Origin of the sequence: Lysobacter niastensis (assembly GCF_031457115.1) — a bacterium.
Taxonomy (GTDB): Bacteria; Pseudomonadota; Gammaproteobacteria; order Xanthomonadales; family Xanthomonadaceae; genus Lysobacter_J; species Lysobacter_J niastensis_A.
Genome location: NZ_JAVDVY010000002.1, coordinates 111953 through 167768, shown reverse-complemented (window position 1 = coordinate 167768; position 55816 = coordinate 111953). Strand labels below are relative to the sequence as shown.

The window sequence follows — 55816 nt, the reverse complement described above, 5'->3', positions numbered from 1 at the left end:
ATGTCTGGCGCATGAGCGATGGCGCCGGCGGCGAAGTCGCCGTGCGCGTGCAAGGTCGCATCGAGAGCAACTACGGCGAAGTGATCCGCGACGCCTGCGTCGCCGGGCTCGGTATCGCCCTGCACTCGTCCTGGCACGTCGTCGACGACCTGCGCAGTGGCCGCCTGCAACAGGTGCTGCCGGACTATCCGTTCGCCGACACCGGCATCTACGCGGTCATGCCCCAACGCCGGCTGGTGCCGCCGCGGGTGCGGGCGTTCGTCGATTTCCTGGCGGAGCGGTTTGGCGAGAATCCGCCGTGGGAGAACGGGTTGACCGGCTGAAAGAGGGCTTCAGTCGAACGCAAACGCATCCAGCGCCAGCGATCCAAATTCGTGCGAGCGATGGATCGTGCGCACGTTCGGCGTTTCGCCGGAGGCGCCCAGCGCCACGAACAGCGGCATCAGGTGTTCCACCGTCGGATGCGCGTGGCGCGCATGAGGCGCGCGCTGCTGCCAATCCATCAAGGCCGGCCAGTCGTGCGCTGACAGCATCGTGTGCATCCAGTCGCCGAACTCCTGCGCCCACGGCGGCAGCGGCGCGTTCTTGTCCTGCCATTGCAGATCGCCCAGGTTGTGCACGAATCCGCCCGAGCCGACCACCAGCACGCCCTCGTCACGCAGCGGCGCAAGCGCCTGGCCGAGGGCGTAGTGCTGGGCCGCGGTTCCGTGAGGCATCACCGACAGCGGCACTACCGGAATATCCGCCTGGGGATACATGCGCCGTAGCGGGACCCACACTCCGTGATCGAGACCGTGGTTGTCGCGTACGCGCGGCGACAACCCGGCTTCGGCCAGGCGTTGCGCGATGCGTTCGGCCAGGTCGGGGTCGCCGGGAGCGGGGTACTGGATCTGATAAAGCGGCTCGGGGAATCCGCCGAAGTCGTGCACCGTGTGCGGTTGCGCATGGCCGCCCAGCATGGGCTGACCGGTCATGAAATGCGCCGACGCCACTACGACGGCCTTCGGCCACGGCAGTTGCTCGCCGAGGCCATCGAGAAAACGTCCGGCGGCCGAGTCCTCGACCGCCAGCATCGGCGAGCCGTGAGACAGGAACAGCGTGGGCAGGCGGGTCGGGATGTCCATTGCACTAGCGTGATCCTGCAACGCCGCTTTTCCAAGCGCGTGCCGCATGCCGGTGCGTTCTGCAGGTGCCGGTAATGGGCCTGGTTGCGATTCACGGCGTCGGCTACACCGCTGCGGCAAGAATGGCCGCCTCCCACTCGCCGCGGGTATGCGTCCATGAGCCAGTTCGACATCCGCTCGACCGTTCGCCCCGATCCCGATCCGCCGATGGTAGAGATCGCCGACTACGTCGCCGATTACCGCATCGATTCGAAGGAGGCCTACGACACCGCGCGTTACATGCTGCTCGATTCGCTGGCCTGCGCGGCGCTGGCGATGGACCACGCCGAATGCGTCCGTCATCTCGGACCCTTGGTGCCGGGCGCGCAGATGGAGGGCGGCGCGCGCGTGCCGTTTACTGCCTTCGAACTCGATCCGGTCCAGGCCGCCTACAACATCGGCGTGCAGATCCGCTGGCTCGACTTCAACGACACCTGGCTGGCGGCCGAATGGGGGCACCCATCGGACAACCTCGGCGCGATCCTTGCCGTGGCCGATTACCTGGGCCGCAAGGCCGAAACCGAAGGCGGCCGGGCCATGACCGTGCGGGACGTCCTCGGTCACGCCATCAAGGCCCACGAGATACAGGGCTGCTACGCGCTGAAGAACTCCTTCAACCGCGTCGGCCTGGACCACGTGATCCTGGTTCGCCTGGCATCGACCGCCGTCGCCACCGGCATGCTGGGCGGCAACCGGGACGCCATCGTCACCGCCGTCTCGCACAGTTGGATCGACAACGGGGTGCTGCGCACCTATCGCCACGCGCCGAACACCGGCCCGCGCAAAAGCTGGGCCGCGGGCGACGCCTGCCGCCGCGCCGTCATCCATGCATTGAATGCCATCAAGGGCGTGGTCGGTTATCCGAGCGCGCTGACCGTGCCGACCTGGGGTTTCTACGACGTTGCCTTCCAGGGCAAGCCATTCGATTTCGAGCGACCGTTCGGCAGCTACGTGATGGAAAACATATTGTTCAAGATCAGTTACCCGGCGGAGTTCCATGCCCAGACCGCGGTCGAGTGCGCGATGACCCTGCACCCGCAGGTGAGTGCCAGGCTCGATGAAGGCGGTGTGGACGCCATCGACAGGGTCGTCCTGGAAACCCAGGAAGCAGGGCGCCGCATCATCGACAAGACCGGACCGCTGGCCAATTACGCCGACCGTGACCATTGCCTGCAATACATGGTCGCCGTGCCGCTGATCTTCGGCCGCCTGACCGCCGACGATTACAGCGATGCCGTCGCCGCCGACCCGCGCATCGATGCGCTGCGCGAGCGCATGTCGGTAGTCGAGAACGCACAGTTCACGCGGGATTATTTCGATCCGGAAAAGCGCTATATCGGCAATTCCGTTCAGGTGTTCTTCAAGGACGGAAGTTCGACCGAACGGGTTTCGATCGATTATCCGATCGGCCACCGGAGGCGACGAGGCGAAGGGATTCCGGCGCTGATGGCCAAGTTCGAGTCGGCGATTCGTGGTGCGCTGCCCGCCGCACAGGCCGATCAGTTGCTGGCCCTGGCCGCGCAACCGTCGCGACTGGAGGCCCTGCCGATCACGCAGTTTTTATCCTTGCTCAGGGCCTGAACCTTTTTTGACGGGGCGGCGATATTCCGGGAACTAATGTGATTGTTATGTGCCCGTTAACATGACTTTCACATAAGCAAATTTACTCTGCGCGCCGATGGCGTCTTCCGGCGACTGTCCCCACAGGAGTACGAAAGCCCGCTGATTGCGGTTTTCGGTTTTCACTAGATGAAGGAGCACAACATGAATAAGAAACTCCTCTGCGCCGCCCTGCTGGGTGGCCTGAGCGTCACCCAGGTGGCCGCCGCCCAGGAATTCGACGACCGTTGGTACCTGACCGGTTCGGCCGGCTTCAATATCCAGGACAACGATCGCGGCACCCGCGACACTCCGTTCGTGGCTCTCGGCGTCGGCAAGTTCCTCAACCAGAACTGGTCGATCGACGGCGAGCTGAACTACCAGAACACTGAGTTGGACGACAACCAGGACCTTCGCTGGAGCCAGTACGGCGCGTCGCTGGACGCACGTTACTTCTTCACGTCCGAAGGCCGCGAGTGGGCGCCGTACATCCTGATGGGCCTGGGTTGGCAGCGTGACGAAGAGGAGTTCGATGCTTTCCCGGACCCCAACTCGCCGGGTGACCGCGAAGACAACACCTGGTCCGCCAAGGCCGGCCTGGGCGTGCAGTCGGGGCTGTATGGCAAGCGCGTCGGCATCCGTGCCGAACTGGCCTACCGCGCCGACTTCGACGACGGCAGCGTCAACGCTCCGAGCGAAGACTGGTTCGGCGACGTGCTGGCCTCGGTCGGCGTGATCATCCCGCTGGGCCCGCCGGTCGTTCCGGCTCCGCCCGCTCCGGCCGCGCCAAGCTGCGCCGACATGGATGACGACGGCGACGGCGTCAACAACTGCGACGACAAGTGCCCGGGTTCGCAGGCCGGCCAGACGATCGGTCCGGACGGTTGCCCGGTGCCGGTGTCGATCGACCTGAAGGGCGTGAACTTCGACTTCGACAAGGCCGCGCTGCGTCCTGACGCGATCGCCACGCTCAATGAGGCCATCGAGATCTTCAAGCGCTATCCGGAGCTGCGTGCCGAAGTGGCCGGTCATACCGACCAGTGCGGCAAGGATGCGTACAACCAGAAGCTCTCGGAGCGTCGCGCCAAGGCGGTGTACGACCACCTGACCAGCAACGGTATCGACGCATCGCGCCTGACCGGTCCGAATGGCTACGGCGAGAGCCGTCCGCTCGAGGACCTGGGCCAGACGATGCCGGGCTGCAAGAGCGAGAAGAACCGCCGCACCGAGCTGAACGTCCAGAACTGAGCCAGACCGGCGGTTTCCGGGGACCCAGTCCCCGGACCCGCCACCCGAAAAAAACCGAAGCCCGGCCGCTTGGCCGGGCTTCGTTCGTTTACAGCCCATAGTTACTGAATCACGTTAACAAGGATTAACAAATATCTTGACATTGTTATATGATCGTTCCGCCAGTGACCATCGGGTCGGGCCGGACCGAATCTGAATGTGTCCCTGTCACGCGTTTGCCGTGAATCGAATCTTCCCGATTGTGAACACAAGGAGTCAGCAATGAAGATCCGTTTGTTGAGTACCGCACTGCTGGCCGGCCTGGCCTTTACGCAGGTAGCTGGCGCCCAGGAATACGACGACCGTTGGTACCTCACCGGTTCGGCCGGCTTCAATATCCAGGACAACGACCGCGGCACCCGCGATGCCCCATTCCTGGGTCTCGGCGTGGGCAAATTCCTCAATCAGAACTGGTCGATCGACGGCGAACTGAACTATCAGAACCCGAACAACGACATCAACCAGAACCTCAACTGGAGCCAGTACGGCATCTCGGCGGACCTGCGTTATTTCTTCACGGCCGAAGGCCGCGACTGGGCGCCGTATGCCTTGATGGGCCTGGGTTACCAGCGCAACGAAGAAGAGTTTGACGCGTTCCCGAGCCCGGACTCTCCGGGTGACCATGAAGAAGGCTCACTCGCCGCCAAGGTTGGCATGGGCGTGCAGTCGGGGCTGTATGGCAAGCGCTTCGGCGTCCGCGCCGAAGTGGCCTACCGCGCCGATTTCGACGACAGCAGCGTCAACGCTCCGAGCGAAGACTGGTTCGGCGACATCCTCGCCTCGGTCGGCGTGATCATCCCGTTGGGCCCGCCGGTCGTTCCGGCTCCGCCCGCTCCGGCCGCGCCAAGCTGCGCCGACATGGATGACGACGGCGACGGCGTCAACAACTGCGACGACAAGTGCCCGGGTTCGCAGGCCGGCCAGACGATCGGTCCGGACGGTTGCCCGGTGCCGGTGTCGATCGACCTGAAGGGCGTGAACTTCGACTTCGACAAGGCCGCGCTGCGTCCTGACGCGATCGCCACGCTCAACGAAGCGATCGAGATCTTCAAGCGCTATCCGGAGCTGCGTGCCGAAGTGGCCGGTCATACCGACCAGTGCGGCAAGGATGCGTACAACCAGAAGCTCTCGGAGCGTCGCGCCAAGGCGGTGTACGACCACCTGACCAGCAACGGTATCGACGCATCGCGCCTGACCGGTCCGAATGGCTACGGCGAGAGCCGTCCGCTCGAGGACCTGGGCCAGACGATGCCGGGCTGCAAGAGCGAGAAGAACCGCCGCACCGAGCTGAACGTTCAGAACTGAGCCACCGGCCGACCGGGGGACCCTGGTCCCCTGATCCGCCACCCGCAACAAGCGAAGCCCGGCCTTCTGGCCGGGCTTCGTCGTTTGTGACGGGAAGCTGGCTAATGTGCGATCCGCGGTTGTTCCCGCTCATAGCCGGGCCTACACTCGTTTCGCTCAGCCCGGACGCGTTCCGGGCGCACGATCAGGATGCTCGGGAGACACGCCATGCGCGCGGTAATCGGATTGTCGTTGATGTTCATCGCCGGGATGGTGCAGGCGCAGGCAAGCAGCTGTGCGAGCGTCGCGGCGCCCAAGGCGATGCCGATCCGTCCCACCGTGGTGGCGCCGATCGCTTCCGAAATCGTCCTGCCGAGCCATCAGCTCGGTGCGCCGACCGGCGTGCTGTCGCAGGCGTTCGACGAGACGTTGGCGGTGGACCAGGTGCTGTTGCGACAGCGCATCGACGCCTGCAGGAACGTCGCCACGGCGACGCCCGCCGCAGCGCCGGCCGCCACCGCGATGCCGGCATCGACCGATCCGGCGGCCTATAAGCCCAAGACCCAGTACGACAACACGCCGTGGCGGTTCGACATGAACCAGAACGGCAAGCGCATGACGGCCGAGGAGTTCGACGCCTGGATGAAGGCCAAGGGCGTGCGCGTGGCCAAGGGCAAGGGCGCTGCCGCCGCACCGGAGCCGGCGCCGGCCGCGACCGAGGCGGACAAGAAGAAGTAAGGCCTCGCGCCCCCACGTTTTGAGCACGGCCGCGAGGCGGCCTTAGATAGAATGAAGACTTCACCTCGACACGGCCTGGCGCGCGTGCTGTCCAAGTGCGGACTGTGCTCGCGAACGCAGGCTGCGCAATGGATCGCCGACGGCCGTGTCGAAGTGGACGGGCGCGTCGTGCGTGATCCCGAGTTCGGGGTCGTACAAGGCCGCCACCGGGTGACGGTCGACGGGAATCCTCTCGACCAGCCTCAACGCCGCTACCTGATGCTCAACAAGCCGCGCGGTCTGGTCACCACCGCCAACGACGAGCGTGGCCGCGATACCGTCTACCGCTGCTTCGACGGTGCCGGGCTGCCGTGGCTGGCGCCGGTCGGCCGGCTGGACAAGGCCAGCGAGGGATTGCTGCTGTTCTGCAACGATCCGGCGTGGGCGGCCAGGATCACCGACCCCGACATGGGGCTCGACAAGACCTATCACGTGCAGATCGACACGATTCCCGATGAGCGCACGCTGGCGGCGCTGGAGGGCGGCATCATCGAGTCGGGCGAGGCGCTGCGTGCCAGTTCGGCGCGCCTGCTGCGCGCGGGTGAAAAGAACGCGTGGGTCGAGATCGTCCTCGACGAAGGGCGCAACCGCCAGATCCGTCGCCTGCTGGCTGCCCTCGACATCGGGGTGCTGCGGTTGGTGCGCGTCGCCATCGGCGCGCTGCGCCTGGGTGAACTGGGCAAGGGGCAGTGGCGCGAATTGAGCGCCGAGGAGCTGGCGGCGTTGGGACGCTGAATGGGCACGTCATCGCAAACCGGTGAAGGGCGCGCTGGCGGAGTGCAGGTCATTTTTCTTCGGATTGTGCGCAAGCTCATGGTACGGAGGCGGCAATGCAGCGACACTCTTCCCACACAAGGGGAGGGTTCAATCATGGGCAAGATGTGGATGATGGCCGTGCCGATGCTGCTGCTGTGCGGCTTCGCGCAGGCCGCTGGCAAGCAGGCCAAGCCGGCCGCCGAGCCGGCTCCGAAGGTGGAAGCCAAGGCCGAGACCGCTGCGGGCTACCAGCCGAAGACCAAGTACGACAACACGCCGTACCGCTTCAACATGGAGCAGAACGGCAAGAAGATGAGTGCCGAAGAGTTCGATGCCTGGATGAAGGCGCGCGGTATCCGCGTGGCCAAGGGCGCACCGCCGAAGGAAGACGGCGGCGCGGCCAAGAGCGACAACAGCAGCAAGTAAGGCAAGCATCAGCGGCCGCCGCTCCGGCGCGGCGGCCATGACGCAGAAGGCCGGTCTCGCGACCGGCCTTCTGTTGTTCCTGCGATTCGCTCCGGGCGTCAGGCTTTCAGCACGCCCAGTTCGCGACCGATCTTGATGAACGCGGCGATCGCCCGGTCCAGGTGCTCGCGCGTGTGCGCCGCCGACATCTGCGTGCGGATGCGTGCCTGGCCCTGCGGCACGACGGGGTAGAAGAAGCCGATCGCGTAGATGCCTTCCTCCAGCAGCCGCGCCGCGAACTTCTGCGCCAGCGGCGCGTCGTACAGCATCACCGGGGCGATCGGATGCACGCCGGGCTTGATCTCGAAGCCGGCGGCGGTCATCTGCTCGCGGAAGTAGGCGGTGTTCGCCACCAGTTGCTCGCGCAGGTCGCCGGCGCTGGAGAGCATCTCAAACGCCTTGATCCCCGCGGCCACCACGTGCGGCGGCAGCGAGTTCGAAAACAGATATGGACGCGAGCGCTGGCGCAGCATCTCGATCACTTCTTTCCTGGCGGTGGTGAAACCGCCCAGCGCGCCGCCCATGGCCTTGCCGAGCGTGCCGGTGAAGATGTCGATCTTGTCCATCACGCCCTTGACCTCGGCCGAGCCGCGGCCGCTGGCGCCGAGGAAGCCGGTGGCGTGGCACTCGTCGATGTGCACCAGGGCGTTGTACTTCTTCGCCAGCGCGGTGATCTCATCCAACGGCGCAATGAAGCCGTCCATCGAGAACACGCCGTCGCTGGTGATCAGCTTGGTCTTGCAGCCGGCGGCGTCGGCCGCCTGCAACTGCTTTTCCAGGTCGGCCATGTCGCAGTTGGCGTAGCGGAAGCGCTTGGCCTTGCACAGGCGCACGCCGTCGATGATCGAGGCGTGGTTGAGCGCGTCGGAGATGATCGCGTCGTCCTCGCCCAGCAGCGGCTCGAACAGGCCGCCGTTGGCGTCGAAGCAGGCGGCATAGAGGATGGTGTCCTGCGTACCGAAGAAGTCGGCGATGGTCTTCTCGAGCTGCTTGTGCAGGTCCTGCGTGCCGCAGATGAAGCGCACCGAGGCCATGCCGAAGCCGTGCGTATCGAGTGCCTGCTTGGCCGCCGCGATGACGTCGGGGTGGTCGGCCAGGCCGAGGTAGTTGTTGGCGCAGAAGTTCAGCACGGTGCGGCCGTCTTCCAGCGTGATTTCGGCCGACTGCGGCGAGGTGATGATGCGTTCGGACTTGAACAGGCCTTGCGCGCGGATGCTCTCGAGCTCGTCGGCGTAACGTTGGGTGAGGGGGGCGGCGGTGGCCATCGTCGGTTCCAGTTCGGTGGACCGCGATTTTAACCAACGCGGGCTGACCAACGTGGGTTAACCAGTATTGGCGCCAAGGCGGGTCAGCCAATGCAGGTTCGTTCCACCGGCTGGGCTAGCATCGGTGGATGGCCGAACGCGCTTCCGCTTCGCTGCCGCTATGGCCGTTGCCCCTGCTGGCCGCGGTGCTACCGCTGCTGGTCGCCCACCTGGCGTGGTGGCTGTCGGTGCGCGACGGGCTGGCGCCTGCGTGCAATCCCTACCTGGATGGGTGCGTTTCGATCAGCCGGGCGGCCCGCCATGGCCTGGGCAACGACCTGTTCCGGATGGCGATGCTGCCCTGCGCGGTCTTGCAGGCCCTGTGCTGGGTGGCCGCCACGGCTTGGCTGCGGCGCGATACACCGGTCGCGGTGCCCACCTTGCCGTGGCTGGGCGTGGTCGCGGGAGTGGCGCTGGCCCTGTATGCAACGTTCCTGGGCACCGAAGGGCAGACCTACGAGCTGCTGCGCCGCTACGGCAACGTGATCTATTTCGGCAGCACCGGCCTGGCGTTGCTGGTGGCATTGCGCGCGCTGTCGTGGAATCGCCACGCGCCGGGCTACCGGGCGCTGTTCGTGATCGCGGTGGCGCTGCTGGCCATCGGACTGAGCAGCGTCGTGGTCGCGTATGTCGTCGAGGAACCGGACAGGCGCGACGGTTGGCGCAACGCGCTCGAATGGCACCTCGGCCTGTGGTTGACCGGGATCTACGCGGTATTGGGGTGGCTGTGGAGGCGCGAGCGCTGGGCTCTCGCTTCCAACTGAGGTAGCGACCGCTGCGCGGCTCTCGCCCCAGCCCTCTCCGGCAAGCGGGAGAGGGGAAACGCGCAAGGCGTCAGTTCCAGCTCAGTACGACCTTGCCGGCCTTGCCCGATTCCATCAGCTCGAAGCCTTCCTGGAACGAATCGATCGGCAACTGATGGGTCAGCACCTTGCCGAGCGGGAAACCGCCCAGCACCAGCTGCGTCATCTTGTACCAGGTCTCGTACATCTTTCGGCCGTACATGCCGTGGATGGTGAGGCCCTTGAAGATGATCTTGTCCCAGTCGGCGCCGGCACCCTTGGGCATGATGCCGAGCATGGCGATCTTGCCGCCGTGGTACATGCAGTCGAGCATGTCGTTGAACGCGCGCGGATTGCCGCTCATTTCCAGGCCGACGTCGAAGCCTTCCATGTGCAGGTCGGCCATCACGTCCTTGAGCGAGGTGTTGGCGACGTTGACCACGCGCGTGGCGCCCATGTCGGCGGCCAGCTTGAGGCGGTAATCGTTGACGTCGGTGACCACGACATTGCGCGCGCCGATGTGCTTGCAGATGCCGGCGGCGATGATGCCGATCGGGCCGGCGCCGGTGATCAGCACGTCCTCGCCGACCACGTCGAACTCCAGCGCGCAGTGCGCGGCGTTGCCGTACGGATCGAAGAACGCGGCCAGCTCGCCCGGGATCTGGTCCGGGATCGGCCACAGGTTGCTGGCCGGCATCACGATGTATTCGGCGAACGCGCCATTGCGGTTGACGCCGATGCCGACGGTGTTCGGGCACAGGTGCTGGCGGCCGGCGCGGCAGTTGCGGCAGTGGCCGCAGACGATGTGGCCTTCGGCCGACACGCGCTGGCCCAGCTTGTAGCCGGTCACGCCGGCGCCGAGCTCGACCACGCGGCCGACGAACTCGTGGCCGATCACCAGGCCCGGCTTGATCGTGCGCTGGCTCCACTCGTCCCACAGGTAGATGTGCAGGTCGGTGCCGCAGATCGCGGTCTTTTCGAGCTTGATCAGCACTTCGTTGGGGCCGGGGGAGGGGATCGGCACTTCCTCCATCCAGATGCCCTTGCCGGTTTCGCGCTTGACCAGCGCCTTCATCGTTTGCGTCATTGGGGAGTCCGCGGACTGGCGGTAAAGAGGCGGCAATTATAGCCCGCGGGGTCGTCCCGACCGGGTGGCGGGTTTGCCCGGGCCGGCCGGCATCGCCTATCGTCCCGCCTCCTCATGTTCCTTCGACGACACGAATCCACCATGCGCCACCGTCTGTTAGCCCTGTCCCTCGCGCTGCCCCTGCTGACACTGACGGGCCACACCCATGCCGACGAGGGCATGTGGATGCCGTCGCAGCTGCCTGACATCGCCAGGCAGCTCAAAGCGGCCGGCTTCAAGGGACGCCCGAGCGACCTGGCGGAATTGGCCAAGCCGCCGATGAACGCCGTGGTCAAGGTCGGCGGCGCCAGCGGCGCGTTCGTGTCGGGCGACGGCCTGGTGCTGACCAACCACCATGTCGCCTTCGGTGTGATCCAGTACAACGCCAAGCCCGAGCGCGACCTGATCCGCGACGGCTACATCGCCGCCGACCGCGGCGCCGAGTTGCCGGCCAATCCCGACTACCGCGTGCTGGTCACCACCGGCTTCGATCGCATCACCGACCGCATCCTCGAGGGCGCCAGGGGCAAGCAGGGACGCGAGTACTACGATGCCGTCGATTCGGCGACCAAGGCCGCGGTGGCCGAGTGCGAGCGCGAAGCCGGCTACCGCTGCAGCGTCGCCAACATGTACTACGGCACCGACTTCTACCTGGTGCGCCAGCTCGAATTGCGCGACGTGCGCCTGGTCTATGCGCCGCCCAATGACATCGGCAACTACGGCGGCGAGGTCGACAACTTCGTCTGGCCGCGCCATGCGGGCGATTTCACCCTGCTGCGTGCGTATGTAGGCAAGGACGGCAAGCCGGCCGACTACGCCCCGGACAACGTGCCCTATGTGTCGCCGGCGCACCTTCAGGTTTCCACGCGCAACGTGAAGGAAGGCGACTTCGCGATGCTGGCCGGCTATCCCGGCGTGACGTTCCGGCATCGCATGGCGTCGGAGTTCGCCAACCAGATCGACTGGCAGCTGCCTTCGCGGGTCGCCTTGTACCAGGGCATGATCGATACGATCGAATCGGCCAGCGCCAAGGACGAAGCCGCGCGCGTCAGCTACGCCGCGCAGGTGAAAAGCCTGAAGAACACGCTCAAGCGTGCGCAGGGCGAACTCGACGGGCTGCGCCGCAGCGACGCGGCGAAGGTACGTCGCGACGATGAGACGGCGATGATGACGTGGCTGGACAAGCAGGCCGATGCGACCGCGATCAAAGCCGACATCGCCGCCGCGCAGGTCGTGCTCGACCGCGGCGCGGCCACGCGCGAGCGCGATCAGTTGTTGGGCGTGATCGCCTCGCAGTCGCAGTTGCTGAACTCGGCGCTTACCGTGCAGCGCCTTGCGCACGAGCGCGGCAAGCCCGACGCGCAGCGCGAGTCGGGCTACCAGCAGCGCGACGAGGTACTGATCACCGGCAAGCTCAAGCAGGTACAGCGCCGCTATTCGCCCGCGGTGGAGAAGGCCCTGCTGACCGATCTGCTCACCCAGTACCAGGCGTTGCCGGCTGTGCAGCACGTGGCCGAGTTCGATGCCGTGTTCGGCACGACGCCGGCGCAGTTGAAGGCGAAGCTGGATGCGATGTATGCCGGCACCCGCCTCGGAGACGAGGCCCAGCGCCTGTCGGCGATGCAGGCCGATCACGCGGCGCTGGGTGCTTCCGACGACACGCTGCTCAAGGCTGCCGCGGCCCTGATGCCAGCCGTGCTGCGACTGGAGGACGAATCCAAGGTCAGCGCCGGCGAGTTGTTGCGCCTGCGCCCGGCCTACATGAAGGGGCTGATCGCGTTCCGCCAGTCGCAGGGCCGTGCGGTCTATCCCGATGCCAACTCCACCTTGCGCGTGAGCTATGGCCGCATCAGCGCCATGGATCCTCGCGATGGCGTGCATTACCAGCCGCTGACTACCGTGCAGGGCATCGTGGAGAAGCACACCGGTGCCGAACCGTTCAACGCGCCGCGGCCGCTGCTCGATGCCATCGCCAAGGGCGATTTCGGCAGCACCGCCGAGCCGAGCCTGGGCAATTCGTCCAAAGGCGCGCAGACGGTGGATTTCCTGACCAATCTCGATACCACCGGCGGCAACTCCGGATCGCCCGTACTGGACGCGCAGGGCAAGCTGATCGCGCTGAACTTCGACAGCAACTGGGAGGCGGTAAGCGCCAGCTGGATGTTCGACCCGCGCTACAAGCGTGCGATCCATGTCGACATGCGCTACATGCGCTGGCTGATGGCCAAGGTTTATCCGGCGCCGCACCTGCTGCGGGAAATGAACCTGCCTGCAGAGTAAACGTCCGCCAGAAACATGCCGGAACCAGCAAAATTCAACGGCCGGATGCGACGGCGGTCGCAGTTCGCGCCATCGTAGGGCGGGCTAGACTCGCCTTCTGATTCGTCCGCCAGGAGTTTTTGTACATGCGTCATAACGTGTTGGCCTCGGCGATCGCCGGTCTTGTCGCCGTAGCCGGTCTCGGGAGCGCCCAGGCGGGCGAAGGAATGTGGGTGCCGCAGCAACTGCCGGAGATCGCCGGTCCGCTGAAGAAGGCGGGCCTCAAGCTGAGCCCCAAGCAGCTGGCCAACCTCACCGGCGATCCAATGGCGGCGGTAGTGTCGCTCGGCGGCTGCACCGCGAGCTTTGTTTCACCGCAGGGGCTGGTGGTGACCAATCATCATTGCGCCTACGGCGCGATCCAGCTCAACTCCACGCCCGACAAGAACCTGATGAAGGACGGCTTCAATGCCGCCATGCAGGGCGATGAGGTTTCCGCCGGCCCCAACGCCCGCATCTATGCGCTCGACAGCATCCAGGACGTCACCGAACACGTGCGGGCCGTGGTCGCGGCGGCGCCCGATGCGCTGGCGCGCACGGTGGCACTGGAGAACATCGAGAAGCAGCTGATCGCCGGTTGCGAGCAGGAGGCGGGCTACCGCTGCCGCCTCTACAGCTTCTCGGGCGGCAACGTCTATCGCCTGTTCCGCAATCTCGAAATCCGCGACGTGCGCCTGGTCTATGCGCCTCCCGGCAGCGTGGGCAACTACGGCGGCGAAATCGACAACTGGATGTGGCCGCGCCACACCGGCGACTTCTCGTTCTACCGCGCCTACGTCGGCAAGAGCGGCAAGCCGGCCGCGTACTCGCCCGACAACGTGCCCTACCAGCCCAAACATTGGTTGACACTGGCCGACAAGGCGCTGGGCGAGGGCGACTTCGTCATGGTGGCCGGTTACCCGGGACGCACCGCACGATACGCACTGGCCGAGGAATTCGACGAGACGTCGAACTGGACCTATCCGGCCATCGGTGGTCATTACAAAGATCTGGTCGCCATGGTGCAGACGGCCGGCAAGAGCAATCCCGACATCGCGGTCAAGTACGCCAGCACGGTGCGCAGCTGGCAGAACGTGATGAAGAACTACGACGGCCAGCTGCAGGGCTTCAAGCGCATCGATGCCGCCGAAAAGAAGCAGGCCGAGGAAACCGCGGTGCTGGCGTGGCTGAAAAAGCAGGGGCCGGCAGGTGCGCCCGCGTTGGCCGCGCACCAGTCGCTGCTCGCCATCAACCAGGCTGCCAGCGTCAATCGCGAGCGCGATCTGGTCTTCAGCCAGTTGCGCAGCACGGGCACGCTTGGGGCCGCGACCCAGCTGTATCGCCTGTCGATCGAACGCGCCAAGCCCGATGCCGACCGCGAGCAGGGCTACCAGGAGCGCGACCTGCCGACCTTCGAAGGCGGCATGCGCCAGATGGAGCGGCGCTACGTGCCGGCGATGGATCGCGAACTGCAGGCGTACTGGCTGCGCCAGTACATCAAGCTGCCGGCGTCGCAGCATCTGCCTGCGCTGGACAAATGGCTCGGCGGCAACAACGAGAGCGCGATCAAGCGCGCGCTCGACAAGCTGGCCAAGACCAGGCTGGGCAACACCGATGAACGACTGAGGCTGATGACCGCCGATCGTTCCATGCTGGAGAAGAGCAAGGACCCGGCGATGCAGTTCGCGGTGGCGCTGATGCCGACGGCGCTGCAACTGGAGAAGGAAGGCAAGACGCGGGCCGGTGAAGCGCTGGTGGCGCGACCGGTGTACCTGCAGGCGGTGGCCGACTACAAGAAGAGCCAGGGCCAGTTCGTCTATCCCGACGCCAACTCGTCGCTGCGCATCACCTTCGGCAACGTGATGGGCTACACCAGGACCGATGGCAGCAAGCAGGTACCGTTCACCCGGCTGGAGGAAGTCGCGGCCAAGGCCACCGGCGCGGACCCGTTCGATGCACCGCAGGCGTTGCTCGATGCGATCGCCGCGAAGAACTACGGCGGCCTGGCCGACAAGCGCCTGGGCACGGTGCCCGTGAACTTCCTGTCGGACCTGGACATCACCGGCGGCAACTCCGGATCGCCGGTGCTGGATGCGCGCGGCAAACTGGTGGGGCTGGCGTTCGACGGCAACTGGGAGTCGGTGAGCAGCAACTGGGTCTTCGATCCGGCGATGACGCGGATGATCGCGGTCGACCAGCGCTACATGCGCTGGATCATGCAGGAGGTCTATCCGGCGCCGCAGTTGCTGCGGGAAATGGGCGTGGCGGGCAAGAACTGATCTTTGGGGATGGGTGGAGCCGCAGCGGGAATCGTCACCGCCTGCGTTTGCACGATCACACTGAATCGTCATCCCCGCGAAAGCGGGGATCATTTTGCTTGCCTTTGCGTACTTATGCGGAGCAACGGCACTGAAGCCGCTTACTCCTCAGGGCTCAACACGTAATCGAACGTGTAGTAATGCCGCCCGTCGGTGATATCGATAGCCATGCGGCCGGACAGTCCCTTCAGTTCGCCCGTGCCCGAGTCCGGCACCACCGTGAGCGACAGCGATGGTGTGCCCCGGTCCATCACGCCGTTGTGCTGCATGAAGAAGGCGCCCGTGCGGCCTTCCAGCGAGCCGGTGATGCGTTCGATGGCGACATAGGCCGCGGAGCCTTCCACTTCCGTGCCGACCGCGAGCATGTGCACCACGCTGGTGGCGTTGAGAGCACCCAGAAAGCGCTTGTCGAATCGGATGTGGCCCGCGGCGACGCCGTCGCCCAGGTCGCAGGCGCCCTGCGGCGAGCGCTTGACCTCGAATTCGCCCTTCACCTGCACAGTCATGCGGTCGCTCCGTTGATGGGGGAGGGGCATGGTCGCGCAGGCTGTGGGTGGTTGCCAGTGCAACTGTTGCGGTGTCGCCGAGCTTTGGCCTACTCTGCGGGTCATCGCGGATTCCCATGCCAGCCGGCCCCGTCTCCCGATCAGTTGTAGTTCCGCATCGCCCTGATGCGGATGTTCCGTCCGTAGTGCCGGCTGCATGTGTCTCCGCGGGAATTCCTTCCCTCAGGAGCATGCGATGAAAGTGCTGGCTTGCGATGGCATACACGAAGACGGTCTGACCCTGTTCCGCAACGCGGGCTGGGACGTGCTGGTGTCCGCCGACCCGATCAAGGACCCCGACGCGCTGGCGCTCGCGCTGGCCGATGTCGACGCCGTACTGGTGCGATCGGCCACCAAGGTTCCGGGCGAGGCCCTGGCGCGCGCCGACAAGCTGCGCGTGATCGGCCGTGCCGGTGCGGGCGTCGACACCATCGACGTCGAGGCCGCCACCCAGCGCGGCATCGCGGTGATGAATGCGCCCGATGGCAACACGCTGGCCGCCGCCGAGCATGCGATCTCGTTGTTGTTCGCATTGGCCCGTCACATCCCCCGCGCCGACGCCGGCATGAAGGCCGGGCAGTGGCCCAAGGTCGGGCTGACCGGCTTCGAACTGGAAGGCAAGAAGCTCGGCGTGATCGGCCTGGGCCGCATCGGCGGAACGGTCGCGCGCAAGGCCCAGGGCATCGGCATGGAGGTGGCCGCACACGATCCGTTCCTGCCGGCCTCAGCCGCCGGCAAGGGCAGCGTGCCGTTGAAGTCGCTCGACGAGCTTCTCGCCTGGGCCGACATCGTCACCCTGCACATCCCGCGCACCAAGGAAACGACCAACCTGCTGTCCGAGGCGCGCATGCGCTCGATGAAGCCCGGCGCCTACGTCATCAATGCCGCGCGCGGTGGCCTGGTCGACGAGGCCGCGCTGCTGCGGTTGCTCGACGAAGGCCACCTGGGCGGCGCCGCGCTCGACACGTTCGCAACCGAGCCGTTGCAGGCCGATTCGCCGCTGCGCGCACACGAAAAACTCATCCTCACGCCGCACCTTGGCGCTTCGACCAGCGAGGCGCAGCAGGCGGTCAGCACGATCCTGGCACGGCAGATCATCGATTTCGTCGCCACCGGCGCCGTTGCCGGTTGCGTCAACCTGCCGCCGCTCACCGCCGAAGCCGCGCGCGAGGTCGGACCATGGATGCCGCTGATGTCCTCGCTCGGCCGTCTGGCCTCACGACTGGTGCCGGCACCGACGCGCCTTGAGATCACCTACGCCGGGCGCACCGACGCGCTCGACACGCGACCGCTCACGCGCCTGCTGGTCTCCGCCTTGCTGGGCACGCACTCGGGCCGCGTAACGCCGGTCAACGCGTTGCAGGAAGCCACCGCGCGCGGCCTGATCGTGGCCGAGACCGTCGGCGGCGACGGCGATGGCTTCGACCGGTTGCTGCGGCTCAAGGTGGTCGGCGACCACCGCACGCGCGAGATCGAGGCGACGCTGCATCGTGGTCCGCGCGTGGTGCGGCTGGACGGCGTGGAGATCGAGTTCGACCCGCAGGCGCATGTGCTGTTGATGCGCAACGAGGATCGTCCCGGCATGGTCGGCACCGTCGGCTCGCAACTGGGCGCAGCGGGTATCAACATCGTCAACTTCGCGCTCGGCGCGGCCGGCGACGGCCAGGCGCGTGCGGCGATCACGATCGACCGCCCGGTCAGCGACGAACAGCTCGCCGCATTGCGTGCGACGCCCGGCATCCTCTCGCTGGCGCAGGTATGACCATGCGCATCCTGCTAGCCCGACACGGCGAAACGCCGTGGAATGCCGAAGGCCGTTACCAGGGACAGGAAGACATTCCGCTTTCTCCGGTAGGCATCGCCCAGGCGCGCGCCCTTGGCGAGCGATTGCGCGAGGTGTCGATCACCCGCGCGGTGGCGTCGCCGTTGACCCGTGCCCGCCACACCGCCGAACTCGCCCTGGGCGAGCGCGATCTTCCGCTGACGCTCGATCCCGGGCTGATGGAGATCGCCCATGGCACCTGGGAGGGATTGCTCGCCAGCGAAATCCGCGAACGCGACGGCGAGCGCCTGCGCGCCTGGCGTGAAACCCCGCACGAAGTGCTGATGCCGGAAGGCGAGTCGCTGCAGCACGTGTTCGACCGAGCCTGGCCGGCGTTCGCGCGCGCGGCCGAGGGGCTCGGCGAGGGCGACACGTTGCTGGTGGTGGCCCACGACGCGGTCAACCGCGTGCTGCTGTGCCATGTGCTGGGCATTCCGCTGGCACGGCTGTGGAGCTTCCGGCAGGCGCCGACGACGCTCAATCTTCTCGAAGGCGCCGACGTCGATCACCTCGAAGTCGTGCGGCTCAACGACTGCAGCCATCACACGTCGTTGTTTGGCGAGGCGGTGCATCGGGCGTTGTAGTTTCGATGGCTGTTGCAGTACAGGCTTCAACGGCATCGACCGAGCCATGGATGGCGGGTCGAAAAAGGTCCCCTTAGCCCCTCCGGTCGTGGGGCTGATTCGTCAGTACAGGGTCCGGCGGCGCAGCCTGTTGGATAATGTCCCCCATGACCCGCACGCTTTCCGACTGGCTCGCCCACATCGAACGCATCCACCCCAAGTCCATCGACATGGGGCTGGACCGCATCCGCGAAGTCGCGCAGCGCCTGCGACTGAAGCGTCCGGCGAAGAAAGTGATCACGGTCGGTGGCACCAACGGCAAGGGGTCGACCGTCGCCTTCATCGAGGCCATCGCACGCGCGGCAGGCTGGAAGGTCGGCGCCTACACCTCGCCGCACCTGCTGCAGTACAACGAGCGCGTGCGCATCGATGGCACCGATGCCGGCGATGCGGATCTGATCGCTGCGTTCGAGGCCATTGAAGCGGCGCGCGTCCTTCGACGGGCTCAGGATGATCGGGAGGTGGCGCTGACCTATTTCGAATACGGCACGCTCGCGGCGCTGTGGTTGTTCGAGCGCGCGGGCCTCGACCTGGCGATTCTGGAAGTCGGTTTGGGCGGGCGCCTGGACGCCACCAACCTCGTCGATGCCGACGTCGCGGTGATCACCACCGTCGACCTCGACCATCAGGACTACCTTGGTGACGACCGCGAGGCGATCGGCGCCGAGAAGGCCGGCATCGCGCGGGCGTGGAAGCCGCTGGTGGTGGGCGATGACCTTCCGCCGTCGAGCGTGCTCGGCCATGCCTATCGGATCGGTGCGTCGACCTGGCGGATCGGCAGCGATTTCTTCTTCGAAAAGCTGCCGGCGATTGCCGCCGACGGGGATGCTCCGCCACCCCACTGGCGCTGGCGCGAAGTCGGCTACCGGCTGGATCTGCCGATGCCCCGCTTGACCGCACCGGTGCAGTTGCGCAACGCGGCCGTCGCCATCGCCGCATTGCGCGCGCTCGGCCGTCCGCCCAGGCCGCTGCCCAAGGCCGCGATCGCCGAAGGCGTCGGGCAGGCGCTGGTGCGCGGACGCCTGCAACGCTTCGAGCGCGGCGGGGTCGAGATCGTGATCGACGTGGCCCATAACCCCCAGGCCGCGGGCTCGCTGGCGGCATGGCTGGCGGCCGAGCCTGCCAATGGAACAGTGCATGCCGTGTATGCCGCACTGGCCGACAAGGACGTGACGGGCGTGGTGCAGGCGCTGGCGTCGTGTGTGGGGCAATGGCATCTCGCGGGGCTGGCCGAGACCGGCCCGCGCGGCGGCAGCGTGCAGGCGTTGGCGCAGCGATTGGCCGGAACTCCCGCTGCGGACGGTTTCCGGCATGAACAGGTTCTGCCGGCGCTCGAAGCAGCGCTACAGAAGGCTCGGCCCGGCGATCGCATCCTGGTTTTCGGTTCTTTCCATACCGCCGCCGCGGCGATCGATTGGCTCGCCCAAGACTGAACGGCGGTCTCGCTAGCCGGGGCTCGGCGCATCGCAGGGTTATAATTCCGCGCGGCGATCCGCCTGCGGCGTGCGAGACCGATGGAACCTGCCCTGAAACAGCGACTGATCGGCGCCGCCGTTCTGGTCGCACTCGCGGTGATCTTCCTGCCGATGCTGATCAAGGGGCCAGCCCCCGAAAGCGGCGCTTCCGATGTCCCCCTGACACTTCCCAATGCGCCGCAGGGCCAGTTCGAAACCCGTGAATTACCCCTGGTAGGCCCGGGCGAGGCGCCCAAGGGCGGCGTGGTCGGCATGGACGAGTCCTCGGACGGCGAGCGTCTGCCGACGGTCGACACCGCAGCCGAGAAGCCGGCCGCCAGCACCAATGCGATGCAGCCGGCCGCCGTGGCCGGTGGCGACTACGCCGTGAGCTTTGGCAGTTACGCGACCGAGGCCGACGCGCAGCGCGTGGTGAAGGCATTGCAGACGGCGCAACTGCCGGGTTACCAGGAAACCACGCGCAGCGGCGAACGCACGCTGCACCGCGTGCGCATCGGTCCGTATGCCTCACAGGCCGAGGCCGAGGCCGCCCGCCTGGAATCGGCCAAGGTCCGCAGCGATGTCAGCGCCAAGGTCGTCACCCTGGATGCCGACACCAATGCCGCGGCTCCTGCCTTGGCCAGCGCCCCGCAGCCTGCCTCCGTATCGGCGCCGGTGCCGTTGAACCCGGCCGAGCCGGCCACATCTCCTTCCAAGCCGGTGGCACTGGCAGCCGAGCCGGCCAAGCCGGTGACCGCAAGCGCCACCGCGAAACCCAAACCCACGACGCCGCCGGCGGTTGCCGCTGCCAAGCCGGAGCAAGCTCCGATCAAGCCGGCGCCGACCCAAGCTGCGCCGACCAAGCCGGCTGCATCCTCGGTGGGCTTTGCCGTTCAGCTCGGCGCGTTCGGCAACGCCGCCGACGCCACCAAGCTGCGCGACAAGGCACGCGCTTCAGGTTTCAGTGCGTTCGTGGAGCAAGTACGTACCGACAAGGGCCTGTTGAACCGGGTCCGCATCGGTCCGGTCGTCAGCCGCGCCGAGGCCGATCAGCTGAAGGCGCAGATAGCGGCCAAGCTGGGCGTCGACGGCATCGTTCGTCCGCATCCCTGATCGGCGGCCGGCAAGGCGACGATGGGCGCAGTCGATTGGGTGTTGCTGGCGGTGGTCGCCGTGTCGGCGCTGCTCGGGCTGATGCGCGGGTTCGTCGGCGTGCTGGCCTCGTTGACGGCCTGGGTACTGGCGGGCTGGGCCGCGTTCCGCTTCGGCGCGCAAGTGGCGCTGATGCTGGCCGGCGATGGCGAGCCGGGAGCCGGTGAGCTGTTGGCCGGTTACACGCTGAGCTTCATCGGCGTGATGGTGGTGGTGGGCCTGGTCGGATGGCTGGTCCGCAAGGCGGTGCAGTCGGCCGGGTTGAGCGGGCTGGATCGCACGCTGGGCCTGGCGCTGGGATTGGTGCGCGGTGCGTTCGTCGCCTGCGCGCTGGTGCTGGTGCTCGGACTGACAGGGATGCCGCGCGAAGCGCAATGGCAGCGCTCGCAGGTGGTGCCGGTATTCGTGCCGGGCGCGCAATGGCTGCGCGGTTGGCTGCCCGAGTGGGTGGCCGCGCAAGTGGACCTGGATGGTCGCGATGAAATTCAGACAGTGCCCCCGGATGACGGGCAGGCGCTGCCGGCGCCGGTCAGCGAAGCCTGACGGCGCATTAGCAACAACCCCATTTACTAGGCAGGACTCATCACCATGTGCGGCATTCTCGGTATCGTCGGCAACACCGACGTCGCGGCGCAGCTCTTCGACGGCCTGGGGGTGCTGCAACATCGCGGCCAGGACGCGGCCGGCATCGCAACCGCCAACGGCAGCAAGTTGCGCGTGCACAAGGGCAACGGCCTGGCCAGCGACGTCTTCGATGCGGCTGCGATCAGCCTGCTCGAAGGTCGTGTCGGCATCGCCCATTGTCGTTATCCGACGGCAGGCAGCGAAGGCTCGGACGAGGCGCAGCCGTTCTACGTCAATTCCCCGTTCGGCATCGCGCTGGCGCACAACGGCAACCTGATCAATACCGACGCGCTGCGGCGCGAGGTGTTCGAGCAGGACCGCCGCAACGTCAACACGGAGTCGGACTCGGAGGTCCTGCTCAACGTGTTCGCGCATGAGCTGGACACGCAGAAGGCGCTCAATCCCGAGGCCGCGTTCAAGGCGATCGAAGGCGTCAACCGCCGCTGCATCGGCGGCTTCGCCGTCGTCGCCACCGTGCTGGGCCTGGGCCTGGTCGCGTTCCGCGATCCCAATGGCATCCGTCCGCTGGTGCTGGGCAAGCGCTCCTCGGGCGGGCAGGACGAATACGCGGTGGCGTCCGAATCGGTCGCACTCGACCTGCTCGGCTTCGAGCGCCTGCGCGACGTGCGCCCGGGCGAGGGCGTCGTGGTGACGCCGCGCGGCGAGCTGTTCACGCGCCAGTGCGCGCAGCCGCACAAGCACACGCCATGCATCTTCGAATACGTGTACTTCGCCCGTCCCGACTCGATGATGGACGAGGTCTCCGTGCACAAGGCGCGCATGCGCATGGGCCAGAAGCTCGGCGAGAAGATCCTGCGCCTGCGCCCGGACCACGACATCGACACGGTGATCCCGATTCCCGACACCTCGCGCGACGCCGCGTTGGAAATCTCCAACGTGCTGGGCGTGAAGTATCGCGAAGGATTCATCAAGAACCGCTACGTCGGCCGCACCTTCATCATGCCGGGGCAGGGCGAGCGCGCGAAATCGGTGCGCCGCAAGCTCAACCCGATCCCGCTGGAATTCCGCAACCGCGTGGTGCTGCTGGTCGACGACTCGATCGTGCGCGGCACCACCTCCAAGCAGATCGTGCAGATGGCGCGCGATGCCGGTGCGCGCAAGGTCTACCTCGCCTCGGCCGCTCCGGCGGTGCGCTATCCCAACGTGTACGGCATCGATATGCCCTCGGCCGAGGAACTGGTCGCCCACGACCGTACCGACGAGGAAGTGCAGCAGCTGCTGGGTTGCGACTGGCTTATCTACCAGGACCTGTCGGACCTGGAGGAAGCGGTCTCGGGCCCGAAGAAGCGCATCGACCACTTCGATTCCTCGTGCTTCAACGGCGAGTACGTGACCGGCATCGAGCCCGGCTATTTCGAGCGCATCAAGCAGCTGCGTTCGGACGAGGCGAAGAAGACGCGGAGGGCGTGAGCATGCGCGGGCTGCAAATGGCGATGATCCCCGACGACGAGAACGGGCAGGTGCTCAAGCGCATGCTCGAGGACGGCGACGACCTCAGCCGCGAGCGCGGCATCGAGTTCTTCCACGTCTTCGCCGACGAGGATCGCGCCAACGCCTTTGCCGAAGCGGCCGAGGCATTGCCGGACGTGGTCGTGGATTCGCCGGAGTCCGACGACGAAGGCGTGTGGCAGGTCTGCGTCGTGCGCGTGATGGTGCCGAAGCACGCCGCGATCACGGCGCTGGAACGCGAGTTGGGCGAGTTGGCCGAAACCCACGGCGGCTTCTCCGACGGCTGGGGCAGTCCGATGGCGGACGACGGCGGGCACTGAGCGGCATGCAGCGCTCGTTGTTCGACGCTGCGCGTGCGTGCCTGGATGCGGCCACGCCTGAAGCCAAGGTCGAAGCGACGATCGCGGCGGCGAAGGCATTTGCGCGCGGCGAGTTGACCATTCCCGAAGACGCGCCGCCGCCGCAGCCCATTGCCATGCCCGGCCGGCCGGAACGCCCGCTGCTGGTGCATCCGCGAGATCTGCCCAAGCGCGGATTCGGCACCATCGAAGGTCGCACGGCGTTCATCCATGCCGTCGCGCATATCGAATTCAACGCGATCGACCTGGCCTGGGATGCGGCTTACCGGTTTCGCGGGATGCCCGATGAGTTCTATGCCGACTGGGTCAACGTGGCCCATGACGAGGCGCGGCATTTCGTCATGCTGCGCGAGCGGCTATGCGAATTCGGTCGCGATTACGGCGACTTCGACGCCCACAACGGCTTGTGGGAAATGGCAGAGAAGACCGCGCACGATGGTCTTGCGCGCATGGCGCTGGTGCCTCGCGTGCTGGAAGCGCGGGGCCTGGACGTGACGCCGGGAATGATCACCAAGCTGCGCTCGCTCGGCGACGACGGCACCGCGGACATCCTCGAGGTGATCCTGCTCGACGAAGTGGCGCACGTCGCCGCCGGTTCGCGCTGGTTCCGCTGGTATTGCGAGCGCGAGGGCGTCGATCCGCTGTCGCGTTTCCGCGAACTGCTTGCCGAGTATGCGAGGGCCGTGCTGTACGGCCCGTTCAATCATTCCGCGCGCAGCGCCGCCGGTTTCGACGACGACGAACTCGCCGCGCTGGAGAAACTGGCCGGCTGACTTCGCTGCCGGTCAGGTCGTCAGGCGCTGCAGGTCGAAGCCGTTCGCATCCGCGCGCAGCACCGAGCCCTGTTCGTACCAGTCGCCGAGCACGATGCGGCGGCACGCGTGGCCGTCGACGTCCAGCTGATGCACGGCCGGACGGTGGGTATGGCCGTGGATCAGCGTGTCGATGGCATAGCGCGAGAACGTGCTGGCGACCGTGGCCGGCGCCACGTCGGTGATGGTCTCCATGCGTCCCTGGTCCTGCAGCCCGCTCTGGTGCGCCTTGCTGGCCGCACGTGCCTGCTGGGCGAAGGCGATGCGCGCCGCCAGCGGCTGCGACAGGAACTGCGCCTGCCACTCGGGCTTGCGCGTCTGCGAACGGAACTGCTGGTAGGCGACGTCGTCCGTGCACAGCAGGTCGCCGTGCATCAGCAGCGTGGGCTTGCCATAGAGCATCACCACCGCGGGGTCGGGCAGGACGGTCATGCGGGCGCGGCGAGCATAGGCATCGCCGAGCAGGAAGTCGCGATTGCCGCGGATGAAATGCACCGGCACGCCCGAACGAGTCAGTGCACTCAGTTCGCTGGCGACGAATGCGCCCGTATCGGACGGGTCGTCGTCGCCGACCCAGGCCTCGAACAGATCGCCCAGGATGTAGAGCGCATCGGCGCCGCGTGCCTCGCTGCGGATGAAATGGCCGAACAGATCGGTGATCTGCGGGCGTTCGTTGTCGAGGTGAAGATCGGAAATGAACAGCGTCGTCATGGGGTTGGATTGTAGGGGGTTGCGGGCTTATCGGCCCGCCCAACCTTCGACCCTTCGGCAGGCTCAGGGCAGGCTTTCGCGCCTGCGGCGCTACGCTCAGGACGAACGGTATGGCGGCGTCGGAAACCTCCACCGTTCGTCCTGAGCGCAGGTGCAGCGCGCCGACGTCGAAGGATGGACGGGCCATCGAAGGACGGGCGGACCCGCAATCCCGCAAAAGACGCAGGGCACAGAAGCATCCGCCGTCCGATGCGACCGCCTAACAGCCCATCCGGTAAAATCGCCCCCCTTTCCCCCCGTCGTAACCCGAGCCGCCATGACCCGCACTCGTTTCGCTCCCAGTCCCACCGGCTACCTGCATATCGGTGGCGCGCGCGCAGCGCTGTATTGCTGGCTGGAAGCGCGCCGTCATGGTGGGCAGTTCGTGCTGCGTATCGAGGACACCGACCGCGAGCGCAGCACGCAGGCCGCGATCGACGCGATCCTGGAAGCGATGGACTGGCTCGGCCTGGGCTACGACGAGGGCCCGATCTACCAGACCCAGCGCCTGGATCGTTATCGCGAAGTCGCCGAGCAGATGGTGGCGGCCGGTACCGCCTATTACGCCTACGAGGCCAAGGAAGAGCTCGAGGCGATGCGCGAGGCGGCGATGGCTGCCGGCGAGAAGCCGCGCTACAACGGCGCCTACCGCGACCGCAACGAACCCTATCGCGACGATCCCAACCGCGTGATCCGCTTCAGGAACCCGCTCGATGGCGTGGTCGTGTGGGAGGACAAGGTCAAGGGCCGCATCGAGATCGCCAACAGCGAGATGGACGACCTGGTGATCTTCCGCTCGGATGGCTATCCGACCTACAACTTCGCCGTGGTGGTCGACGACATCGACATGCGCATCAGCGATGTCGTGCGCGGCGACGATCATGTCAACAACACACCGCGCCAGATCAACATTTATCGGGCGCTCGGCGCACCGGTGCCGCATTTCGCGCACATGCCGATGATCCTCGACGAACAGGGCGCCAAGCTGTCCAAGCGCACCGGCGCGGCCGACGTCATGCAGTACCGCGATGCCGGCTACCTGCCGCACGCACTGCTGAACTACCTGGTGCGCCTGGGCTGGTCGCACGGCGACCAGGAAATCTTCTCGATCGCGGAAATGACCGCGCTGTTCGACCTGAAAGACGTCAACTCCAAGGCCTCGCGCCTGGACTCGGCCAAGCTCGGCTGGCTCAACCAGCAGTACCTCAAGAGCGACGATCCGGTCGAAGTCGGCAAGCATCTTGAATGGCATCTGCGACAGGCCGGCTACGACCTGGCCAGTGGGCCCGCACCGGCCGACATCGTGGTCGCGCTGCGCGACCGCGTGCAGACGCTCAAGGACATGGCCGAGCGTGCGGCGGTGTGGTTCGGGCCGTTGACGCAGTACGACGATGCCGCCGTGGCCAAGCACCTGGGCCCCACCGCGCGTGCGCCGCTGGCCGATGCGCGCGAACGCCTGGCGCAACTGACTTCGTGGAGCGCCGATGCGGTCAGCGGCGCGCTGCATGCCACCGCCGAAGCGCTTGGCATCGGCATGGGCAAGGTGGCCCAGCCCCTGCGCGTGGCGCTCACCGGCACCCAGGTCAGCCCCGACATTTCCCACACCGTCTACCTCGCCGGCCAAGCCGAGGCGCTGCGTCGAATCGACGCTGCCCTTGCAAAAGTGCCTACCGAGGCCTAAATCGGTTGGGCGACCACGAGAACGCCATGGGCCACGACCACACCTGCACCGATCCCAAGCACCACGTCCACGACGGCGATGCCTTCGTGCAGGAAGTGGAGCGCGCGTGCGAGCAGCGGGGCCTGCGGCTGACTCCGATCCGTGCCCGTGCGCTGCGCCTGATCGCCGATGCGGGCCGGCCGGTGAAGGCCTATGAACTGCTCGACCAGATGAAGGCCACGCACGATGCCGCGGCGCCGCCGACGGTCTACCGCGCGCTGGACTTCCTGCTTGAACACGGCTTCATCCACAAACTCTCGTCGATCAACGCCTTCGTCGGTTGCCACCATCCCGGCGCCGCGCAGCATGCGGTGCCGTTCCTGATCTGCGACCGCTGCCAATCCGCCACCGAGCTGGAGGACGAGCGCATCGTCGAATTGCTCGATGCCCGCGCGCGCAAGCTCGGCTTCACTCCGCAGGCGCAGACCGTGGAAGTGCACGGCGTTTGCGCGACCTGTTCGCAGGCTGACGCAGCCTGAGTGCGCAGTGGCGGTCGAAGCCGCACCGTGGCGTCAGGCCGTCGCGGGTTGCAGCACGGGACGGCTTTCGCGGATCGGCAGATTGGCCACGGCGGCGACGAGTGCCAGCGCCATATCGGCGTACCACATCCATGTGTAGTCGCCGAAACGCTCCATCACCAGGCCGCCCACCCATGCGCCGAAGCAGCCGCCGAGCCGGTGCGATAGCAGGGTCAGGCCGAACAGCGTGACGAGGTAACGAGCGCCGAACAGTTGCCGACGAGAGGATGACTGCTTGGGAGACCCCTGCCGCCTGCAGGCAATCGGCCAGAAACGGCAAACAGCAGTGACCAAAGCCCTATTGACGCCCAAGGGTGATGGAAGTGTTATGTTATAACCTTCTCAATCGGCTCTCGGCACCATGCGGAAATCGCTGCTTGGCCTGTTCATCCTGTCGGTATTGGCGAGCCCCGCATACGCCACCGACCCCGCCACCGACCGTCGCATCGAGGCCTTGGAAGCGCAGGTCAAGGCGCTGCAGGCGCAATTGCAGGAGCTGAAAGGTCAGCCCGTCGCGGTCACACCCGTGCAGCCGACTACGACGCCGACAACGACACCGACAAGCCAGCAGGAAGAGATCGATGCGCTTGCCGCCACTCCGGAGGCTGCAGGCGACACCGCCAGCGATGTCACTGCCACCGTAGCCGCCCCGGTAGCCGCGGTGGCCAGCAGCGGCAGCAATGCCAACGCCTTCAATCCGGCGATCAGCATCATCCTCAACGGCAGCTACTCGCATCATTCACTCGATCCGGACGACTACGTGCGTGCCGGCTTCCCGCTGGTGGGCGAGGGTGGCCCCAGCGCAGACGGCTTCTCGCTGGGCGAGAGCGAGATCTCTTTCGCCGCCAACATCGATGACAAGTTCTATGGCCAGCTGACCGCTTCGATCGAAAGCGAGGACGGCGAGGACGATATCGGTATCGAAGAGGGCTACATCGACACCACCGCGCTGCCGGCCGGCTTCAACCTGCGCCTGGGGCGGTTCTTCTCCAACATCGGCTACCTCAACAGCCATCACGCCCATACCGACAGCTTCTTCGACCGGCCGCTGCCCTACCAGGCCTTCCTCGGCAACCAGTACGGCGACGACGGCGTGCAGTTGCGCTGGGTGGCGCCCACCAGCCTGCTGGTCGAACTCGGTGGCGAAGTCTTCCGCGGGCAGAGCTACCCCAGTGCCGGCGCCGACAACGGCGGCTTGGGTACGAGCACGCTGTTCGCCCATGTCGGCGGCGATGTCGGCACGGAGAATTCATGGCTCGCCGGCGTCTCGATGCTCAAGACCGAGGCCAACGGCGCGGAAGACGGCTTCAGCGGCGACGTCAACCTGTATATCGCCGACGCGACGTGGAAATGGGCGCCGCAGGGCAACTTCAAGGATGGCGGGATCACCCTGCGCAGCGAATACTTCCTCAACCAGAACGATGGCGAAGTCGCCGACGCGGACGATCCGACCATCATCACACCTTGGGATGGCCAGCGTCGCGGCGCTTATTTCGAGGCGGTGTACCGCTTCAACCGCACCTGGGACTTGGGTTACCGCTACGACAAACTGTGGGCTGACGACAAAGGTCCGTTCGCAAGCGATTTCGATCCCTACCGGCACAGCGCCGAACTGACCTGGCGCCACAGCGAATTCAGCCTGTTCCGACTGCAGGTCAGCCACGACAGACCCAATCCCGATGACAGCGACAATGCGGTCACCGTCCAGTACCAGGCCAGCATGGGTGCGCACGGCGCGCACAAGTTCTGAGAGCCAACGACATGAAACTATTCGCGATTCCCGCATTGCTCCTGGCCGCCATGGTCTCCATGCCGGCGCAGGCGAAGTTGAAAGTGTTCGCCTGCGAGCCGGAATGGGGTTCGCTGGTGCAGGAACTGGCCGGTGACAAGGTCGACATCGACGTCGGCACGTCCGCCCTTCAGGACGTGCACGTGATCGAGGCCAAGCCGAGCCTGATCGCCAAGGTGCGCAGCGCCGACCTGCTCGTTTGCACCGGTGCCGAACTGGAGGTGGGCTGGCTGCCGCAACTGATCCGCCAGTCCGGCAACGCCAAGGTTGCTTCGGGCGCGGGTTCGTTCATGGCAGCCGCGCAGGTCAAGACGCTGGAGAAGCCGACCGCCTTGGATCGCGCCTATGGCGATGTCCATCCGGACGGCAATCCGCACGTGCAGTTGGATCCGCGCCGCGTCCTGGTGATTGCCAAGGCGCTCGATGCGCGCCTGGCCCAGCTCGACCCCGCCAATGCCGCCACCTACCAGCAGCGCCTGGACGACTTCAGCAAGCGCTGGCTGGCAGCGATGACGAAGTGGAAAGCACAGGCCACGCCGCTGAAGGGACGCAAGGTCGTCGTCCACCACATCAGCTGGGTCTATCTCTGGGATTGGCTGGGCATCGAGCAGATCGGCGCACTGGAGCCCAAGCCGGGCGTGCCGCCGACCAGCGCGCACCTGGCCAGCCTGATCGCCACCACCAAGGGCGCCAACACGCTCGCGATCGTGCGCGCCGCCTACCAGGATCCCAAGCCGGCCGACTGGCTGTCCGAGCGCACCGGCGTACCGGCGGTGTCGCTGCCGTTCACCGTTGGCGGCGATGCGCAGTCGAAGGACCTGTTCGGCCTGTTCGACTCCACCATTTCCAAGCTGCTGGGGGCCGCCAAATGACGCTCAATCTCGATGGACTGGACCTCAGCATCCTCGGCCCGGCCTGCGTGGCCGGACTGGTGGTGTTGTCGACGCACGTGCCGCTGGGCAAGCAGGTGCTGTCGCGCGGCATCATCTTCATCGACCTGGCGATCGCACAGATCGCCGGCCTGGGCGTGATCCTCGCGCAGTACCTGGGGATCGACGAGCACGGCTTCGGCGTCCAGATCGCTGCTGCGGCTGCCGCACTGGCCGGCGCCGGCCTGCTGTCCTGGACCGACCGCCGCTGGCCGGAGTACCAGGAGCCACTGATCGGCACGCTGTTCGCGCTGGCTGCCACTGGCGGCCTGCTGCTGCTGGCCGACAATCCGCAGGGCGGCGAGCACCTCAAGGACCTGCTCGTCGGGCAGATCCTGTGGGTCAGCTATTCGCAGCTGATCCCGGCCGCGGTGTTGTCGGCGGCGCTGCTCGCGTTCATGTGGCTGCGGGGCGGGCGGTTGGTGGGACTGTTGTTCTATGCCCTGTTCGCGCTGGCCATCACCGCATCGGTTCAGCTGGTCGGCGTCTACCTGGTGTTCGCCAGCCTGATCGTGCCGGCGCTGGCGACCGCGGGCATGAGAGGCCGCTCGCGCATGGTCGCGGCCTACGTCATTGGTGCGTTGGGCTACGTCCTGGGCCTCGGGCTGTCGGCGGTGCTGGACCTGCCCAGCGGCGCCATGATCGTCTGGACGCTGGCCGGGTGCGCCCTGCTGGCCCAGGCCGTCCCCATGGTGCGTCGCTCCCATCCGTCCCATGCCGCGGCGAAACCGGTGTTCGACGCCGGGGCGTAACCGGCCATTTACATGCGACTGTTACACTATAACGAGATGAAGGACGATCTCCCCCCCGTGCGCCAGGCTTCCAGCCCCCGGTCGCTCCTCGACCGCCTCGGCGCGACTGGTTCGCTGCTGTGTGCGGCGCATTGCGCCCTGCTGCCGGTGTTGATCGCCTCGCTCCCGCCGCTGGGTGTCGCGACGTGGCTGGGCGACGACTTCGAGCGTGGCTTCGTTCTGTTCGCGACCCTGCTGGGCCTGTTCAGCGTGCTCTGGGGCTACCGCCGTCACGGGGCGGTCAGGGCGATGAGCCTGCTGCTGCCCGGCTTGGCGGTACTGTGGACGGGGGTGTTGTACGACCCGCTGCACCATGCACTCGTGCCGCATGCCATCGCGATGACCTGCGGCGGCACATTGGTCGGGTTGGCGCATCTGGCCAACCTGAGGCTCAACTACGTGCACGTTCACGACGCCAGTTGCGTGCATTGATCCAATGCTGCGCATTGGGGGATCAATCCCAGTTTGCTGGGCAAACACCGGGGCCCCGCAGGAAGTGGGCTGACCCCAGGGGGACATGGGGGCTGCGCGTGGTAGACTTCGCGGTCTTGCGCGGCGACCGCGCAACCTCGTAACCCGCACCGCCGTGCGGATTTTTGACAGATTCAGGAGCACGAACATGGGCAAGGGCGACCGCAAGACCGCTAAGGGCAAGCGCTACAACTCCAGCTACGGCAACGCTCGCAGCAGCAAGGCCGTGACCAAGGCTGCCGGCACCGCCGCCGCGCCGGTCGCGAAGAAGGCGACCAAGACCGTGGCCAAGGCCCCGGCCAAGAAGGTCGCGGTGAAGAAGACCGCCACCAAGGAATAAGCGCCCACGCGCTGACCCCAAAAAAAGCCCCGCGTCGCGGGGCTTTTTTTTGCCTGACCCGTGCCGCCCTCAGTGCGCCGCCGCGGCCTCGACCGCGTTCCACACGCGCAGCAGGTTGCCGCCCAGGATCTTGCGGATATCCGCATCCTTGTAACCACGCGCCTGCAGGCCGGCGACGAGATTGGGGTAGTCGGCGACCGAGTGCAGTTCGACCGGCAGGTTGCCGCTGACGCCGTCGAAGTCCGAGCCCATACCGACGTGGTCGATGCCGATGGTCTTCACCCCGTAGTCGATCTGGTCGAGCACGGCATCGATATGGACGACCGGTACCGGGTGCGCGGTCTTCCATTCCTTCTCGAAATCGTCCTTCGATCGCGTCGGCTGGCCTGCCGCGGCAGCGGCCGCGTTGGCGCGGTCGAAGTCGGCTTCCGCGGCGAAGAAGGCCTGCAGGTCTGCCGCCGCCTTAGGACTGACGAAGGCGGTGCCGAACGCCAGTTGCACCACGCCGCCCTCGGCGGCGACGGCTCGGGCGAGTTCGTCGCTGATGTTGCGCTCGAAGCCCGGGGTGAAATGACGCATGCTGGAATGGCTGGCGATCACCGGCACGTCGGTGACGCGCAGGACGTCACGCACGGCATCATCGGACAGGTGCGAGACGTCGACCATGATGCCGACGCGATTCATCTCGGCCACGACCTTCTCGCCGAACGGACTCAGGCCGCCCCATTGCTTCTGCACCGTATACGAGGAATCGCTGATGCGGTTGTTGGCGCTGTGGGCGAGGGTGATGTAGCGCACTCCGCGCGCATGGAATTGCGCGATCTTCGCCAGATCGTCGCCGATGGGCGCGCCGTTCTCCATGCCCAGCGCGAGCGTCACGCGTCCGCCGGCGCGCAGGCGTTCGAGATCACCCGGCGAGCGCAGCACGGCGAACTTGTCGGGATGCCGGCCGACCATCGCCTCGACCGCGTCGATCTGGGTATTGGCGATCTGCCAGGCCTTGCCTTCGGCGTCCTCCTCCGGAGAGGTATAGATCGACATGAAAGCGACGTCGAGTCCGCCCTGGCGCGCCTTGGGATAGTCGAACTCCTTGCCGGGCGCCGCCACGCCCAGGTCATCCCAATGCTTCAGCAGTTCCGACGGCGCGTCGATGTGGGTGTCGACGATGGTGGCGTCCTGGGCAAGCTTCTGGGCGGCGGTCGGTGCAGCCGCAAACGACGGCGAGGTCGCAATCAGCAAGGACAGGCCGGTGGCAATCGAAAAGCGCATGCATTCTCCCCTGGTGTGTTCGATGGTAGCGTGTGATCAGGCCACCTGCCGCCCGCCGGCGAATACGCCGTGGGTCAGCTGGCCGCCGAGCCAGTAACAGAGCTCGGAAGGATGGCGAAGGTTCCAGCATACGAAGTCGGCGCGCGCGCCGACGCGCAGCGCGCCACGGTCGTTGAAACCGAGCGCGCGGGCGGCGTGCGTCGTGGCTCCGCGCAGGGCTTCTTCCGGCGTCAGCCTGAAATGCGTGCTGGCCAGCTGCATCGCCTGACGCATCGACAGCAGCGGCGATGTGCCGGGATTGCAGTCGGTGGCCACGGCCATCGCGACGCCGTGTTCGCGGAACGCGTCCAGCGGCGGCAGCTTGGTCTCGCGCAGCACGTGGAAGGCGCCGGGCAACAACACGGCGACGGTGCCGTGCCCGGCCATCGCGCGCACGCTGTCGACGCTGGTGTGCTCGACGTGATCGGCGGACAAACCATCGAACGCCGCTGCCAGCGCCCCGCCGCCCAGGTCACTGAGCTGGTCGGCGTGCAGCTTGACCGGTACGCCCAATGCGCGTGCCGCCTCGAACATCCGCCGCGTCTGCCCGGGCGTGAAGCCGATGCCTTCGCAGAACGCATCGACCGCATCCACCAGCCCTTCAGAGTGCAATTGCGGCAACCATTGGACGGCCGCATTGATGTAGCCGTCGGAATTGCCGGCAAACTCCGTCGGCAGCGCGTGCGCGGCGAGGTAGGTGGTGCGTACAGTCACGCCCAGCCGCTCGCCGATCCGGCGCGCAACGCGCAGCATCTTGCGCTCGTTGTCGAGGTCCAGGCCGTAGCCGGATTTGATCTCCAGTGTCGTGGCGCCACTGGCGACCAGGGCCTGCGCGCGCGGCAACGACTGGCGCAGCAACTCGTCCTCGTCGGCCTCGCGCGTTGCTTTCACAGTCGAGGCGATACCACCGCCGGCGCGGGCGATCTCCTCGTAACTGGCGCCCTGCAGGCGCAGCTCGAATTCGCGGGCGCGGTCGCCGGCGAACACCAGGTGGGTATGGCAGTCGATGAGACCGGGCGTGATCCAGCCATCGGCTTGGATCACCTCGCGCGCCAACCGTTCCGGCGACGCGGGCAGGTCGGCGCGGCGACCGACATGGGTGATGCGACCATCGTGCCAGCCGAGCGCGCCGTCGGTGATTTCGCCATAGCCTGCGGCGCCGTCCAGCGTCGCCAGATGGGCGCCGACGACCAGTCCATCCCATTGCGGTTCGGTCATGCTCATGCCCCCATTGTAGAGGCGTTGTCATCGCCAGCCTGCGCCCGACCCGGCACAATGGCGCACATGCAGACCATCCCCAACGCAAGGCTCTGGCATCCGCAGGGCTGGCACGACGGCGTCAAGCTCAACGTCGATGCCCATGGCCGCATCACCCGCAGCCTGTCGGGGGGTACCACCCCGCAGCGGGTCGTGCCGGGCATCGCCAACCTGCACTCGCACGCCTTCCAGCGGGCCATGGCGGGCATGGCCGAGCGTCAGATCGACCCGGCCGATTCCTTCTGGACCTGGCGCGAGACCATGTACCGGTTCGCCGCGCGTTTCACGCCGGAAAGCCTGCACGCCGTGGCGGCGCAGCTCTACAGCGAGATGCTGGAAGCCGGCTACACCACCGTCTGCGAGTTTCATTACCTGCATCACCGGCCCGACGGCACGCCTTACGCCGATCCGACGGCGATGTCGCGCGCGCTGATCGAAGCGGCACAGGAAACCGGCATCCGCCTGACGCTGCTGCCGGTGCTGTACATGACCGGCGGTTTCGATGGGCGCGCGCTGACCGAGCGCCAGCGCCGCTTCGGCCACGATGTCGACGGTTATCTGCGCCTGCTGGACGCACTGCGCACTCATCAATGCGAGACGGTGCGGATCGGCTGCGCGCTGCACAGCCTGCGCGCCGTGCCCGATGACGCGATGCGCGCGGTGCTGGAGGCCTTGCCGGCGGACAGCCGCATCCACATCCATATCGCCGAGCAGACCGCCGAGGTCGACGATTGCCTGGCCGTGCGCAAGGCGCGCCCGGTGCAATGGCTCCTGGATAACGCTCAAGTGGACGAGCGCTGGACGCTGGTGCATGCCACGCATCTGAGCGATGCCGAAGTGCAGGGCGTGGCACGCAGCGGCGCGACGGTGGCGATCTGCACGACCACCGAGGCGAACCTGGGCGATGGCTTGTTCCCGTTGCGCGACTACCTCGATGCGGGCGGTCGTTGGGGTGTGGGTTCGGACTCGCACATCTCCGTGTCACCGGTCGAGGAACTGCGCTGGCTCGAATACGGCCAACGGTTGGTGACCCGTCGACGCAACATCGCGGTGACGCCGGCCTCGCCCAGCGTCGCTGCGACGCTGCTGCAGGGCGTGGCGACCAGTGCCGCTGCTTCTACCGGTCACGCCATCGGCAGCCTGGCCGATGGCGAGTTCGCCGACGCACTGGTGCTGGACACGAGCGCGACGCAGTTCGCGGGCGTTACCGATGAGGACGCGCTCGACCGCTGGATCTTCAGCGGCAATCGCAGCCTGGTGCGTGAGACCTGGGTCGGTGGCCGCTGCGTGGTCCAACACGGCCGGCATTTCCACAGCGATGCCATTGCCGACCGCTGCCGCATCGCGATCACGCGCCTGCTGGCCGACTGAGCGCGGCTGACTTACTGCTGTCAGTTCATCGCGGCGAACAGATCGTCATCGACGGGCAGCGCGCCCTCCAGCGTCAGGAGGAAGCGCTTGGTCGGCAGGCCTCCGCCGAAGCCGGTGAGATCGCCGTCGCTGCCAATCACGCGATGGCAAGGCAGCACGATCGGCAGCGGATTGCGTCCGTTGGCGGCGCCGACCGCACGCACGGCCGCGGGCCGGCCAATCCTCGCGGCCAGCTGCGCGTAGCTGATCGTCTCGCCGTACGGAATGGAGGCGAGCGTGCGCCACACCTCGCATTGGAACGCAGTGCCCTGCGGGGCCAGCGGCAGGTCGAAGTCGTGGCGCGTGCCGGCGAAGTATTCGTCCAGTTGCGCCTGCGCGGCACGCAACAGTTCGTGGTCGCCCCTGCGCCAATGCGGCCCCGGGGGTATCGGATGGCGAGGCGCATGGAATTCGATCACACGCAGGCCCTGTTCGTCGGCGGCCAGCAGCAACGGACCAACGGGGCTGTCGATATGCGTGAAAGTGATCACGTCGGCGAAGCTCGCTTGCGCGCGGTGACGCGAGGAGTGCGATCCGCAAGCGAGAGTCGTGGCGCCCGGGCAACCGCCACAGGCGGGGGCGTCATCGAATCGCGCCACAACTGGATCACCGCATAGCCGCGCCATGGCCGCCAGGCTTCGGCGCGCGCGAGCAGCGCCTTGGCTCCCAGCCGTGAGCCGTCGTCGGGGACCGCGCGTTGCAGCACCAGATCTTCGGCAGGGAACGCATCGGGATGGCCGAGCGCACGCAGCGCAATGTATTGGGCGGTCCACGGCCCGATGCCGGGCAGCGCGACCCAACGCTCGGCGAAGTCCTCGAGCGTCCGCTCCGTGCGGAAGTCCACCCGTCCCTCGATCATCGCGCGCGCTACCGCGCGCACCGTATCGGCGCGTGCACGGGTCAGGCCGATCGTGGCGAGGTCGGCATCGGCCAGCGCCTCAGGCGTCGGGAACAGATGTTCGAGTCCTGGCGCGAACGACGGGGCCAACGGCTGTCCAAAACGCTGCGCCAGCCTTGCCGCGAGCGTACGCGCCGCCGCGACGCTGACCTGTTGGCCCAGGATCGCGCGCACGGCGATCTCGAAGCCGTCCCAGCCGCTGGGAAGGCGCAGGCCCGGTCGCTTCGCTACCAGGGGCGCCAGGCGATCGTCTGCGCAGAGCACTGCCGCAATGGCGTCGGGATCTGCATCGAGGTCGAACATCCGGCGCAACCGCTGCACGATGTCGAGCAGTCGCGTGGGCGCGGGGCCGTGCAGTTCCAGCTGCAGGGCATGTTCGCCTCGCGGCCACGCGCTCACGCGCAGCCAGCCGGGTTGATCGAGCGGGCCGATCACGCGCATGTAACTGGTGTCGTCGACGCTTTCCACGCCGGGCAGGGCGCGGCCACGCAGGAAGTCCAGCATGGCCGCGAAGTCGTAAGGCGGCCGATAGCCCAATCGCAGCACCAGCGTCTTGCTGCCTTCACCCGGGCCTTCGCCCAGGCTTACACCGGCGGGATGGCGCCGCAGGTCGCGCGGCGCCATCCGGTAGGCATCGCGGAACGCGGCATTGAAGCGGCGCAGGCTGCCGAAACCGGCTGCAAGCGCGACCTCGGTGATCGGCAGCGCCGTCTCGGTCAGCAACTGCTTGGCGAACAGCAGCCGGCGCGTGCCGTGCACGCCACCCGGCGCGACGCCGACGCGTTCGACGAACAGGCGCCGCAACTGACGCTCACCGACGCCGACGCGTTGCGCCAGCGCCGCCAGCGGTTGCTCGGCCAGCGCGCCTTCATCGATCAGCTTGAGCGCGCGTGCGACCGTGGCATCGCCGCGCCGCCAGCTGCCATCGTCCGGCGACAGCTCGGGGCGACAACGCAGGCAGGGGCGATAGCCGGCGGCCTCGGCCGCGGCGGCATGGCGGAAGTATTCGACCCGTTTCGCCGCCGGAGCCGGGCAGACTGGCCGGCAATAAATGCGCGTGCTGTGCACCGCGGTGAAGAACAGGCCGTCGAAGCGCGGATCGCGGCTCCTGCGTGCCTGCTCGCAGACCTGCCGATCGGGCAGGCCGGTGGAGTGCGATGCGTCCGGGCGGGGGAGGGAGGTGGACATGACCGCAGGCTAGCACCGCCGCGTTGCACCGACTCGCCGGATTCGGACATCGATGTGGCGCGCCGACCGACAGCCTGAATGGGTGGGCGCTAGTGTCCCTCGCCGTCGCGCAGCGCAGGCAGCAGTGGTGCGATGTCGCCGTCGTTGTCCGCCGGTTCCAGGCCCAGCAGGTGTGCCAGCAGCGGATAGACATCGACGTTGTCGATGGCGGGCAATTGCGCGCCGGCCTTGAATGCCGGACCGCGCGCGATGAACACCGCGCGCATCGACGACAGGACAGGATCGTAACCATGCGATCCGCGCGCGGCTCGCGGCGACCGGCGCGCCACGTCCGTACGCGGAAGCGCATCCCAGCCCTCGTCCATCTGGCACACGATCGGTGGCACGCGTGGATGGTGTCCGTACCGCCAGCGTTCGGGCAGTTGTTCCTTGCGCCAGCATTCGTAATGCGCATGGCGTCCCAGCAGGCGCTTGGCGGCGGCTGATTCATGCCCCGGTTTGGGAGCAATGCCGATGGACTGTCCAATCGACACGACCGTTGCGTCTTCCTCGGGCACCATGTCCTCCACCGCTATCACGCGACCCGGACCGACCGTGGCCATGCCGTGGTCGGACACGATGATCAGGTTGATGCGATCGAGCAGCGCGCGCTGTGCAAGCCCATCGTAGAGATGGCCTATCGCCGAATCGATTTCACCCAGCGTGCGGCGTACCTGCGGCGAATCCGGACCGTGGTCGTGGCCGGCGCGATCGAGCTGCTCCAGGTAGACGGTGATCAGTTTCGGTCGCACGTTCGCAGGCGCGTCCAGCCAGTCGATCACGTCGTCCATGCGTTGCATCGGCGGGACGGTGTCGTCAAAGCCCTTCCAGCGGTTCGGCCGGACACCGCCGATGGAGGCCGCGCTGCCCGGCCAGGCCCAACTGGCGCTGCGCACGCCGTTTTTTTCGGCGGTCACCCAGATCGGTTCACCGCCCCACCAGCGGCCGTCGGCCACGGCATTGCGGTCGGCGGCCTTGAAGCCGCCGATGTCGGGATCGGACATCGTGTTGTGGACGATCCCGTGGCGATCCGGACGCAGGCCGGTGACGAGCGTGTAGTGGTTGGGAAAGGTGAGTGCCGGATAGGACGGCGTCATCCAGCGCGCACGCGCGCCTTCGGCGGCGATCCGGCTCAGGTTCGGGGTGACACCGAGATCGAGGTAATCGGCGCGGAAGGCATCGATCGAAATCATCACCACGCCTTCGGCCGGCGGTGGCTGCGGGATGGTCGCCGCTGACCCGGCGGGCTGCGGAGCGGGGCTCGGGATGGGGCGAGCAGGGGATTGGGCGCATGCGGCGAGGAGGCTGAGGCAGGCGGTCGCAACCGCTGCCCGGAAAGAGATCGATGGCATCGGCCGATCATAACTAGGGAACAAGACGGGGTGACTTTAGTCGCTGGTGCCGCTGCGTCACCTTGCCGATAGTGGCGGCCCTCAGTGAAGGGAGTTTTGCGTCATGCAGCGCAATGCCATGTACCGGAACGCGTTCTTTGCGGGGCTGGCCTTGTGTACGGCATCGGCCGCGATCTGCAACGGTGCGGCTGCCCAGACACCCGCCGCCGAGGCGGTGCCTGTCATGACGCAGGCCGAATGCGAAGTGTGGGCGCGCGAGTTGAGCTTCGCCCAATCGGTGGCCGATCACGACGTCGCCGCGTTCGCTTCGCACCTCGACCAGGACGCCGCGTTCGGTGCCAGCCTGGCCCAGCCCACGCGCGGCCGCGATGCCATTGCCAGACAATGGGCCCCGATCGTGGAAGGCCAGCGGGTGAAGCTGTCCTGGTACCCCACCCGCACCACCATCGGCAGTGACGCCGACGTGGCGTGGTCGAGCGGCCCGGCGTTGTTCGAGAACCCCGACCCGAAAGCACCGCAGCGCTATCGGATGGGGGGGTTCCATTCGGTCTGGCATCGCGGCGCCGATGGCGTCTGGCGGGTGATGTTCGATGACGGCATCGAGCCGGTGCCGGCCACCGACGAGCAGGTTGCCGCGTTCCATGCCGGTCGCCAGGTTACGTGCCCCCAAGGCTGACGAACACGAGGCTGACGACGCCGTAAACGCGGCGGGACCGGCAGATGCCGACGCAGTGGCTTGAGCGTATCGTGGACTGGCGGCATGCCCGCCGTGCCCCGGAGACGACGCCATGACCTCCATGAACAACCGTAGCCGGACCTTGATCGCTGTCTGCTTCGCCGGCCTGCTGGGCGGTGGCGCCGCGATGGCGCAGACCGCACCGACGTCCGCTCAGGACGATGCGGCGCAGGCGCCGGTTGTCGATCAGGCGCAGCCTCGGGAAGCCGTCGCGCAGGCGCCCGCTGTCGATCAGGCGCAGGCGCAGGAAGCCGTCGCGCAGACCGACGCGGCCGACAAGAAGCCTTTCAATCGCAACTGCCTGCGCGAAACCGGGTCGCGCATTCGTGCCATTGACCCCGTGACAGGGAAGCGCACGTGCATCGCAGAACCCGGCAACGCGTACAGCAAGGACGACCTCAACAGCACCGGCCAGGTCGATATCGCCAAGGCACTGAGGCAGTTGGATCCCGCGGTCTCGGTCTCCGGCCACTAAAGAACCTGCGGGCCCGGAGGATGACGTGGATCGCCGCATGACCGCGATTCCGGCGATCGTTCTTCGGTATCTGGGTGGCGCGTTCGCATTGGCGTTGGCTGCTGCGCCGGCTTACGCCCAGCAGGACGTCTCCCCGCCGCCGCCGATCGACGTCAATGCGCCCACGCTGATCATCGAACCGTTGCCGCAACCGCGGTCGCCGGTACGCAGTGCGAGCACGGGAAAAAAGCGCGGTTCCGACAGCGATCAGGTTGGGCGCGATATCGACGCCGCCCGTCGGCGTGTCCAATCCGGTGGCATCGACAATGAGATCCAGGTCCGCGAAGACGCGATGGACCGCGACCGCGTCCGTACCGAGCGCCTGCGCGCCGCGACCGACGATCCGCACGAAGCCGCGCGCCTGCGCCAGGAATACAACCAGCGCCTGGCCGAGCACGAGCGCTGGCGCGACGACAAGGAACGTCAGCGCCAGGACCTGGAGCCGCCTCCGCCCGCGGATGACGATCGCTGAGCCGTCAGGCCATGGCCTCCAGCCCGCGCAACAGTCGCTGCAGCGAGGCCTCGTAGTAGGCGCGAAACGCCGAGTCGTCGAAATTGAAGCGTCCGGCCCGGTACAGCACGATCAACCCGTGCGTGTGGGCCCACAGCGTCATCGTCACGTCCCACACGTCGTCCTGGCGCAGCACGCCGGCACGCATCGCATCCTCGACCGCGTCGGCCACCACGTTGAGCGTGGGCGAGCGGCGAGCGCGGAAATCCTCGGGAAAGCGTCGCGCATCGTTGCGCGCCATCGAGAACGCCTGGTCGAACAGGTGCGGATGGGCGAGGGCATAGTCCAGGTAGATGCGTTGCACCGCGATCAGCCGCTCGCGCACATCACCGCCACGACCGCGCGCATCCCAGTGGCGCACGATGGCGTCGAAGCTGTCGTCGCCGATGCGCTTGAGCAGCGCGTCGCGATTGGGAAAATGGCGGTAGATGGCCATCGGCGTCAGTCCGACCGCGGCGGCGACACGGCGCATGCTGACGCCCTGCGCGCCCTCGCGTTCGAACAGCGTGCGGGCGGCACGCAGGATGCGGTCGGCGGTGGCGGTGGAACGGGGCATGTGTACAGCGTAAACAAAACGGGCTTCGGCACAAGAAAATGGGGTCCGTGAGGCCGTTGCGGGGCGGGAGGAGGATTCAGCGCCCCGATCGCGGCGCGATAATTCCGGGTCACGTCCCCGTAAGCCGACGCGCCGCCGGCGCGTCCGGTCCTGCTGCCTGCCGGAGCTCCCCGATGTCCACCCGCAAAGACCCCTCCCGCGTCATTCGCGCTCCGCGCGGTTCCGAGAAGACCTGCAAGTCGTGGCTGACCGAAGCCGCGTACCGGATGATCCAGAACAACCTCGACGCCGAAGTGGCCGAGAGCCCCACCGACCTGGTCGTCTATGGCGGCATCGGCCGCGCCGCGCGCGATTGGGAAAGCTACGACGCCATCCTCAAGTCGCTGCGCGAACTAGACGACAACGAGACGCTGCTGGTGCAGTCCGGCAAGCCGGTCGGCATCTTCCCGACTCATCCGGATGCGCCGCGCGTGCTGCTGGCCAACTCCAACCTGGTGCCGCACTGGGCGACGTGGGAGCACTTCAACGAGCTCGATAAGAAGGGCCTGATGATGTACGGCCAGATGACCGCCGGCAGCTGGATCTACATCGGCAGCCAGGGCATCGTGCAGGGCACTTACGAGACCTTCGTGGAGATGGGTCGCCAGCACTACGGCGGCGACCTCAAGGGCAAGTGGATACTCACCGCCGGCTTGGGCGGCATGGGCGGCGCGCAGCCGCTGGCCGCTTCGCTCGCGGGCGCGTGCAGCCTCAACATCGAATGCCAGCAGAGCCGCATCGACATGCGCCTGCGCACGCGCTACGTCGACGAGCAGGCCACCGACCTCGACGACGCGCTGGACCGCATCGAGAAATACACCGAAGCCGGCGAAGCCAAGTCGATCGCGCTGCTCGGCAACGCCGCCGAGATCCTGCCGCAGCTGGTCGCGCGCGGCGTGCGCCCGGACGCGGTCACCGACCAGACCAGCGCGCACGATCCGGTGCACGGCTACCTGCCGATCGGCTGGACGGTCGAACAATGGCAGCGCATGCAGACCGAAGATCCGGGCCGCGTGCGCGATGCCGCCAAGCAGTCGATGCGCGTGCACGTCGAGGCGATGCTGGCCTTCGAGGACATGGGCATCCCGGTGTTCGACTACGGCAACAACATCCGCCAGATGGCCAAGGACGAGGGTTGCATCAACGCCTTCGATTTCCCGGGCTTCGTGCCGGCCTACGTGCGACCGCTGTTCTGCCGCGGCGTCGGCCCGTTCCGCTGGGTCGCACTGAGCGGCGATCCGGAAGACATCTACAAGACCGACGCCAAGGTCAAGGAACTGATCCCGGACGACACGCACCTGCACCGCTGGCTCGACATGGCCCGCGAGCGCATCAGCTTCCAGGGCCTGCCGGCGCGCATCTGCTGGGTTGGCCTGGGGCTGCGCCACAAACTCGGCCTGGCGTTCAATGAGATGGTGCGCAATGGTGAGCTGAAGGCGCCGGTGGTGATCGGTCGCGACCACCTCGACAGCGGCTCGGTGGCCTCGCCCAACCGCGAGACCGAGGCGATGAAAGACGGCAGCGACGCCGTGTCCGACTGGCCGCTGCTCAACGCCATGCTCAACGTCGCCGGCGGCGCGACGTGGGTCTCGCTGCACCACGGGGGCGGTGTCGGCATGGGCTATTCGCAACATTCCGGCGTCGTCATCGTCTGCGACGGCAGCGAGGAAGCCGACAAGCGCATCGCCCGCGTGCTGTGGAACGACCCTGCCACCGGCGTCATGCGTCACGCCGATGCGGGCTATGACATCGCCAAGGCGTGCGCGAAGGAACAGGGCTTGAAGTTGCCGATGGTGTGATCGCCCAAGGCGGCTGCAACAGACCGGCTTCAATGGAACGGCCCGGAACTTCCGGGCCGTTTTCGTTCCTGGCGGTCCGGAGCCGGCAGCGGGCGACTTCCAGCGGCCTGCTAGGCTATCGCCACCTCAAAGCCGGAGCGTCACCATGGGCGGTATGGTCATGACCATCGAGATCCAGATGCTGGCCTGGGCCATCGCCCTGGGTGTGCTGCAACTGCTGACGGCGGCGACGTTGTCGTCGCTGCAGCGCGGCGCGAAGTGGGCCGTCCACGCGCGCGACGGTGTCGCGCCGCCGCTCACCGGTGTGGCGGCACGCATGGACCGCGCGTTTGGCAACTTCATGGAGACCTTTCCGTTCTTTGCCGCTGCAGTGCTTGCCGTGCTGGTCAGCGACCAGAGCAATGCGACCAGCGCGCTGGGAGCGCAGTTGTACTTCTGGGCGCGCGTTGCCTATTTGCCGCTGTATGCGGCGGGCATCCCGTATCTGCGCACGCTGGTGTGGACGGTCTCGTTGATCGGCCTGGTGATGGTGCTGGCGGCATTGTTCTGAGCCGACGCATTGGGGCGCGCGGGCCTTACCGGTTTCGGCGTTTCAACTCCCAGCACGCTGCAGTGTCGTGATCCGCCCGGAACACGGCCGCGCGTAAGCTGCGGCTTCGTCACGTCGAGTTCCGTCACGTCGAGGCCTGCCATGAGACAAGCCCGCTACACCCGGCGCGGTCCCGTCCCGCACGACGTCATCGAAGCCGTCGAGTTCACGCTGCCACCGCCCGAAGCCGGCCAGGTGCTGGTCGAGGTGATGGCCGCGCCGATCAACCCCTCTGACGTCCTCACGCTCACCGGCCAGTACGGTTCCTTGCCGCCACTGCCGGCGGTGGGCGGCAACGAGGGCGTCGGGCGCGTCGTTGAAGCGGGCCCTCGCGTCACCGGGTTGAAGCCCGGGCAGAGCGTGTTGCTGCCGGTCGGGAGCGGCACCTGGACCACGCACATGCTGGCCGACGCGAAGGCGCTGGTGGCGTTGCCGGAAGGCGCCGACTTCCAGCAACTGAGCATGCTGTCGATCAACCCGCCCACCGCGGCCCTGCTTCTGCGCGACTTCGTCGAGCTGCAGCCGGGCGAGTGGGTCGTGCAGAACGCCGCCAACTCCGCGGTCGGCGGTTACCTGGTGCAGTTGGCCAAGGCGCGCGGCTTGCGCACGGTCAACGTGGTGCGGCGAGAAAGTGCACGCGCCCCGGTGGAAGCGCTCGGCGGCGACGTCGTGCTGCTGGATGGCGACGACCTCGCCGCGCGCGTGCGCGAAGCGACAGGCGGTGCGCGGATTGCCCTGGCCGTCGATGCCGTAGGCGGCATGGCCACCGAGCACCTGGCGCAGGCGTTGACGCCGGGAGGCACGGTGGTGAACTACGGCGCGATGGGAGGTGAGGCCTGCGCCTTGTCGCCGGCATCGCTGATCTTTCGCGACATCCGCCTGCGTGGATTCTGGCTGGCGCGCTGGTTCCGGGAGGCCAACGCAGAGGCGCGCGGCCGGCTGTTTGCGGAGCTGGTTTCGCTGATCGCCTCGGGCCGGTTGCGCGCCCACGTGCAGGCCACCTACGGCATCGACGAGATCAGGCAGGCAGTAGCCGCCGCCGCGTCCGGCGAGAGATCCGGAAAGATCCTGGTGCTGCCCAACGGGTAGGCGACGTACGTGGCGGTGCTGTCATCCGCCTGACATCGGAACGTCGCAAAGTTGAAAGTCAGGTAGTGACGATCAGGAACACCGGATGAAAAAGATGATCGGGTGGGCGCTGGCCCTGTTGCTGGCGCCGTGATACCGGGCGAAACGATCATGGCCTGCGGTATCGCGCAGACGAACAACGGTCTGTCGCCAGCTGACCGCTGCGCAATGAGTGCAATGCGAGCATGGTCACGCTTCGCATTCACGGCGACATCATCGCAACGCGCGTTCCGGTAACGTGTCGGCCGGCCACAAGAGAGCGGTGGGCGGGATGCGAACCCCGCCAGCCTTAACACTCCGCTCTTGAGCTGGCGATGTGGACGCAGCACGTCAGCCAGCGCCGGGAACATTTCCTGACGCGCTGAATGCGCCGCCTTCACGCCGCCACTGCGCACCGGCTGCCAGCCTGCCCGCGAGCCCCGTGTCGGGCCCGGGCGTAAGAGTGAACCCGAAATGAGGAGCGTTGCCATGGTGCTGCCGATGCGAACCGCATGGCGTGTGCTGACAGGGATGATGCTGGCGGCGGTCATCGCCGCTTGCGGCGGTGGCGGGGGAGGCGACGGTGGCGGCTCCACACCGCCCATGGGCAACCGGGCCCCGACCATCACGTCCTCGGGCGCGGTGTCGGTGCCGGAGGAGACCGCGGGTGCCTTCCACACCGTGACGGCCAGCGATCCGGACGGCAATACGTTGACCTTCTCGCTACGGGGCGGCACCGACGAGGCACAGTTCCGCATCACCTCCGCGGGAGGGCTGTCGTTCGTGACTCCGCCGGATTTCGAAGCGCCGGCCGACGCCAATCGCGACAACGTCTATATCGTGGTGGTGAACGTCAGCGATGGCAGTTCCAACGTGATGCAGACGATTTCGGTGACGGTGACGGACGTGGTCGCCAGTGGGTTCCGTGTGCGGCGCGTGGCGACGGGGCTCGACCAACCGGTCTTCCTGGCGCCGGTGCCAGATGGCACGGGCCGGGTGTTCGTCGTCGAACTGCCCGGTCGCATACGGATCATGACGCCGTCCACCGGAGCGACAGCGCCAACGCTATTCCTCGACGTCAGTGGAGAGGTCTCCATCGACGGCGAGCGCGGCCTGCTCGGCTTCGCGACCGCCCCGGACTTCAATACCAGCGGCCGGTTCTTCGTGTACCTCACCATTCGCGACGGCACCATCGAGGTACGGCAGTACCGCACACTGGCGACGGACCGCAATCGCGCCGACCCGGCCACCGCGGACGCAATCCTGCGCATCCCCCATTCGACGTTCAACAACCACAATGGTGGCTGGATCGGCTTCGGTCCGGGCGACAACCTGCTCTACATTGCCGTGGGCGACGGCGGTGGCAGCGGCGACCCCAACAACAACGCACAGAACACCAACTCGCTGCTCGGCAAGATCCTGCGCATCGATCCGGCCAGCGACGCCTTCCCCTCGGATCCGACGCGTGACTATGCGATCCCCGCAGGCAATCCGTTCGCGGCCGGCGGCGGCGCGCCGGAAGTGTGGGCCTATGGCCTGCGCAACCCGTTCCGCAACAGCTTCGACCCGCAGACCGGCAACCTGTTTATCGGCGACGTCGGCCAGAACGCGGTGGAGGAGATCGACCTGATGCGTCCGGGCGACGCCGGCGCCAATTTCGGCTGGCCGATCCTGGAGGGCACCGCCCCGTTCCGCGGCGGCTCGACGGCGGGACTGACGCCGCCGGTGGCGGAATATCGCCATGGCAGCGGCGACAGGCAGGGCAATACGGTGATCGGTGGACACGTGTTCACCGGGCTGGTCGATTCGCTGCGCGGCCTCTACATCTTCGCCGACTTCGTCACGCCCAATGTCTGGTCCGTGCCGGTCTCCCGGCTGACCGTCGGTACGACGCTTCCGGCCTCGGAATTCACCGTGCGCAATGCCGACTTCGCCCCGGGCGCGGGTGCGTTCACCAACATCGTCAGTTTCGGCGTCGATTCGACCAACAATCTTTATCTGGTGGATCTGGACGGCGAGATCTTCGTGATCGAGCGGGCGGCGAGCAATACACCGACCGCCGCGTCGTTCCGTGCGACACCACTCCAGGTTCTGGAGCGGGCGGCGCGTGGGGCGAGGAAGGAGAACCGGCGGCAATAGTCGATGGAGTGCCTGTCTTGTTAAGCGCGGGTACGGCCGTATTGGCCCGCGCGCTGCGTCTCAGTCCATGCGACCGCCGCACCGACAATGACGCCATGCACTACACCCCCGACCAGCTCCACGCCGAACTCGCCCGATTCAATGCCTCCCTCCGCCTGGTATCACGCCGGGCCGGGCGCGGGCTTGACTACGATTTCGAGCGCACGCTCGATGCCCACCGCCGCACGCTGAGCGACATGCTCGGGCCCGATGGCACTCCGGTGGTGATGGACACCATCGCCGCCGCCAAGAGTGCGCTGACCGCGGCCGAGCCCTTCCACGACCTGCAGGCGATGGCACGCGCGCAGGACACGCTGGGCCGGCTGGTCCGGCGCTGGGCGATGCGGATGGCCGGGTAGACCGGCAGCCAACCTTTGGCATCACTCCTCGCGTATTGCGGCGAAGGAATGAAACGGGCGGCCGCCGAGGCGGCCAGCCCGGTCCGGACGATCAGAGGTCGACCATCGTCTTGAAGCCGCCCCAGAACATGCGCTTGCCATCGAACGGCAGCGCCTTGGGATCGGCCATCGCGGCCAGGCGCGGATCGGCCATCGCCTTCTTGTTGACGCGGTCGCGCTGCGCGCGCGACTTGTAGACGATCCAGGCGAAGATCACGGTCTCGTCGGCCTTGAGCTTGACCGACTGCGGGAACGAGGTGAGCTTGCCGGACTGCACGTCGTCGGCGATGCACTCGCGATACTCCAGCGCGCCGTGCTCGCGCCAGACCTGCCCGGCCTTGCGCGCCATGCGCCTGTACGCGGCCAGGTTTTTCTTCGGAACGGGCAATACGAAACCGTCGACGTAGCTCATGGGAATCTCCTGTGGGAACGCAAAGGCGGGAAGCAGGCTCGATTCCACCGAATCCACTTCCTCATGAACAGCGTCGAACGAAGGGGACGCCATTCGACACGGGCAGGTCGTCCGTGTTGTCCCCGCATCCGCGTTCATATCACCAAGGCGGCTCGCTCCGTGCGAATGCCTCGTGTCGGGCCATGGGTCCGCGCCTGTGGGCAGGCGTGGACACATGGTTCCCGACGCGGATCGTCGCCATGTTCATCCCATGTTGGCTTCGCCCGGGGTGCGGCCGCCTACACTGATCCGCGGGCGTCTATCGATCCAACGGGCGCCTGCCTCCTTTTGGTCGTCGGTGTGGTGCATGGTGAAGCGGTGGATTCTGATGGCGGCGTGCCTGGCGTGCCTGTTGGGCTGCGGCAAGAATGCGCCGGAAACGCAAACGGCCAATAACGTCGAGCCCACACCCGCCATGGAAGCCAGCGGCGCGGTCAGCGCGCGGCCGGTCAAGGACGTCAGGCCGACCCCGGCGGACGTGCTCAGCGGCACCAACTGGCCGGCCGCGGAGGTCGCTTCAGGCAAAGCCTGGATCAGCTGCGAGCACGACGTCGGGGCAGGCGATGGCACGCCCGTTCAATCGCTTGATTTCTTCAGCGTGGTCGACGTCATGACGCCTTGCCGCGAGCCGGGCACGATCAGGGTGCGTTACCGCGGCAAGATCGCGGCGGACTTCACCGCGCTGGTCGAGCGCATGTCGGCCATGGCCGACCGCATGGAGATCAAACGCCGCATCCTCGACATCGATTCCTCCGGCGGTCGTGTCGAGGACGCGATACGCGCGGGCGACGCCATCGGCAACGCGGGCTGGACGCTCTGGGTGCGCGAGGACGCGGTCTGCCACAGCGCCTGCGTGCTGATCCTGGCGTCTGGCGACGACCGGCTGATCTCGGGCAAGGTGGGCATCCACCGGATGGTGCGCATCGGCTCCAAGGCCAGCAACCGCGCCGAGCTGAGCAGCGAATTGCGCGACGTGCACGAATCGATGAAGGAATACCTGGAGCGCAATGGCGCATCGGTCGCGGTCGCCGACCTGATGATGACGGTGCCCAACCGCCAGTTGCGCATCCTGACGGTGGACGAGCTCAAGGAGTTTGGCCTCGACGGCGCCAATGCCGCGCAGGACGACCTGGAGCGGATTCGCCTGGCCAGGAGGTGCGGCGAGGATTTCCCCGCGCGCATGGATGCCTTCGCAATCGCCTTCGACAGCGAATGCAAGGCCGAAGGTCGCGCGCTGGAGGAGGTCAAGGAATGCGGGCTGGCGTTGCAGCCGCGTTTCGGCTTCCCGGACGGCAAGTGCGTCGCGGAAGGTCCGATGTCCGATTACCAGTGACGGCGTTCGAACGCGGACTTACCTGACCCGGATCTCGACGCCTTCGGCTTGGACCACCTGTCCGGCGTGGATCTTGCAGGTCTTGCGCAGTTCGACGACGCCATCGACCTTGACCGCGCCGGCGGCCACGATCGCCTTGCCAGCGCCGCCGCTATCGCACAGCCCGACCAGCTTCAACAGCTGGTTGAGCTCGACGTACTCACGGTCCAGTTCGAAGTCGATCGGTTGCATGGGGACGAGTGAGCGCAGGACGGGGCGACAGGGTCTCAGGCACGTGATCGCCTTGCAACCGGACTCAACTCGCGTTGTCAGCGACTGCCCCGGTCACGCATAGCGCCCGCTTGCGCTCCGGCGTGAGCTGCTTGATGGCGTACTCGGCACGCAACGCGGCGGCCCGGTCGGCGTATTCGAAACGCGCCATCAACCGTACCGGCGGATGCGAGCGGGTATAGCGCGCACCCTTGCCGGCCACGTGCTGTGCATAGCGCCGCTCCACGTCGGTGGCGATGCCGGTGTAGAGGCTGCCATCGCGGCATTCGAGCAGATAGACGTACCAGGCGGTCATGGATGAATCGTGCCTGTCCAACGCGGCGGCGGTCCAGTCTCACCAGCGCACGAGGCCGTGCGGAACTGGGGCCCAGTTCGCACATTACCTTCGACCATACGTGTACGCATGTGGTCGCCGCGCCCCCACAATGCACTTGTCCCCCCAGTGATGCGCCCTTGAATACGACTGCCGATACAAAATCCGCCACCCACCTTCGTCAACTGTGCGCGCGTTTCGCCAAGCCGCACCTGGGCCGTGCGGTCTGGCAGTTGATCAATACGCTGGTTCCCTTCATCGCCACCTGGGCGCTGATGGCGTGGAGCGTCATCGGGCAATGGGGCTACGGCTGGACGCTGCTGCTGGCACTGCCGGCGGCGGGGCTGTACGTGCGGCTGTTCATCATCCAGCACGATTGCGGACACGGTTCGTTCTTCGCCAGCGCGCGCGCCAACAATCTGGTGGGACGCTGCCTTGGACTGGTCACGCTGTTCCCTTACGGCTACTGGAAGAAGACCCACGCCGTGCATCACGGCACGTCGGGCAACCTCGACCGGCGCGAGATGGGCGACATCGAGACCTTGACCGTCAGCGAGTACCGCGCACGTTCGTGGGTCGGTCGCCTGTTCTACCGCTTCTACCGCAGCACGCCGGTGCTGCTGGCCATCGGCCCGACGTATCAGTTCGTCATCAAGCACCGGTTTCCGTTCGACCTGCCGTTCTCGTGGAAGAAGGAATGGGCCAGCGTGTGGCTCAACAACCTGGCGTTGGCGGCGGCGTTCGTTGCGCTGGGCTTTGCCATCGGCTGGCATACCACGCTGCTGGTGCACCTGCCGATCGTGCTGATTGCCGGTGCCGCCGGCGTCTGGCTGTTCTACGTCCAGCACACCTTCGAGGACGCCTACTGGGCGCGCAAGGACGATTGGGACTCCAGCCAGTCCGCGGTCGCCGGCAGCTCGTTCTACGACCTGCCGCGCGTGCTGCACTGGTTCACCGGCAACATCGGCTACCACCACATCCATCACCTGGCCAGCCGCGTTCCCAACTACCGGTTGCGCGAGGCCTTCGAGTCGAGCCCGCTGCTGCAGGCCGCGCCGCGCCTGACCTTGTGGTCCAGCCTGAAGAGTGCGCGATTGAAACTGTGGTGCGAGGAAACCAGGCGCATGGTCGGGTTTAAGCACGCGCGGGCCTGATAGCGCCCCATCGCCGGAAGAAAAAAGCGGGCCCGGGCCCGCTTTTTTTTATGTTGCTGGTGTCGTGGTGCTGTTCCAGCGCGGGTCTGGATAAGACATCAGTCGCGGCATTGCGGCCGCTGCGGCGCACACGTGTGCGCCGCGTACGGGACAAGGCCGACGGCTACCGGTTGATGATTGGCGGGTCGCACTGGATCGTGCAGTTGCCGTTGCCGGTGTCGGTCACGATGACGTTGTATTCGGCGGTCTCGACGTGGCTGTTGGCGTCGATGATCGTGCCTGCGCGACCGCTGTTCCCGCTCCAGCTGAGCTGGTTATTGGTGTCGTTGAAGAAGTTGTGACCGCTGATCTGGTAACGCTGGTCGGCGATCAGCTGCACGAGGGCGGTATCGCGGCCTTGGCCCGTGGTCTGTTCCAGACCGCCGGCGCCATCGTCGCCACCGGTGTAGCAGTAGCCGTAGATCTGGCCGTTGGAGGCGGTGACGTTGTGCCAGCCGGGGTCGCTGGAGCCGGCGAGGCGGATGTCGAGATTGATGTTGGGGGTGTTGGGCATGGTCGTGACTCCTCTTCGGGGGAATGGCCGCTCTGGCCGGGACGTGGGCGCAAAGCCCGACGGACTCAGGGGCTGGGGGATGTGGGCCTTTGCGCGGCGATCCGGCCGGCCTCCGGGAATGGCCGCAGCGGGACGTAGCCTGCGACGGTGAGACGTTGTTGGTGCGGCGCTGCCTCGGCGGCGCGTTCGAGGTGCAGCAGGGTTCGCACCAGGGGATCGAGCCGTTCGAATGGCAACGCGTCGCGTACGTCCGTCGTCAGCACTTGTTCGGCCCGTTGCCAATCCGCCCGTGCCGCCGCGTCATCTCCGGCCGCCTGCGCGCCCTCTCCGGCCAGGATCCGGTTGTTTGCCAGCACCAGGCGCAGGACTTCGTTCGGACCGTTCTTCCAGGCCGGTTCCAACAGCGTCAATGCTTCGGCGGCATGCGTTTGCGCCCCACGACTGTCGCCCTGTGCCAGTGCAAGCTGGGCTTGCAGGTTGCGCGCCATGACCAGCCAGCGCAGCACGCGCTCGTTCTCGGGCTCGGCTGCCCGCGCCCTGGTCAGTATGGTGGCGGCCTCGTCCGCAAGTTGGATGGCCGTCGCGATGTCGGAGGTGGCACTCAACTGGGCTTGCCACCAGCGACAGATCGCAGGTGGCGTCTGCCACAGGTTGTTGGCCGGATCCTGCCTGGCCAAGGCGTCCGCGGACTTGGTCGCCGCAAGGACATTGGTGAGGGCCTGGCTGCGTCGGCCGCGCTGGACCTGCGCCTCCACCAGCAAATACAAGGCGTTGATGCGCAGATCCTGCCACTTGGCGTTCGCCGGTTCCGCCGCGAGATTGCTCTCCATCCCGGTGAGTTGTTCGGTGAAGAACGCTTCCGCGTCCACGAGCTTGCCTTGGCGGGCGGATAGGGTGCCCAGCCAGGAAGCGACGTTCGAGGCCTCGAAGCGCAGTGCCGTGTCATGCGGGTGCTGAGGGGTCCAGGTGCGGTACAGCGCCAGCTCTTCGCGAAACGCGCGCTCGGCTTCCGGGTAGCGCCCGAGCCGCTCGTCGAGCACCGCCAGGTTGTGGTGGCCGTAGGCGACTTCGCGTTGCCAGCCGAAGTTCTTGTGATCCATCGCCGCCAGCCTGATCGAACTGTCCCGATACTTGCGTAACCAGACACCCGCTTCGTCGTAGCGTCCCTGTTCCAGTGCGACCATCCCGATCCAGCACTCGGCCTGGGCCAGGTCGAACAGGCGCTGGCCGTTGTCCGGCGCGCGCTGGTGCAGTGCGGTGCTGCGCGCGTGCGCCTCGCGGAACGCCCCCATCGCAGCGTCGTGCTTGCCTTCACTCAGACGCACCTGGCCGATGCCGGTCAGCGTGCGCGCCTGTTCCTCCAGCGCGCGGTCGCTGAGGTCGCGCGGGTCGAGCGTGGCGAAGTAGGCCATGGCCTTGTCGTCGACCGCGCGCATCAGGTCGAGCCGGCCGACGGTGTCCAGCTTCTTGCGCAGGTCGCCGAGCATGAAGCCGAGAATGTCTTCGGCCTGTGCCTGCCGGCGCTGGGCATCGATGCGCGCGACCCAGGCGGTCACCGCCAGGCCGAGGGCGATGGCCATGCCCAGCACCGAGGTCGCCGCCACGACCGCCCACCTGCGTTGGCGGCGCTGCGCTTCGCGCTGGGCAAGGCGGTCGTAGCCGACGCCGAGCAGGCCGGCGACCAGCTTGAGGAAGGCGCGTTCGCGGCCGTCGCCTTCGCGGCGTGCGTCGGCGGCCAGCGGCTCTCGCAACGTGCCCTGGGCATCGGGCTCCAGCAATGCCGGCGGGAAACATCGCAGCGCGGGATCTGCGCTGCCTGGCACGCCCCCCACCACGAAGCACAACACCCGATCGCCGCGACCCGAGTTCTGGAATGCCTCGACTTCGGCATTGACCCAGCGCGACTGTGCAGCCGCCGGCGAGCAGATCACGATGAGCGTGTCGGAATCGGTCAGTGATGCGCGGATCGTTGCGCCCAGGTCGCCGGCCGTGGGCAACTCCTCGCGGTCGCGGAAGAACGTCCCCAGACGCCGCTCAATGACCCCGTTGGTTCCCTGCGTGCCCACCAGCCGCGATGGCACGCGGTACGTTTCCAGGCGGCGCAACAGCCAGCGCGCCCAGGCGCTGTCGGCATGGCTGTAGCTGAGGAATGCGCGGAATCGCATGCAGGGCCCCCGATGGCGAGGAATCAAACGCTTGCAGGGAGAGCCGACGGACAGGCGTGGAGGCGGGGCGGTGGGTGATGCCCCGGGTGATGCACGATGGCCGGACGGTCAAAGTCGCGAGTGCTCCAGTTGCCGCTCGCGGTGCATGAGGGTCCACTCGGCATGCTCGGCCAATGCGGCCTCGCCGAGCGTGCGCAGTACCTGGCGCTTTTCGGCGAGGTCACTGCAGCCGCTCAGGCGTCGCCGCGCCGCGCCGAAGATGCGCTGCATGAAGCGGTATTGCTTGATCAGTTCCTTGTCGGCCTTCTTGTAAGCGTAGGCCTCGTGCACGGCCGCCGCGACCGACAGGATGCCCATCGTCGAAACCAGCACGTGCTGCTCATGCGTTCCCAGGCGGCGCGCGAAGATCGCCAGCAGCACGCTGATTCCGATGCCGGCCCACAGGCAGGCCAGTCCCAGCATTTTGGCGCGGTGGTGCAGCCGTGCACGGCGCGCGGAGGTGGTCGAGAAGTATCGCAACTGGCCGCCACTGTCGGGCGTGCCGATCCAGTCGCGGATCACCGCCTCGACCTGGGAAGGCCCGGCCTGGGCGGGTATGCGCAGGCCATCCAGGCTTGCGCCGCGCATCACGTTGCGGATCCAGCCCAGTTCCACATCCTGCTTCTGCAGGAAACTGTCGTGGGCAAAAGCAGGCGAGTTGAGATCGACGATGCCGGCCCGACGCCAGTACGACTGCACGCGCAGGCCTTCGGCCAGTGCCCGGTAATCCAGGTGCTTGCGCTGCCACTCGCGCCGCCGCGCCAGCATCACCACGCCCATGCCGGCCAGGAAGAACACCAGGAACAGGTTGATGACGACGGCGTGCGCGCTGATGTGGGTGTAGGTGAAGAATGCGAACCCCATCGCCGCTGCCAGCAGGTAGACGATGCGCAGCACGTGCCCGACGCGGCGCTGGTAAGTGCGCGCCATCCAGTCGGTGGCGACGAACAGCGATTCGATCGGACACGGGCCGGGATCGGGATCGCGTGCGGACTCCAGCTCGAAATCGGCGAGGATCGCCGCCGAATATCGCAGCACGTCGGCGTTGAACTCGGCCTGGTGCCGGAACATCAGGTCGAACGCCGGCGGCAGCAGGTCGTGGGCGACGATGTCCTCGTCGGCGGTCAGCCAGCGGCCCGGTACGCAAACGCCTTCGGCGGCATCCTCGCGGTTGGCCTGCAGGTGATACACCAGGGTGTCCTCGTCCAGTCCCAGTCGCGCCAGCGCGACGCGGCGGCGTCGGTCGATCTGGCCCGGCACCGACCCCTGCAGGTGGAAACGCACGATCTGCGCAGTGCCGCCGAGCTTTTCCGAATCGCGACCGTCCCACAGCGCCAGCAGGATGTGGCAGTGGCTGGAGATGAAGATCCCGGCCTGCGCGTATTGCTGGTCGCGCGGCAATCCGTGCTGCGCGATGGCGTCATGGTGGCTGTCGTGCCGCAGCGGAAGCACCAGCATCTCGACCTGCTGCAACTGGCGTTCGAACACGGCACGACTGGCGTCGTCGAAATCGTCGCGATACAACTCGACCGGCAGGGGCAGCGGCGCGATCACGCGCAGGCCGAGGTCGAGCGCCACCTGCGCCGCGAGCTGGTCGCCGCCCTCGGCCAGCGACGACAGCAGCACCACCGGCAACTCCGGATAGCGCCGTTGCAGCTCGAGCAGGAAGTCGCGCACCTGCGCCTGCAATGCCGGGATTTCCGCCTCGCGGAGCTTGCGATGGCCGGTGACCCCCACCACCAGCGTGGCCAGCTCGATCTGGTCGTTGCGATCGGACATGTGCTCCCGAACGGCAGTGCGGCAGGAATGCCGCTTACCCGCAAGGGCGAACGCGGGGGCAGGCGGGCGCAGGCCATGTCCGTGGTCGCCGTCATTGGGTGCGGCGCGGGCTTTTGACGCCTCCTTGCTGTCCTGACCGATCGGTGGAGCCCGCGCTCGGCCGGATGCTGCGATCATGGGCGCATGACCGAACTTCTCCCCGACTGCTTCTCCAACCTGGCCCTGACCCCCGCGCTGATGCAGGGCGTGCAGGCGCTGGGCTATACCCAGATGACGCCGGTCCAAGCCCACAGCCTGCCGGCGATCCTCGACGGACGCGACCTGATCGCGCAGGCGCCGACCGGCAGCGGCAAGACTGCGGCCTTCGGCCTGGGGCTGTTGCACCGGCTGGATGCGGCGGTGGGCGGCACCCAGGCGCTGGTGCTGTGCCCGACCCGCGAACTGGCCGACCAGGTCGGCAAGCAGCTGCGCAAGCTGGCCTTCGCCATTCCCAACCTGAAGCTGTCGATCCTGTGCGGCGGCATGCCGCTGGGCCCGCAACTGGCGTCGCTG

The 55816-nt window shown here is 66.9% G+C and carries 55 protein-coding genes (2 of these 55 cut by a window edge); 37 read left to right on the top strand and 18 right to left on the bottom strand.

From position 1 onward, the window contains the following. Window positions 1–323, top strand: the end of a protein-coding gene (locus tag J2X06_RS09930) for a LysR family transcriptional regulator (RefSeq protein ID WP_310063587.1). It extends 598 nt beyond the left edge of the window; only the last 323 of its 921 coding nucleotides appear in the window; the start codon falls outside the window, past its left edge; its stop codon occupies window positions 321–323. Between the two features lie 9 nt (window positions 324–332). Here J2X06_RS09930 and J2X06_RS09925 read toward each other — a convergent pair whose 3' ends face one another. After that, window positions 333–1124, bottom strand: coding sequence for a DODA-type extradiol aromatic ring-opening family dioxygenase (locus J2X06_RS09925; RefSeq protein WP_310061726.1), 792 nt, complete (start codon window positions 1122–1124; stop codon window positions 333–335). A gap of 156 nt (window positions 1125–1280) precedes the next feature. Here J2X06_RS09925 and J2X06_RS09920 point away from each other — a divergent pair, with 156 nt between their 5' ends. From J2X06_RS09920 to J2X06_RS18050, 6 genes are all read left to right on the top strand, one after another. Beyond that, on the top strand, window positions 1281–2744 hold the full coding sequence (locus tag J2X06_RS09920) for a bifunctional 2-methylcitrate dehydratase/aconitate hydratase (protein WP_310061723.1): 1464 nt from the start codon (window positions 1281–1283) through the stop codon (window positions 2742–2744). 183 nt (window positions 2745–2927) lie between these two features. Further along, window positions 2928–4010 carry an OmpA family protein gene (locus tag J2X06_RS09915; RefSeq protein ID WP_310061720.1) on the top strand — a complete coding sequence of 361 codons (1083 nt, stop codon included), beginning with the start codon at window positions 2928–2930 and terminating at the stop codon, window positions 4008–4010. A gap of 261 nt (window positions 4011–4271) precedes the next feature. Continuing rightward, complete coding sequence (locus J2X06_RS09910; RefSeq protein WP_310061718.1) at window positions 4272–5354, top strand: outer membrane beta-barrel protein; 1083 nt, start codon at window positions 4272–4274, stop codon at window positions 5352–5354. Between the two features lie 207 nt (window positions 5355–5561). Further along, entirely contained in the window at window positions 5562–6071 is a 510-nt protein-coding gene (locus J2X06_RS09905; protein WP_310061716.1) for a hypothetical protein, read from the top strand. 51 nt (window positions 6072–6122) lie between these two features. After that, entirely contained in the window at window positions 6123–6845 is a 723-nt protein-coding gene (locus J2X06_RS09900; protein ID WP_310061712.1) for a pseudouridine synthase, read from the top strand. A gap of 135 nt (window positions 6846–6980) precedes the next feature. Beyond that, the gene (locus tag J2X06_RS18050; RefSeq protein ID WP_430539602.1) at window positions 6981–7292 is read left to right on the top strand and encodes a hypothetical protein; all 312 of its coding nucleotides are present in this window, start codon (window positions 6981–6983) and stop codon (window positions 7290–7292) included. Between the two features lie 98 nt (window positions 7293–7390). On the opposite strand, the gene kbl is transcribed toward J2X06_RS18050, so the two are convergent. Next, window positions 7391–8596, bottom strand: a complete 1206-nt coding sequence (gene kbl, locus J2X06_RS09890; protein ID WP_310061709.1) for a glycine C-acetyltransferase — start codon at window positions 8594–8596, stop codon at window positions 7391–7393. Between the two features lie 128 nt (window positions 8597–8724). Between kbl and J2X06_RS09885 the strand changes: the two genes are divergently transcribed. After that, window positions 8725–9399 (top strand): hypothetical protein, encoded by a 675-nt coding sequence (locus J2X06_RS09885; protein ID WP_310061707.1) that lies wholly within the window; start codon window positions 8725–8727, stop codon window positions 9397–9399. 70 nt (window positions 9400–9469) lie between these two features. Here the strand turns inward: J2X06_RS09885 and tdh are convergent, their stop codons facing one another. After that, on the bottom strand, window positions 9470–10504 hold the full coding sequence (tdh, locus tag J2X06_RS09880) for an L-threonine 3-dehydrogenase (RefSeq protein ID WP_310061703.1): 1035 nt from the start codon (window positions 10502–10504) through the stop codon (window positions 9470–9472). Between the two features lie 141 nt (window positions 10505–10645). Here tdh and J2X06_RS09875 point away from each other — a divergent pair, with 141 nt between their 5' ends. Together J2X06_RS09875 and J2X06_RS09870 are read left to right on the top strand one after the other, a co-directional pair. Continuing rightward, window positions 10646–12823: a S46 family peptidase gene (locus J2X06_RS09875; protein ID WP_310061700.1), complete on the top strand. Its 2178-nt coding sequence runs from the start codon at window positions 10646–10648 to the stop codon at window positions 12821–12823. Between the two features lie 125 nt (window positions 12824–12948). Beyond that, window positions 12949–15120: a S46 family peptidase gene (locus J2X06_RS09870; protein ID WP_310061696.1), complete on the top strand. Its 2172-nt coding sequence runs from the start codon at window positions 12949–12951 to the stop codon at window positions 15118–15120. A 140-nt stretch (window positions 15121–15260) separates the two neighbouring features. Here J2X06_RS09870 and J2X06_RS09865 read toward each other — a convergent pair whose 3' ends face one another. Further along, window positions 15261–15665: a DUF3224 domain-containing protein gene (locus J2X06_RS09865; protein ID WP_310061693.1), complete on the bottom strand. Its 405-nt coding sequence runs from the start codon at window positions 15663–15665 to the stop codon at window positions 15261–15263. A gap of 235 nt (window positions 15666–15900) precedes the next feature. Between J2X06_RS09865 and serA the strand changes: the two genes are divergently transcribed. The 8 genes from serA (at window position 15901) to J2X06_RS09825 (ending at window position 23981) form a co-directional block, all read left to right on the top strand. Then, window positions 15901–17466, top strand: a complete 1566-nt coding sequence (serA, locus tag J2X06_RS09860) for a phosphoglycerate dehydrogenase (protein ID WP_310061691.1) — start codon at window positions 15901–15903, stop codon at window positions 17464–17466. Between the two features lie 2 nt (window positions 17467–17468). After that, window positions 17469–18110, top strand: coding sequence for a histidine phosphatase family protein (locus tag J2X06_RS09855; RefSeq protein ID WP_310061690.1), 642 nt, complete (start codon window positions 17469–17471; stop codon window positions 18108–18110). A gap of 137 nt (window positions 18111–18247) precedes the next feature. Beyond that, entirely contained in the window at window positions 18248–19582 is a 1335-nt protein-coding gene (folC, locus tag J2X06_RS09850) for a bifunctional tetrahydrofolate synthase/dihydrofolate synthase (protein ID WP_430539563.1), read from the top strand. Between the two features lie 81 nt (window positions 19583–19663). Continuing rightward, entirely contained in the window at window positions 19664–20716 is a 1053-nt protein-coding gene (locus tag J2X06_RS09845; protein ID WP_310061686.1) for an SPOR domain-containing protein, read from the top strand. Window positions 20717–20737: 21 nt separating this feature from the next. Beyond that, window positions 20738–21298: a CvpA family protein gene (locus J2X06_RS09840; protein WP_310061685.1), complete on the top strand. Its 561-nt coding sequence runs from the start codon at window positions 20738–20740 to the stop codon at window positions 21296–21298. Window positions 21299–21343: 45 nt separating this feature from the next. Then, the gene (gene purF, locus J2X06_RS09835; RefSeq protein ID WP_310061683.1) at window positions 21344–22810 is read left to right on the top strand and encodes an amidophosphoribosyltransferase; all 1467 of its coding nucleotides are present in this window, start codon (window positions 21344–21346) and stop codon (window positions 22808–22810) included. A gap of 2 nt (window positions 22811–22812) precedes the next feature. Then, window positions 22813–23169 carry a ribonuclease E inhibitor RraB gene (locus J2X06_RS09830; RefSeq protein ID WP_310061681.1) on the top strand — a complete coding sequence of 119 codons (357 nt, stop codon included), beginning with the start codon at window positions 22813–22815 and terminating at the stop codon, window positions 23167–23169. Window positions 23170–23174: 5 nt separating this feature from the next. Continuing rightward, a complete protein-coding gene (locus J2X06_RS09825; protein ID WP_310061677.1) occupies window positions 23175–23981 on the top strand; it encodes a ferritin-like domain-containing protein in 807 nt (268 codons plus the stop codon). 12 nt (window positions 23982–23993) lie between these two features. Here the strand turns inward: J2X06_RS09825 and lpxH are convergent, their stop codons facing one another. Further along, a complete protein-coding gene (gene lpxH, locus J2X06_RS09820; RefSeq protein WP_310061675.1) occupies window positions 23994–24731 on the bottom strand; it encodes a UDP-2,3-diacylglucosamine diphosphatase in 738 nt (245 codons plus the stop codon). 316 nt (window positions 24732–25047) lie between these two features. Here lpxH and gltX point away from each other — a divergent pair, with 316 nt between their 5' ends. Continuing rightward, window positions 25048–26451, top strand: a complete 1404-nt coding sequence (gene gltX / locus J2X06_RS09815; protein WP_310061674.1) for a glutamate--tRNA ligase — start codon at window positions 25048–25050, stop codon at window positions 26449–26451. A gap of 5 nt (window positions 26452–26456) precedes the next feature. Then, window positions 26457–26969, top strand: a complete 513-nt coding sequence (locus J2X06_RS09810) for a transcriptional repressor (protein WP_430539562.1) — start codon at window positions 26457–26459, stop codon at window positions 26967–26969. A gap of 33 nt (window positions 26970–27002) precedes the next feature. Here the strand turns inward: J2X06_RS09810 and J2X06_RS09805 are convergent, their stop codons facing one another. Beyond that, window positions 27003–27320, bottom strand: a complete 318-nt coding sequence (locus J2X06_RS09805; protein WP_310061669.1) for a hypothetical protein — start codon at window positions 27318–27320, stop codon at window positions 27003–27005. 49 nt (window positions 27321–27369) lie between these two features. Here J2X06_RS09805 and J2X06_RS09800 point away from each other — a divergent pair, with 49 nt between their 5' ends. The 5 genes from J2X06_RS09800 to J2X06_RS09780 all read left to right on the top strand — a co-directional run bounded on the left by J2X06_RS09800 (window position 27370) and on the right by J2X06_RS09780 (window position 31328). Beyond that, window positions 27370–28758, top strand: coding sequence for a hypothetical protein (locus J2X06_RS09800; protein WP_310061666.1), 1389 nt, complete (start codon window positions 27370–27372; stop codon window positions 28756–28758). 11 nt (window positions 28759–28769) lie between these two features. Further along, window positions 28770–29669 (top strand): metal ABC transporter substrate-binding protein, encoded by a 900-nt coding sequence (locus tag J2X06_RS09795; protein WP_310061663.1) that lies wholly within the window; start codon window positions 28770–28772, stop codon window positions 29667–29669. Next, window positions 29666–30478 carry a metal ABC transporter permease gene (locus J2X06_RS09790; RefSeq protein ID WP_310061660.1) on the top strand — a complete coding sequence of 271 codons (813 nt, stop codon included), beginning with the start codon at window positions 29666–29668 and terminating at the stop codon, window positions 30476–30478. Before J2X06_RS09795 ends, J2X06_RS09790 begins: the two co-directional genes overlap by 4 nt. Before the next feature lie 36 nt (window positions 30479–30514). Next, window positions 30515–30949: a MerC domain-containing protein gene (locus J2X06_RS09785; RefSeq protein WP_310063585.1), complete on the top strand. Its 435-nt coding sequence runs from the start codon at window positions 30515–30517 to the stop codon at window positions 30947–30949. 187 nt (window positions 30950–31136) lie between these two features. Then, window positions 31137–31328 carry a 30S ribosomal protein THX gene (locus J2X06_RS09780; RefSeq protein WP_310061657.1) on the top strand — a complete coding sequence of 64 codons (192 nt, stop codon included), beginning with the start codon at window positions 31137–31139 and terminating at the stop codon, window positions 31326–31328. Window positions 31329–31397: 69 nt separating this feature from the next. Here the strand turns inward: J2X06_RS09780 and J2X06_RS09775 are convergent, their stop codons facing one another. Together J2X06_RS09775 and hutI are read right to left on the bottom strand one after the other, a co-directional pair. After that, complete coding sequence (locus tag J2X06_RS09775) at window positions 31398–32597, bottom strand: dipeptidase (RefSeq protein ID WP_310061653.1); 1200 nt, start codon at window positions 32595–32597, stop codon at window positions 31398–31400. Between the two features lie 36 nt (window positions 32598–32633). Next, on the bottom strand, window positions 32634–33854 hold the full coding sequence (gene hutI / locus J2X06_RS09770; protein ID WP_310063583.1) for an imidazolonepropionase: 1221 nt from the start codon (window positions 33852–33854) through the stop codon (window positions 32634–32636). Between the two features lie 66 nt (window positions 33855–33920). On the opposite strand from hutI, the gene J2X06_RS09765 reads away from it, so the two are divergent. Beyond that, window positions 33921–35264 (top strand): formimidoylglutamate deiminase, encoded by a 1344-nt coding sequence (locus J2X06_RS09765; protein ID WP_310061650.1) that lies wholly within the window; start codon window positions 33921–33923, stop codon window positions 35262–35264. A 20-nt stretch (window positions 35265–35284) separates the two neighbouring features. Here J2X06_RS09765 and J2X06_RS09760 read toward each other — a convergent pair whose 3' ends face one another. The 3 genes from J2X06_RS09760 to J2X06_RS09750 form a co-directional block, all read right to left on the bottom strand. Beyond that, a complete protein-coding gene (locus J2X06_RS09760; protein WP_430539589.1) occupies window positions 35285–35791 on the bottom strand; it encodes a methylated-DNA--[protein]-cysteine S-methyltransferase in 507 nt (168 codons plus the stop codon). Beyond that, entirely contained in the window at window positions 35791–37389 is a 1599-nt protein-coding gene (locus tag J2X06_RS09755; protein WP_310061644.1) for a DNA-3-methyladenine glycosylase 2 family protein, read from the bottom strand. Before J2X06_RS09755 ends, J2X06_RS09760 begins: the two co-directional genes overlap by 1 nt. 89 nt (window positions 37390–37478) lie before the next feature. Continuing rightward, window positions 37479–38780, bottom strand: a complete 1302-nt coding sequence (locus J2X06_RS09750; RefSeq protein WP_310061640.1) for an alkaline phosphatase family protein — start codon at window positions 38778–38780, stop codon at window positions 37479–37481. A gap of 103 nt (window positions 38781–38883) precedes the next feature. Here J2X06_RS09750 and J2X06_RS09745 point away from each other — a divergent pair, with 103 nt between their 5' ends. The 3 genes from J2X06_RS09745 to J2X06_RS09735 all read left to right on the top strand — a co-directional run bounded on the left by J2X06_RS09745 (window position 38884) and on the right by J2X06_RS09735 (window position 40502). Then, window positions 38884–39456: a YybH family protein gene (locus J2X06_RS09745; protein ID WP_310061637.1), complete on the top strand. Its 573-nt coding sequence runs from the start codon at window positions 38884–38886 to the stop codon at window positions 39454–39456. A gap of 112 nt (window positions 39457–39568) precedes the next feature. Beyond that, a complete protein-coding gene (locus J2X06_RS09740) occupies window positions 39569–39991 on the top strand; it encodes a hypothetical protein (RefSeq protein ID WP_310061634.1) in 423 nt (140 codons plus the stop codon). A 37-nt stretch (window positions 39992–40028) separates the two neighbouring features. Then, window positions 40029–40502 carry a hypothetical protein gene (locus J2X06_RS09735; RefSeq protein ID WP_310061631.1) on the top strand — a complete coding sequence of 158 codons (474 nt, stop codon included), beginning with the start codon at window positions 40029–40031 and terminating at the stop codon, window positions 40500–40502. A gap of 4 nt (window positions 40503–40506) precedes the next feature. Here J2X06_RS09735 and J2X06_RS09730 read toward each other — a convergent pair whose 3' ends face one another. Continuing rightward, the gene (locus J2X06_RS09730; RefSeq protein WP_310061629.1) at window positions 40507–41097 is read right to left on the bottom strand and encodes a TetR/AcrR family transcriptional regulator; all 591 of its coding nucleotides are present in this window, start codon (window positions 41095–41097) and stop codon (window positions 40507–40509) included. 173 nt (window positions 41098–41270) lie between these two features. Between J2X06_RS09730 and hutU the strand changes: the two genes are divergently transcribed. From hutU to J2X06_RS09705, 5 genes are all read left to right on the top strand, one after another. After that, window positions 41271–42935, top strand: a complete 1665-nt coding sequence (hutU, locus tag J2X06_RS09725; RefSeq protein WP_310061626.1) for a urocanate hydratase — start codon at window positions 41271–41273, stop codon at window positions 42933–42935. A 154-nt stretch (window positions 42936–43089) separates the two neighbouring features. After that, the gene (locus J2X06_RS09720; protein WP_310063581.1) at window positions 43090–43485 is read left to right on the top strand and encodes an MAPEG family protein; all 396 of its coding nucleotides are present in this window, start codon (window positions 43090–43092) and stop codon (window positions 43483–43485) included. 141 nt (window positions 43486–43626) lie between these two features. After that, a complete protein-coding gene (locus tag J2X06_RS09715; protein WP_310061623.1) occupies window positions 43627–44613 on the top strand; it encodes a zinc-dependent alcohol dehydrogenase family protein in 987 nt (328 codons plus the stop codon). A 507-nt stretch (window positions 44614–45120) separates the two neighbouring features. Continuing rightward, entirely contained in the window at window positions 45121–46770 is a 1650-nt protein-coding gene (locus tag J2X06_RS09710) for a PQQ-dependent sugar dehydrogenase (protein WP_310061620.1), read from the top strand. 95 nt (window positions 46771–46865) lie between these two features. Further along, window positions 46866–47168 carry a hypothetical protein gene (locus tag J2X06_RS09705; protein ID WP_310061618.1) on the top strand — a complete coding sequence of 101 codons (303 nt, stop codon included), beginning with the start codon at window positions 46866–46868 and terminating at the stop codon, window positions 47166–47168. 91 nt (window positions 47169–47259) lie between these two features. On the opposite strand, the gene J2X06_RS09700 is transcribed toward J2X06_RS09705, so the two are convergent. Then, complete coding sequence (locus J2X06_RS09700) at window positions 47260–47619, bottom strand: DUF1428 domain-containing protein (RefSeq protein WP_310061615.1); 360 nt, start codon at window positions 47617–47619, stop codon at window positions 47260–47262. Between the two features lie 349 nt (window positions 47620–47968). On the opposite strand from J2X06_RS09700, the gene J2X06_RS09695 reads away from it, so the two are divergent. Then, window positions 47969–48991, top strand: coding sequence for a hypothetical protein (locus J2X06_RS09695; RefSeq protein WP_310061614.1), 1023 nt, complete (start codon window positions 47969–47971; stop codon window positions 48989–48991). Between the two features lie 18 nt (window positions 48992–49009). Here the strand turns inward: J2X06_RS09695 and J2X06_RS09690 are convergent, their stop codons facing one another. Next, on the bottom strand, window positions 49010–49222 hold the full coding sequence (locus J2X06_RS09690; protein WP_310061612.1) for an RNA-binding S4 domain-containing protein: 213 nt from the start codon (window positions 49220–49222) through the stop codon (window positions 49010–49012). A gap of 64 nt (window positions 49223–49286) precedes the next feature. Continuing rightward, window positions 49287–49556 carry a GIY-YIG nuclease family protein gene (locus tag J2X06_RS09685; RefSeq protein ID WP_310061610.1) on the bottom strand — a complete coding sequence of 90 codons (270 nt, stop codon included), beginning with the start codon at window positions 49554–49556 and terminating at the stop codon, window positions 49287–49289. Between the two features lie 158 nt (window positions 49557–49714). Between J2X06_RS09685 and J2X06_RS09680 the strand changes: the two genes are divergently transcribed. Further along, window positions 49715–50728, top strand: a complete 1014-nt coding sequence (locus tag J2X06_RS09680; RefSeq protein WP_310061608.1) for a fatty acid desaturase — start codon at window positions 49715–49717, stop codon at window positions 50726–50728. 163 nt (window positions 50729–50891) lie between these two features. Here J2X06_RS09680 and J2X06_RS09675 read toward each other — a convergent pair whose 3' ends face one another. The 3 genes from J2X06_RS09675 to J2X06_RS09665 form a co-directional block, all read right to left on the bottom strand. Continuing rightward, window positions 50892–51281: a hypothetical protein gene (locus tag J2X06_RS09675; protein ID WP_310061606.1), complete on the bottom strand. Its 390-nt coding sequence runs from the start codon at window positions 51279–51281 to the stop codon at window positions 50892–50894. A 65-nt stretch (window positions 51282–51346) separates the two neighbouring features. Beyond that, window positions 51347–53446, bottom strand: coding sequence for a toll/interleukin-1 receptor domain-containing protein (locus J2X06_RS09670; protein WP_310061604.1), 2100 nt, complete (start codon window positions 53444–53446; stop codon window positions 51347–51349). Window positions 53447–53554: 108 nt separating this feature from the next. Next, window positions 53555–55264, bottom strand: coding sequence for a hypothetical protein (locus J2X06_RS09665; protein ID WP_310061602.1), 1710 nt, complete (start codon window positions 55262–55264; stop codon window positions 53555–53557). A 183-nt stretch (window positions 55265–55447) separates the two neighbouring features. Here J2X06_RS09665 and dbpA point away from each other — a divergent pair, with 183 nt between their 5' ends. After that, window positions 55448–55816: the 5' portion of an ATP-dependent RNA helicase DbpA gene (gene dbpA / locus J2X06_RS09660; protein WP_310061600.1), read on the top strand. It continues 1020 nt past the right edge of the window; the window shows 369 of its 1389 coding nt (coding positions 1–369); it begins with the start codon at window positions 55448–55450; the stop codon falls past the right edge of the window.

Bases quoted from the DNA above. Each gene is read 5' to 3' on its own strand.
- J2X06_RS09925 (WP_310061726.1), bottom strand. From the start codon at position 1,124: ATGGACATCCCGACCCGCCTGCCCACGCTGTTCCTGTCTCACGGCTCG.
- J2X06_RS09920 (WP_310061723.1), top strand. From the start codon at position 1,281: ATGAGCCAGTTCGACATCCGCTCGACCGTTCGCCCCGATCCCGATCCG.
- J2X06_RS09915 (WP_310061720.1), top strand. From the start codon at position 2,928: ATGAATAAGAAACTCCTCTGCGCCGCCCTGCTGGGTGGCCTGAGCGTC.
- J2X06_RS09910 (WP_310061718.1), top strand. From the start codon at position 4,272: ATGAAGATCCGTTTGTTGAGTACCGCACTGCTGGCCGGCCTGGCCTTT.
- J2X06_RS09905 (WP_310061716.1), top strand. From the start codon at position 5,562: ATGCGCGCGGTAATCGGATTGTCGTTGATGTTCATCGCCGGGATGGTG.
- J2X06_RS09900 (WP_310061712.1), top strand. From the start codon at position 6,123: ATGAAGACTTCACCTCGACACGGCCTGGCGCGCGTGCTGTCCAAGTGC.
- J2X06_RS18050 (WP_430539602.1), top strand. From the start codon at position 6,981: ATGGGCAAGATGTGGATGATGGCCGTGCCGATGCTGCTGCTGTGCGGC.
- kbl (WP_310061709.1), bottom strand. From the start codon at position 8,596: ATGGCCACCGCCGCCCCCCTCACCCAACGTTACGCCGACGAGCTCGAG.
- J2X06_RS09885 (WP_310061707.1), top strand. From the start codon at position 8,725: ATGGCCGAACGCGCTTCCGCTTCGCTGCCGCTATGGCCGTTGCCCCTG.
- tdh (WP_310061703.1), bottom strand. From the start codon at position 10,504: ATGACGCAAACGATGAAGGCGCTGGTCAAGCGCGAAACCGGCAAGGGC.
- J2X06_RS09875 (WP_310061700.1), top strand. From the start codon at position 10,646: ATGCGCCACCGTCTGTTAGCCCTGTCCCTCGCGCTGCCCCTGCTGACA.
- J2X06_RS09870 (WP_310061696.1), top strand. From the start codon at position 12,949: ATGCGTCATAACGTGTTGGCCTCGGCGATCGCCGGTCTTGTCGCCGTA.
- J2X06_RS09865 (WP_310061693.1), bottom strand. From the start codon at position 15,665: ATGACTGTGCAGGTGAAGGGCGAATTCGAGGTCAAGCGCTCGCCGCAG.
- serA (WP_310061691.1), top strand. From the start codon at position 15,901: ATGAAAGTGCTGGCTTGCGATGGCATACACGAAGACGGTCTGACCCTG.
- J2X06_RS09855 (WP_310061690.1), top strand. From the start codon at position 17,469: ATGCGCATCCTGCTAGCCCGACACGGCGAAACGCCGTGGAATGCCGAA.
- folC (WP_430539563.1), top strand. From the start codon at position 18,248: ATGTCCCCCATGACCCGCACGCTTTCCGACTGGCTCGCCCACATCGAA.
- J2X06_RS09845 (WP_310061686.1), top strand. From the start codon at position 19,664: ATGGAACCTGCCCTGAAACAGCGACTGATCGGCGCCGCCGTTCTGGTC.
- J2X06_RS09840 (WP_310061685.1), top strand. From the start codon at position 20,738: ATGGGCGCAGTCGATTGGGTGTTGCTGGCGGTGGTCGCCGTGTCGGCG.
- purF (WP_310061683.1), top strand. From the start codon at position 21,344: ATGTGCGGCATTCTCGGTATCGTCGGCAACACCGACGTCGCGGCGCAG.
- J2X06_RS09830 (WP_310061681.1), top strand. From the start codon at position 22,813: ATGCGCGGGCTGCAAATGGCGATGATCCCCGACGACGAGAACGGGCAG.
- J2X06_RS09825 (WP_310061677.1), top strand. From the start codon at position 23,175: ATGCAGCGCTCGTTGTTCGACGCTGCGCGTGCGTGCCTGGATGCGGCC.
- lpxH (WP_310061675.1), bottom strand. From the start codon at position 24,731: ATGACGACGCTGTTCATTTCCGATCTTCACCTCGACAACGAACGCCCG.
- gltX (WP_310061674.1), top strand. From the start codon at position 25,048: ATGACCCGCACTCGTTTCGCTCCCAGTCCCACCGGCTACCTGCATATC.
- J2X06_RS09800 (WP_310061666.1), top strand. From the start codon at position 27,370: ATGCGGAAATCGCTGCTTGGCCTGTTCATCCTGTCGGTATTGGCGAGC.
- J2X06_RS09795 (WP_310061663.1), top strand. From the start codon at position 28,770: ATGAAACTATTCGCGATTCCCGCATTGCTCCTGGCCGCCATGGTCTCC.
- J2X06_RS09790 (WP_310061660.1), top strand. From the start codon at position 29,666: ATGACGCTCAATCTCGATGGACTGGACCTCAGCATCCTCGGCCCGGCC.
- J2X06_RS09785 (WP_310063585.1), top strand. From the start codon at position 30,515: ATGAAGGACGATCTCCCCCCCGTGCGCCAGGCTTCCAGCCCCCGGTCG.
- J2X06_RS09780 (WP_310061657.1), top strand. From the start codon at position 31,137: ATGGGCAAGGGCGACCGCAAGACCGCTAAGGGCAAGCGCTACAACTCC.
- J2X06_RS09775 (WP_310061653.1), bottom strand. From the start codon at position 32,597: ATGCGCTTTTCGATTGCCACCGGCCTGTCCTTGCTGATTGCGACCTCG.
- hutI (WP_310063583.1), bottom strand. From the start codon at position 33,854: ATGACCGAACCGCAATGGGATGGACTGGTCGTCGGCGCCCATCTGGCG.
- J2X06_RS09765 (WP_310061650.1), top strand. From the start codon at position 33,921: ATGCAGACCATCCCCAACGCAAGGCTCTGGCATCCGCAGGGCTGGCAC.
- J2X06_RS09755 (WP_310061644.1), bottom strand. From the start codon at position 37,389: ATGTCCACCTCCCTCCCCCGCCCGGACGCATCGCACTCCACCGGCCTG.
- J2X06_RS09750 (WP_310061640.1), bottom strand. From the start codon at position 38,780: ATGCCATCGATCTCTTTCCGGGCAGCGGTTGCGACCGCCTGCCTCAGC.
- J2X06_RS09745 (WP_310061637.1), top strand. From the start codon at position 38,884: ATGCAGCGCAATGCCATGTACCGGAACGCGTTCTTTGCGGGGCTGGCC.
- J2X06_RS09740 (WP_310061634.1), top strand. From the start codon at position 39,569: ATGACCTCCATGAACAACCGTAGCCGGACCTTGATCGCTGTCTGCTTC.
- J2X06_RS09735 (WP_310061631.1), top strand. From the start codon at position 40,029: ATGACCGCGATTCCGGCGATCGTTCTTCGGTATCTGGGTGGCGCGTTC.
- J2X06_RS09730 (WP_310061629.1), bottom strand. From the start codon at position 41,097: ATGCCCCGTTCCACCGCCACCGCCGACCGCATCCTGCGTGCCGCCCGC.
- hutU (WP_310061626.1), top strand. From the start codon at position 41,271: ATGTCCACCCGCAAAGACCCCTCCCGCGTCATTCGCGCTCCGCGCGGT.
- J2X06_RS09720 (WP_310063581.1), top strand. From the start codon at position 43,090: ATGGTCATGACCATCGAGATCCAGATGCTGGCCTGGGCCATCGCCCTG.
- J2X06_RS09715 (WP_310061623.1), top strand. From the start codon at position 43,627: ATGAGACAAGCCCGCTACACCCGGCGCGGTCCCGTCCCGCACGACGTC.
- J2X06_RS09710 (WP_310061620.1), top strand. From the start codon at position 45,121: ATGGTGCTGCCGATGCGAACCGCATGGCGTGTGCTGACAGGGATGATG.
- J2X06_RS09705 (WP_310061618.1), top strand. From the start codon at position 46,866: ATGCACTACACCCCCGACCAGCTCCACGCCGAACTCGCCCGATTCAAT.
- J2X06_RS09700 (WP_310061615.1), bottom strand. From the start codon at position 47,619: ATGAGCTACGTCGACGGTTTCGTATTGCCCGTTCCGAAGAAAAACCTG.
- J2X06_RS09690 (WP_310061612.1), bottom strand. From the start codon at position 49,222: ATGCAACCGATCGACTTCGAACTGGACCGTGAGTACGTCGAGCTCAAC.
- J2X06_RS09685 (WP_310061610.1), bottom strand. From the start codon at position 49,556: ATGACCGCCTGGTACGTCTATCTGCTCGAATGCCGCGATGGCAGCCTC.
- J2X06_RS09675 (WP_310061606.1), bottom strand. From the start codon at position 51,281: ATGCCCAACACCCCCAACATCAATCTCGACATCCGCCTCGCCGGCTCC.
- J2X06_RS09670 (WP_310061604.1), bottom strand. From the start codon at position 53,446: ATGCGATTCCGCGCATTCCTCAGCTACAGCCATGCCGACAGCGCCTGG.
- J2X06_RS09665 (WP_310061602.1), bottom strand. From the start codon at position 55,264: ATGTCCGATCGCAACGACCAGATCGAGCTGGCCACGCTGGTGGTGGGG.